The 56785-nt window shown below is 65.2% G+C and carries 52 protein-coding genes and 1 riboswitch (1 of these 53 only partly in view); of the genes, 25 read left to right on the plus strand and 27 right to left on the minus strand.

What is annotated here, in order from left to right; translation table 11 throughout:
* Positions 1-218 precede the first annotated feature (218 nt).
* Positions 219-1292 (plus strand): alkene reductase, encoded by a 1074-nt coding sequence (locus R4P57_RS14055; protein ID WP_317803440.1) that lies wholly within the window; start codon positions 219-221, stop codon positions 1290-1292.
* A 71-nt stretch (positions 1293-1363) separates the two neighbouring features.
* Here the strand turns inward: R4P57_RS14055 and R4P57_RS14060 are convergent, their stop codons facing one another.
* Genes R4P57_RS14060 through R4P57_RS14070 form a run of 3 tightly spaced genes read right to left on the minus strand, consistent with a single transcriptional unit; the run spans position 1364 to position 4402 of the window.
* Complete coding sequence (locus R4P57_RS14060) at positions 1364-2869, minus strand: tripartite tricarboxylate transporter permease (RefSeq protein WP_317803441.1); 1506 nt, start codon at positions 2867-2869, stop codon at positions 1364-1366.
* Positions 2870-2885: 16 nt separating this feature from the next.
* Positions 2886-3416, minus strand: coding sequence for a tripartite tricarboxylate transporter TctB family protein (locus R4P57_RS14065; RefSeq protein WP_317803442.1), 531 nt, complete (start codon positions 3414-3416; stop codon positions 2886-2888).
* Positions 3413-4402 carry a Bug family tripartite tricarboxylate transporter substrate binding protein gene (locus tag R4P57_RS14070; RefSeq protein WP_037194470.1) on the minus strand — a complete coding sequence of 330 codons (990 nt, stop codon included), beginning with the start codon at positions 4400-4402 and terminating at the stop codon, positions 3413-3415. Before R4P57_RS14070 ends, R4P57_RS14065 begins: the two co-directional genes overlap by 4 nt.
* Before the next feature lie 80 nt (positions 4403-4482).
* Here R4P57_RS14070 and R4P57_RS14075 point away from each other — a divergent pair, with 80 nt between their 5' ends.
* The 3 genes from R4P57_RS14075 (at position 4483) to R4P57_RS14085 (ending at position 7457) form a co-directional block, all read left to right on the plus strand.
* Complete coding sequence (locus tag R4P57_RS14075; RefSeq protein ID WP_317803443.1) at positions 4483-4917, plus strand: universal stress protein; 435 nt, start codon at positions 4483-4485, stop codon at positions 4915-4917.
* Positions 4918-5037: 120 nt separating this feature from the next.
* Complete coding sequence (locus R4P57_RS14080; protein WP_317803444.1) at positions 5038-6441, plus strand: hemolysin family protein; 1404 nt, start codon at positions 5038-5040, stop codon at positions 6439-6441.
* The gene (locus R4P57_RS14085; protein WP_317803445.1) at positions 6438-7457 is read left to right on the plus strand and encodes a hemolysin family protein; all 1020 of its coding nucleotides are present in this window, start codon (positions 6438-6440) and stop codon (positions 7455-7457) included. Before R4P57_RS14080 ends, R4P57_RS14085 begins: the two co-directional genes overlap by 4 nt.
* A gap of 343 nt (positions 7458-7800) precedes the next feature.
* Here the strand turns inward: R4P57_RS14085 and R4P57_RS14090 are convergent, their stop codons facing one another.
* Positions 7801-8280, minus strand: coding sequence for a DUF6764 family protein (locus R4P57_RS14090; RefSeq protein WP_317803446.1), 480 nt, complete (start codon positions 8278-8280; stop codon positions 7801-7803).
* Between the two features lie 209 nt (positions 8281-8489).
* On the opposite strand from R4P57_RS14090, the gene R4P57_RS14095 reads away from it, so the two are divergent.
* Positions 8490-8840, plus strand: coding sequence for a VOC family protein (locus tag R4P57_RS14095; RefSeq protein WP_317803447.1), 351 nt, complete (start codon positions 8490-8492; stop codon positions 8838-8840).
* 10 nt (positions 8841-8850) lie between these two features.
* Here the strand turns inward: R4P57_RS14095 and R4P57_RS14100 are convergent, their stop codons facing one another.
* Positions 8851-9225, minus strand: a complete 375-nt coding sequence (locus tag R4P57_RS14100; protein WP_317803448.1) for a helix-turn-helix domain-containing protein — start codon at positions 9223-9225, stop codon at positions 8851-8853.
* Between the two features lie 113 nt (positions 9226-9338).
* Between R4P57_RS14100 and R4P57_RS14105 the strand changes: the two genes are divergently transcribed.
* Both R4P57_RS14105 and R4P57_RS14110 read left to right on the plus strand, forming a co-directional pair.
* Positions 9339-10193, plus strand: a complete 855-nt coding sequence (locus R4P57_RS14105; RefSeq protein WP_317803449.1) for an SDR family oxidoreductase — start codon at positions 9339-9341, stop codon at positions 10191-10193.
* A 26-nt stretch (positions 10194-10219) separates the two neighbouring features.
* Entirely contained in the window at positions 10220-10837 is a 618-nt protein-coding gene (locus tag R4P57_RS14110) for an FKBP-type peptidyl-prolyl cis-trans isomerase (RefSeq protein ID WP_317803450.1), read from the plus strand.
* 72 nt (positions 10838-10909) lie between these two features.
* Here R4P57_RS14110 and R4P57_RS14115 read toward each other — a convergent pair whose 3' ends face one another.
* Together R4P57_RS14115 and R4P57_RS14120 are read right to left on the minus strand one after the other, a co-directional pair.
* Positions 10910-11539, minus strand: a complete 630-nt coding sequence (locus R4P57_RS14115; RefSeq protein WP_317803451.1) for a lipocalin family protein — start codon at positions 11537-11539, stop codon at positions 10910-10912.
* Entirely contained in the window at positions 11536-13536 is a 2001-nt protein-coding gene (locus R4P57_RS14120; RefSeq protein WP_317803654.1) for an MMPL family transporter, read from the minus strand. Before R4P57_RS14120 ends, R4P57_RS14115 begins: the two co-directional genes overlap by 4 nt.
* A 207-nt stretch (positions 13537-13743) precedes the next feature.
* On the opposite strand from R4P57_RS14120, the gene R4P57_RS14125 reads away from it, so the two are divergent.
* A complete protein-coding gene (locus R4P57_RS14125) occupies positions 13744-14223 on the plus strand; it encodes a MarR family winged helix-turn-helix transcriptional regulator (protein ID WP_317803452.1) in 480 nt (159 codons plus the stop codon).
* 216 nt (positions 14224-14439) lie between these two features.
* Entirely contained in the window at positions 14440-14841 is a 402-nt protein-coding gene (locus R4P57_RS14130) for an STAS domain-containing protein (protein ID WP_317803453.1), read from the plus strand.
* A gap of 153 nt (positions 14842-14994) precedes the next feature.
* On the opposite strand, the gene R4P57_RS14135 is transcribed toward R4P57_RS14130, so the two are convergent.
* From R4P57_RS14135 to pruA, 3 genes are all read right to left on the minus strand, one after another.
* Positions 14995-15183: a hypothetical protein gene (locus R4P57_RS14135; protein WP_317803454.1), complete on the minus strand. Its 189-nt coding sequence runs from the start codon at positions 15181-15183 to the stop codon at positions 14995-14997.
* A 194-nt stretch (positions 15184-15377) separates the two neighbouring features.
* Positions 15378-16322 (minus strand): proline dehydrogenase family protein, encoded by a 945-nt coding sequence (locus R4P57_RS14140; RefSeq protein ID WP_317803455.1) that lies wholly within the window; start codon positions 16320-16322, stop codon positions 15378-15380.
* On the minus strand, positions 16319-17968 hold the full coding sequence (gene pruA, locus R4P57_RS14145) for an L-glutamate gamma-semialdehyde dehydrogenase (RefSeq protein ID WP_317803456.1): 1650 nt from the start codon (positions 17966-17968) through the stop codon (positions 16319-16321). The genes R4P57_RS14140 and pruA overlap by 4 nt, the downstream gene beginning before the upstream one ends.
* A gap of 99 nt (positions 17969-18067) precedes the next feature.
* Between pruA and R4P57_RS14150 the strand changes: the two genes are divergently transcribed.
* Complete coding sequence (locus R4P57_RS14150) at positions 18068-19639, plus strand: helix-turn-helix domain-containing protein (RefSeq protein WP_317803457.1); 1572 nt, start codon at positions 18068-18070, stop codon at positions 19637-19639.
* A 3-nt stretch (positions 19640-19642) separates the two neighbouring features.
* On the opposite strand, the gene R4P57_RS14155 is transcribed toward R4P57_RS14150, so the two are convergent.
* The 8 genes from R4P57_RS14155 to R4P57_RS14190 all read right to left on the minus strand — a co-directional run bounded on the left by R4P57_RS14155 (position 19643) and on the right by R4P57_RS14190 (position 27959).
* Positions 19643-20653, minus strand: a complete 1011-nt coding sequence (locus tag R4P57_RS14155) for a LacI family DNA-binding transcriptional regulator (protein ID WP_317803458.1) — start codon at positions 20651-20653, stop codon at positions 19643-19645.
* A gap of 74 nt (positions 20654-20727) precedes the next feature.
* Entirely contained in the window at positions 20728-22059 is a 1332-nt protein-coding gene (gene mmsB, locus R4P57_RS14160) for a multiple monosaccharide ABC transporter permease (RefSeq protein ID WP_317803459.1), read from the minus strand.
* Positions 22056-23594 carry a multiple monosaccharide ABC transporter ATP-binding protein gene (gene mmsA / locus R4P57_RS14165; RefSeq protein ID WP_317803460.1) on the minus strand — a complete coding sequence of 513 codons (1539 nt, stop codon included), beginning with the start codon at positions 23592-23594 and terminating at the stop codon, positions 22056-22058. The genes mmsB and mmsA overlap by 4 nt, the downstream gene beginning before the upstream one ends.
* Positions 23595-23602: 8 nt before the next feature.
* Entirely contained in the window at positions 23603-24739 is a 1137-nt protein-coding gene (gene chvE, locus R4P57_RS14170) for a multiple monosaccharide ABC transporter substrate-binding protein (RefSeq protein WP_317803461.1), read from the minus strand.
* A gap of 210 nt (positions 24740-24949) precedes the next feature.
* Positions 24950-25753: an ABC transporter gene (locus tag R4P57_RS14175; protein WP_317803462.1), complete on the minus strand. Its 804-nt coding sequence runs from the start codon at positions 25751-25753 to the stop codon at positions 24950-24952.
* A gap of 32 nt (positions 25754-25785) precedes the next feature.
* Positions 25786-26100 carry a multidrug efflux SMR transporter gene (locus R4P57_RS14180; RefSeq protein WP_317803463.1) on the minus strand — a complete coding sequence of 105 codons (315 nt, stop codon included), beginning with the start codon at positions 26098-26100 and terminating at the stop codon, positions 25786-25788.
* A gap of 12 nt (positions 26101-26112) precedes the next feature.
* A riboswitch (guanidine-III (ykkC-III) riboswitch) is annotated at positions 26113-26175 on the minus strand.
* Between the two features lie 45 nt (positions 26176-26220).
* Positions 26221-26958, minus strand: a complete 738-nt coding sequence (locus R4P57_RS14185) for a TIGR03943 family putative permease subunit (protein WP_317803464.1) — start codon at positions 26956-26958, stop codon at positions 26221-26223.
* Positions 26955-27959 (minus strand): permease, encoded by a 1005-nt coding sequence (locus R4P57_RS14190; protein ID WP_411742359.1) that lies wholly within the window; start codon positions 27957-27959, stop codon positions 26955-26957. Before R4P57_RS14190 ends, R4P57_RS14185 begins: the two co-directional genes overlap by 4 nt.
* Before the next feature lie 79 nt (positions 27960-28038).
* On the opposite strand from R4P57_RS14190, the gene R4P57_RS14195 reads away from it, so the two are divergent.
* The gene (locus tag R4P57_RS14195; protein ID WP_317803655.1) at positions 28039-28749 is read left to right on the plus strand and encodes a response regulator transcription factor; all 711 of its coding nucleotides are present in this window, start codon (positions 28039-28041) and stop codon (positions 28747-28749) included.
* Positions 28746-30158, plus strand: a complete 1413-nt coding sequence (locus R4P57_RS14200) for a sensor histidine kinase (RefSeq protein ID WP_411742360.1) — start codon at positions 28746-28748, stop codon at positions 30156-30158. The genes R4P57_RS14195 and R4P57_RS14200 overlap by 4 nt, the downstream gene beginning before the upstream one ends.
* On the opposite strand, the gene R4P57_RS14205 is transcribed toward R4P57_RS14200, so the two are convergent.
* The 3 genes from R4P57_RS14205 to R4P57_RS14215 are packed head-to-tail and all read right to left on the minus strand — an operon-like array spanning position 30138 to position 33082.
* Positions 30138-31259 carry an AbrB family transcriptional regulator gene (locus R4P57_RS14205; protein WP_317803466.1) on the minus strand — a complete coding sequence of 374 codons (1122 nt, stop codon included), beginning with the start codon at positions 31257-31259 and terminating at the stop codon, positions 30138-30140. The two genes, R4P57_RS14200 and R4P57_RS14205, sit on opposite strands and share 21 nt — an antisense overlap.
* On the minus strand, positions 31256-31666 hold the full coding sequence (locus R4P57_RS14210) for a universal stress protein (protein ID WP_317803467.1): 411 nt from the start codon (positions 31664-31666) through the stop codon (positions 31256-31258). Before R4P57_RS14210 ends, R4P57_RS14205 begins: the two co-directional genes overlap by 4 nt.
* Before the next feature lie 33 nt (positions 31667-31699).
* Positions 31700-33082: a CitMHS family transporter gene (locus R4P57_RS14215; RefSeq protein ID WP_317803468.1), complete on the minus strand. Its 1383-nt coding sequence runs from the start codon at positions 33080-33082 to the stop codon at positions 31700-31702.
* Positions 33083-33250: 168 nt separating this feature from the next.
* On the opposite strand from R4P57_RS14215, the gene R4P57_RS14220 reads away from it, so the two are divergent.
* Positions 33251-34915: a sensor histidine kinase gene (locus R4P57_RS14220; protein ID WP_317803469.1), complete on the plus strand. Its 1665-nt coding sequence runs from the start codon at positions 33251-33253 to the stop codon at positions 34913-34915.
* Complete coding sequence (locus tag R4P57_RS14225) at positions 34912-35568, plus strand: response regulator (RefSeq protein ID WP_317803470.1); 657 nt, start codon at positions 34912-34914, stop codon at positions 35566-35568. Before R4P57_RS14220 ends, R4P57_RS14225 begins: the two co-directional genes overlap by 4 nt.
* Here R4P57_RS14225 and R4P57_RS14230 read toward each other — a convergent pair.
* On the minus strand, positions 35551-36966 hold the full coding sequence (locus tag R4P57_RS14230) for an MFS transporter (protein WP_317803471.1): 1416 nt from the start codon (positions 36964-36966) through the stop codon (positions 35551-35553). The genes R4P57_RS14225 and R4P57_RS14230 overlap by 18 nt on opposite strands.
* Before the next feature lie 74 nt (positions 36967-37040).
* Between R4P57_RS14230 and R4P57_RS14235 the strand changes: the two genes are divergently transcribed.
* Positions 37041-37565, plus strand: a complete 525-nt coding sequence (locus R4P57_RS14235; RefSeq protein WP_317803472.1) for a helix-turn-helix domain-containing protein — start codon at positions 37041-37043, stop codon at positions 37563-37565.
* A gap of 6 nt (positions 37566-37571) precedes the next feature.
* On the opposite strand, the gene R4P57_RS14240 is transcribed toward R4P57_RS14235, so the two are convergent.
* Entirely contained in the window at positions 37572-37997 is a 426-nt protein-coding gene (locus R4P57_RS14240; protein ID WP_317803473.1) for an HIT family protein, read from the minus strand.
* Positions 37998-38186: 189 nt separating this feature from the next.
* Here R4P57_RS14240 and R4P57_RS14245 point away from each other — a divergent pair, with 189 nt between their 5' ends.
* The 3 genes from R4P57_RS14245 to purD all read left to right on the plus strand — a co-directional run bounded on the left by R4P57_RS14245 (position 38187) and on the right by purD (position 42802).
* A complete protein-coding gene (locus tag R4P57_RS14245; protein ID WP_317803474.1) occupies positions 38187-39428 on the plus strand; it encodes a bifunctional glycosyltransferase family 2/GtrA family protein in 1242 nt (413 codons plus the stop codon).
* Positions 39425-41473 (plus strand): glycosyltransferase family 39 protein, encoded by a 2049-nt coding sequence (locus R4P57_RS14250; RefSeq protein ID WP_317803475.1) that lies wholly within the window; start codon positions 39425-39427, stop codon positions 41471-41473. The genes R4P57_RS14245 and R4P57_RS14250 overlap by 4 nt, the downstream gene beginning before the upstream one ends.
* A 78-nt stretch (positions 41474-41551) precedes the next feature.
* Positions 41552-42802 (plus strand): phosphoribosylamine--glycine ligase, encoded by a 1251-nt coding sequence (gene purD, locus R4P57_RS14255; protein ID WP_317803476.1) that lies wholly within the window; start codon positions 41552-41554, stop codon positions 42800-42802.
* A 67-nt stretch (positions 42803-42869) separates the two neighbouring features.
* On the opposite strand, the gene R4P57_RS14260 is transcribed toward purD, so the two are convergent.
* Positions 42870-43706: a DUF559 domain-containing protein gene (locus R4P57_RS14260; RefSeq protein WP_317803477.1), complete on the minus strand. Its 837-nt coding sequence runs from the start codon at positions 43704-43706 to the stop codon at positions 42870-42872.
* Between the two features lie 167 nt (positions 43707-43873).
* On the opposite strand from R4P57_RS14260, the gene R4P57_RS14265 reads away from it, so the two are divergent.
* A complete protein-coding gene (locus R4P57_RS14265) occupies positions 43874-45034 on the plus strand; it encodes a pyridoxal phosphate-dependent aminotransferase (RefSeq protein ID WP_317803478.1) in 1161 nt (386 codons plus the stop codon).
* Positions 45035-45052: 18 nt separating this feature from the next.
* Here the strand turns inward: R4P57_RS14265 and R4P57_RS14270 are convergent, their stop codons facing one another.
* A complete protein-coding gene (locus R4P57_RS14270) occupies positions 45053-46084 on the minus strand; it encodes a GntG family PLP-dependent aldolase (RefSeq protein WP_317803479.1) in 1032 nt (343 codons plus the stop codon).
* 49 nt (positions 46085-46133) lie between these two features.
* On the opposite strand from R4P57_RS14270, the gene R4P57_RS14275 reads away from it, so the two are divergent.
* Both R4P57_RS14275 and purB read left to right on the plus strand, forming a co-directional pair.
* Positions 46134-46763: a TetR family transcriptional regulator C-terminal domain-containing protein gene (locus R4P57_RS14275; RefSeq protein ID WP_317803480.1), complete on the plus strand. Its 630-nt coding sequence runs from the start codon at positions 46134-46136 to the stop codon at positions 46761-46763.
* A 49-nt stretch (positions 46764-46812) separates the two neighbouring features.
* Positions 46813-48231: an adenylosuccinate lyase gene (gene purB / locus R4P57_RS14280; RefSeq protein WP_317803481.1), complete on the plus strand. Its 1419-nt coding sequence runs from the start codon at positions 46813-46815 to the stop codon at positions 48229-48231.
* A 43-nt stretch (positions 48232-48274) separates the two neighbouring features.
* On the opposite strand, the gene R4P57_RS14285 is transcribed toward purB, so the two are convergent.
* The gene (locus R4P57_RS14285) at positions 48275-49066 is read right to left on the minus strand and encodes an HAD-IIA family hydrolase (protein WP_317803482.1); all 792 of its coding nucleotides are present in this window, start codon (positions 49064-49066) and stop codon (positions 48275-48277) included.
* A gap of 68 nt (positions 49067-49134) precedes the next feature.
* Between R4P57_RS14285 and R4P57_RS14290 the strand changes: the two genes are divergently transcribed.
* Positions 49135-49551, plus strand: a complete 417-nt coding sequence (locus tag R4P57_RS14290) for an HIT family protein (RefSeq protein ID WP_317803483.1) — start codon at positions 49135-49137, stop codon at positions 49549-49551.
* A 270-nt stretch (positions 49552-49821) separates the two neighbouring features.
* On the opposite strand, the gene R4P57_RS14295 is transcribed toward R4P57_RS14290, so the two are convergent.
* A complete protein-coding gene (locus R4P57_RS14295; protein ID WP_317803484.1) occupies positions 49822-50553 on the minus strand; it encodes a hypothetical protein in 732 nt (243 codons plus the stop codon).
* A gap of 198 nt (positions 50554-50751) precedes the next feature.
* Here R4P57_RS14295 and R4P57_RS14300 point away from each other — a divergent pair, with 198 nt between their 5' ends.
* The 3 genes in view from R4P57_RS14300 to R4P57_RS14310 are tightly spaced (at most 39 nt apart) and all read left to right on the plus strand, a layout consistent with a single transcriptional unit that may run on beyond the window.
* Complete coding sequence (locus R4P57_RS14300; protein ID WP_317803485.1) at positions 50752-54231, plus strand: amino acid adenylation domain-containing protein; 3480 nt, start codon at positions 50752-50754, stop codon at positions 54229-54231.
* A 39-nt stretch (positions 54232-54270) separates the two neighbouring features.
* Positions 54271-55929, plus strand: a complete 1659-nt coding sequence (locus R4P57_RS14305; protein ID WP_317803486.1) for a (2,3-dihydroxybenzoyl)adenylate synthase — start codon at positions 54271-54273, stop codon at positions 55927-55929.
* A protein-coding gene (locus R4P57_RS14310; RefSeq protein WP_317803487.1) for an amino acid adenylation domain-containing protein crosses the window boundary here: on the plus strand, positions 55926-56785 show its 5' portion. It continues 2503 nt past the right edge of the window; the window shows 860 of its 3363 coding nt (coding positions 1-860); it begins with the start codon at positions 55926-55928; its stop codon lies beyond the right edge, outside the window. Before R4P57_RS14305 ends, R4P57_RS14310 begins: the two co-directional genes overlap by 4 nt.

The following is a 56785-nucleotide window of genomic DNA, read 5'->3' on the forward strand; positions in this document are numbered from 1 at the left end:
CCGGCGCCCGGCCGCCGCGGCCCGGCCTCGGCGCCCCGCCCGGCGGCCTCCACCCCCAAGACCCGCGCGGCCCCCCCCCCCCCCCCCCCCCCCCCCCCCCCCCCACCACTGTTGTTTCCGGGGTGAGCAATGTCTCGGACCGGAATAGCGTCGTGGATCTCGATCGTTCGAGTGAGCAGTGGCGAAGACTGTGCACGCACTCGTGAGGAGAGAGATCCATGAAGTTGTTTTCCCCGTTGGCGCTCGGCGACCTGAAGCTCGACAACCGGTTGGTGATGGCTCCGCTCACGCGGGTGCGTTCCGGAAAGGACGGCGTGCCGGGCCCGCTGGTGGTCGAGCACTACAAGCAACGTGCATCCCTCGGTCTCATCGTCAGTGAAGGCACCTACCCGAGCCACGCGGGCCAGGGCTTCCCAGGTCAGCCCGGTCTGGTGACGGACGAGCAGATCGAGGGTTGGCGCAACGTCGCCGACGCGGTGCACGCCGACGGCGGACTGATCGTCGCTCAGGTGATGCATGCCGGTCGGGTGACCCACGAGGCGACGACGGGTGGCCACGAGGTCGTCGGACCCAGTGCCATTGCCATCGACGGCGAGACCCGCACGTACGAGGGCAAGAAGCCGTACCCCACCCCTCGTGCGCTACGTGAAGACGAATTGCCCTCGGTGATCGCAGATTTCGTGCAGGCGTCGAAGAATGCGATCGCGGCTGGGATGGACGGCGTCGAGGTCCACGGTGCCAACGGGTATTTGCTGCACGAGTTCCTCTCGCCCGCCTCCAATCAGCGCGAAGACGCGTACGGCGGCTCGCCCGAGAACCGGGCACGCTTCGTAGCCGAGGTGGTCGAAGCAGTGGCCGACGCGCTCGGAGCGGGCAAGGTGGGAATCCGCATCTCACCAGAGCACAACATCCAGGATGCGCTCGAGACGGATTCCGACGACGTGCGTGCCACCTACCGTGCCCTGGTCGAGCGGCTCGCACCGCTGGGGTTGGCCTATCTCAGCGTGCTGCACAAGGATCCGGCGGGCGAGCTCGTTCAGGATCTGCGGCAGGGATTCGGTGGCGCAGTACTCGTCAATAGTGGCTTCGGTGAGATCACCAGTCGTGACGAGGCACTCTCGCTGATGGAGGACGGTATCGGCGACGCCGTCGTCGTCGGGCGACCGGCGATCGCGAACCCGGACCTCGCCTACCGCTGGCGCGAGGATCTGCCGCTGAACGAGCCCGATCAGAGCACCTTCTACACCGAGGGTGCCAAGGGCTACACGGATTACCCGGCGTTGCAGCACTGACGAGTGCCTGCGGCAGTGGTGTGCTCAAGTGCCCTCTGGGGCACTTGAGCACACCACTGCGCGGAGCGCACTCAGAAGTCAGCGGTCTTGCGGGCGCGGACCTTGCTGACGATCGAGAACACCACAGCGATGATCATCAGTGCGTACAGCACGATGGTGATCGCGCTGCCGACCAAAATCGACGGATCGCCTTCGCTGACGGCCAGTGCGCGTCGGAGCGATTCCTCGGCGAGCGGGCCGAGGATCACCGCGATCAACACCGGTGCCAACGGAATGTCGTAACGGCGCATCATGAATCCGACGATGCCGAGCCCGAGCATGAAGATCAGATCCACGATCGAGGCACTCGATGCGTACACACCGAGGGCGGCGAACACCGAGATGCCGGCGTAGAGGTAGTTCTTCGGGATCTTGAGCAGCTGCGCCCACAACGGTGCGAACGGCAGGTTGAGGATCAGCAGCACGATCATCGCCACGAACAGGCTGGCCAGTAGGGCCCACACGATGTCGCCGCTGCGCTCGAACAGCAGTGGTCCGGGCTGCATGCCGTACTGCTGGAAGGCGGCCAACATGATGGCCGCCGTCGCCGACGTCGGCAGACCCAGAGCAAGCAGCGCGCCCATAGCCGTGCCGGCGGTGGAGTTTCCGGCCGCCTCCGGTCCGGCGACGCCGCGAATGGCACCCTTGCCGAACATCGGCTTCGCGCGCTTGCGATCGAGTCTGCGCTCGGTGCCGTAGGCCAGGAAGCTGGGTACTTCGGCACCGCCCGCGGGGATCACACCGAACGGCACACCGAATGCCGTGCCGCGCATCCAAGCCGGTAGTGCTTCGCGGAATTCGGCTTTGCTGAGCCAGGGGCGTCCCTCGGATTTGATCAGGGTCCGGTCCTCGGGCCGGCCGATCTTCGAAGCGATGTGGATGACCTCACCGAGAGCGAGCATCGCGACGGTGATGACCACGATGTGAATGCCGTCGAACAGGGCAGGAACCTCGAAGGTGAATCGCGAAGCGCCCGAGGGACCGTCGATACCGATCACGGCCAGGGTGAGGCCGATCAGCAGCGCGGTCAAACCTTTGAGGGCCGAGTCCGAGACCACGGCCGAGGTGGCGATGAACGCGAACACCGCGAGGGCCAGGTATTCGGCCGGACCGAAGTTGGTCGCCAACGACGCGAGAGTAGGAGCGAAGAACACCACCAGGGTCGTGGCAATGATGCCGCCGATGAACGCGCCGATGGCCGACGTGGCCAAAGCCTGTGGGGCCCGGCCGTTCTTGGCCATCCGGTGCCCCTCGAACGTCCCGGCGATTGCGGTGCTGTTGCCGGGAGTGTTCATCAGGATGCCGGAGATCGAATCACCGAACAGACCACCGAAATACACTCCGGCGAACATGATCAGCGCGGCGGTGGGGTCGAGGGTGAACGTGACGGGCAGCAACAGCGCCACCGCCATGGCAGAGCCGAGACCGGGTAGGACGCCGACGGCAGTACCGAGTAGCGCACCGACGAACACCCACACCAGGTTCATGGGAGTCAGCGCGGTGCCGAACCCGTCGATCAGATTGCTCAATGAATCCATCGTAGAGTCAGCTCCGTCAGAAAATCTGGGCGAGGACGCCGCCGGGCAGGGTCAGGCCGAGGCCCGCGGAGAATGCAATCTGAACCGCGCTCGAGACCAGTAGTGCGACGGCCGCGTCGAACACGTAACGGCGACCACCCAATCCGACCGAGACGCCCCAGAACAGCAGCGCTCCGGCGAGAACCCAGCCGAGCGGGTCGAGAAGGGCGATGAACACGGCCACCGATCCGACGGTGATCGACAGGGTGCGCCAGTTGCTGACGGTGCCGGTGTGCGGCACTCCGTCGGCGTCGACACCGCGGTCGACGACGTCGGGCTTGATCAACAGCTGAACGGTGACCAGCAGCGCGACGACGAAGCAGCCTCCTGCGACGATGGCCGGAAAGACCTGCGGGCCAGGTGATGTGGCGGTGGGTGGAACCTGCATCGTGACGGTTCCGTAGACCAGGAAGGCTCCGAGTGCGACGAGAAGCGCCGGAACGATCAGTCCACTGCGGCCCGTCCAGAACGACCGGGATGTGTCCGTGTCGGTAGTCGTCGTTGTCATACCAGCCCCAACTCCTCGAGAATTCCGGTGATACGTGTCTGCTCGACGTCGAGGAACTCTCCGAATTCGTCTCCGGTCAGAACCGATTCCTTCCAGCGGTTGCGTTCGACGGCCGTGGCCCACTGTTCGGTCTCGACCATCTCGGTGACGATATCGACGAGCGTTTGGCGGTCCTCGTCCGAGATTCCCGGGGGCGCAACGATTCCGCGCCAGTTGACGAGGTCGACGTTGTAACCCTGTTCGATGAACGTGTCCACGTCGAATCCCTCGAGCGGTTCGGGAGCGGCCACTGCGAGTGCACGCACGTTGCCTGCCTCTATCTGGTCGCGGAAGTCGTTGAACCCACTGACCGCGACGCCGACGGTGTTCGACAGCAGCGACGTCAGTACCTCGCCGCCGCCGGAGTAAGCGATGTAATTGATTGCGGCCGGGTCGATGTCGGCTTCCTGTGCCAACTGGCCCGCCACGATGTGGTCGATGCCGCCGAGTGAACCGCCGCCGATCGGAAGGCCTCCGGGGTTGGCGCGCCAGGCCTCGATCATGTCCTCGAGGTTCTGGATCGGCGAGTCCTTCGGGACGACGAACACTTCGAAGTCCTCGGCGAGTTTGGCGATCGGGACGGTGTCGGCAAGGGTGGTCTCGGAGTTGTTGATCGCGATACCGCCGAGCATGACGGTGCCGGTGATCATGACGGTGGTGGGCTGCCCACTGAGGTTCTCGAGTTGGCTCAGGCCGATGGTGCCGCCTGCACCGGGAACGTTGACGACCTGGGCGTTGTTGACGATGCCGTCGCTGCGCAGCGCCTGCTGCGATTCACGGGCGACGAGATCCCAGCCGCCGCCTGCGGCAGCAGGTGCGATCAGCGTCAGTTTGGCTCGGGCATCGGAGCCGCTGGCACTGCGAGCGGCATCGATTCCGGCGACGGTGACTGCTCCCACCACCACCAGGGCTCCGGCCGTTCGTAGCAGTGTGGGCGATATCGCCATCAGAGACCTTTCGTGTGGTGTGTCACAGCGTCAGGTTAGATACAGTTTGTCTGATTAGTCCAGTTCACAACTCTCCGAGGGTGATCCTCGGTGGATACGAGCAACGAGCAACGGGAGAGAACGTGTCGGTAGCGAGCGCAGTGGCAGTAGCGATGAGCAACACACCGGAGGGGCAGGAAGCGTTGCGCCGCGGTGCCGCCGAGGCCGAGCTGCGTCAGGCCCCGTTGATCGTGTTGTCCGTGGTGGACCGAGATTCGGTGTCCGCGGACGACCGCAGCTCAGCGCAGGCCGAGGTCGAGCGAACGCTGCCGGGGATCGCGACCACCGTGCGCGTCGAGCCCGACGGCGGCGACCCGGCCGGCGCTCTGGTCGACCTCGTCGCGGACGTCGGTGCGGCAATGGTCGTCATCGGTTCCAAGCGTCGTTCCGCGGTCGGCAAGTTCTTGATGGGCAGCACCGTGCAGCGAGTGCTGCTCGACTGCCCGGTCCCCGTCCTGGTCGTCAAAGCGCCCTGACCCGGTAGTATCGGACAAAGTTCACATCACACAACTCAGAGGAAACATGGACAGCGATAAACCCGGGCCGGACACGGCTCCCCGCACCACAGCTACTACGTGCGAGGCGGTGTCCGGCGAATGAGCGTTCTGCTCACTCTCTTGCTCGGCCTGCTCGTCGTTTTCCTCATCACCGTCGCGACCGGCTACTTCGTAGCTCAGGAATTTGCGTACATGACCGTCGACCGGTCCCGGCTCAAGGCTCGCGCCGAGGCCGGTGATGCCGTCGCAGCTCGCACATTGACCGTCACCAAGCGCACGTCGTTCATGCTGTCCGGTGCCCAGCTGGGCATCACGGTCACCGGTCTGCTCGTCGGCTACGTCGCCGAACCGCTGATCGGTCAGTCCTTCGGCGCGATACTGGGCGGCGTCGGAGTTCCGACGGCCGTCGGTGTCGGCCTGGGTGCCGTTCTGGCGATCACGTTCGCGACGTTCGTGCAGATGCTCTTCGGTGAACTGTTCCCGAAGAACTTCGCCATCGCCCGCCCCGAGCCGGTGGCTCGATGGCTCTCACTGTCGACAACCATCTACCTCAAGCTTTTCGGCTGGTTGATCACCATCTTCGACCAGTCGTCGAACCTGTTGCTCAAGGCGCTCAAGATCGAGCCGGTGCACGACGTGGAGCATTCGGCCAGCCTGCGCGACCTCGAGCATATCGTCTCGGACTCACGCGAGACAGGCGATCTGCCCGACGAGCTGTCTACGCTGCTCGACCGTATCCTCGACTTCCCTACTCGCACGGTCGAACACGCGATGATTCCGCGCTCGCGTTCGGCCACGGTTCGAGACACCGACACCCTCGCCGAGGTCGCGGCCCTGATGGGTCAGGAGCACTCTCGGTACCCGGTGCTCGACGAGGACGACGGCATCGTCGGCGTCGTGCATCTCGCGGACGTCCTGTCTGCGACGGTGCCGAGTTCCACACCGATCTCCGAGCTCACGCGTGACGCGCTGATCCTCCCGGAGATCCAGACTCTGCCCGATGCGATGCGCGAGTTGCGCTCGACGAAGAACCAATTGGCTTGTGTCATCGACGAATACGGCGGTCTGACCGGCGTCATCACGATCGAGGACCTGGCCGAGGAACTGGTCGGCGAGATCACCGACGAGCACGACGACGACCTGTCCGATCCGAGCCCGGTCAGTGCCGACGACGGCAGCTGGACCATGGCCGGTGAGGTGCACGTCGACGAGGTCGAACGCGCTATCGGTATCGATCTGCCCGAGGGCGATTACGAGACCATTGCCGGTTTTGCCATCGCGCACAACGGATCTCTCCCCGACGTCGGGGAACGGATCGAAGTGGACCTACCACCGGACAACGCCGATCTGGCGAACGACGAGGAGAGTCCCGTTCGCTTCGTGATTCTCGAGATCGAGGAGATCGACAGTCACGTCCCGTCCCTGCTGACCCTGACACTCGGCGAGCGTGACCCCGAGCACGACGACGAGTCGGCCGAGACGAAGGAAAGTGTGCACCGATGAGCAACATCTGGGTTTTCCTGGCCGTCACGATCGGCCTCATCGCTGCCAGCGCCTTCTTCGTGGCCGTCGAGTTCGCGCTGTTGGCCGCCAAGCGGCATCGGCTCGAAGACGCCGCTCCCAATTCACGCTCCGCGCGTGCAGCTCTGCGCAGCTCGTCCGAGCTGACAGTCCTGCTCGCCGGCTCGCAACTCGGCATCACCGTCTGCACCCTCGGCCTCGGTGCAACGACCAAACCGGCCGTGCACTACTGGCTCACACCGCTGTTCGAGAGCGGTGGCCTGCCGTACTGGTTCGCCGACGTCCTCGGTTTTGTGCTCGCGCTGATCATCGTCACCTTCCTGCACCTGGTGGTCGGTGAGATGGCTCCGAAGTCCTGGGCCATCGCCCATCCGGAGAAGTCCGCGACGATGCTCGCGATCCCGATGCGCGCGTTCATGTTTCTCACCCGTCCGGTGCTGACGGCGCTGAACAACATGGCGAACTGGTGCTTGCGGCGGGTCGGCGTCGAGCCGGCCGACACCGTGGGTACGGGCCAGAACGCGGACGATCTGCGTCAGCTGGTGGAGCATTCGGTGAACGTCGGTGCTCTGGACGCCAGCTACCAGGCGCAGATCTCGAGTGCGCTCGAACTGCAGGAACTGACCGTCGGCGACCTGGTGCGCCAGTTCGGCAAGCCCACGTCGGTACCGTCGACGGCGACCATCGACGACGTGCGCGAGGCCTCGCGTCGCTCGGGGCATCTGCGGATCCTGGTCAGTGACGCGGACGTGGTCAAGGGCGTGGTGCACGTGCGCGATACGTTGACCGCGCCGCAGACCCTCGCCGAGATCACGCGTCCGGCGTACACGCTGGAGGCGACGACGCCGGTTTACGTTGCCCTGCAGTCGATGCGCGAGACCCGGCATCACCTGGCACTGGTGGTCGACGGTTCGGCAGCGACCGACGATCCGGCGCGCAGCGTCGGCGTCGTGACACTGTCCGATGTGCTGACCCGGCTGTTGCCCCAACCCGTCTGAGTCGATTCCGGTTTCGAACGAGGCATCCCCGCCCGGCCTGCGTGGCCGAGCGGGGATGCCTTTGTCGTGTCCGGTCGTAGAACTCAGACTGGGGCGACAACCAGCAGGTGTGCCCAGTACGACGCGACGTCGTGGCCGAGTTGGGGGAGCAGAACGTCGTAGAGCAGGTAGGACATCATTGCCGTCGAACTCCTTGTTCAGCGTGCCGTTGCCGGCTCGCGTTCCGAGACTGTGGGTGACCGAGACTGTAGGTCATTGAGACTGTAGATCACGCGGCGTTCGATGACATGCATATCGCTCACTCGGCTCACCCCGTTCCGCGGAGCCCCCCCTGTGGCGCACGTCAGCCGATGCAGCCCTGCAGCGTGGTGAAGCTGCCGGCAATTCCGGCACCGTCGCACACCGCGCCGGTCGGGGTGAGGGTGATGGTGGAGCCTGGTGCTGCCACCGCGATGGAGAGCCCGAGGCCGGCTGCAGTGTTCTGTGCGACGGCACCGGGGCCGAAGGCGATCGCTGCAGGCGCACCACCGAAACTGCCGGTGCTGACCGCAGTTCCACCGTTCAGTCCGAGTGCCAGGGCTGCTGCGTTGTTCATTGCCTCGGCCGAACCCCACCCCTCGAGGCCGAGGCCGGCCGCCGCACTCGCGACGTCTGCGGAGCTGTCGCACTGCGATCCTCCGATGAGCGCAGCGATATCGGCCCCTCCGGGTGCGGTGGTGCAGGCGACCGGTGCTGCGGATGCAGTTCCGGGTACCAGTACCGCGAACGCACACGCGAATCCGAATGCTGCTGCTCCGCCGACAATCCTCTTGGTGTGGAACATGGTCGATGCCTCCCCAGATCAGTGCGTCGGCACCGGTGTGCCGAGCGTGTCGGTCGCCGGGCCGATGTCGCGCACGACCCCCACGTCCTGGCGTCGAGTCTCGACGGGTCCGAACGCGGCGCGGGTTCATCAGGATCTCGAAAACGTCTCGGTAAAGTAACGCTGCGATAACGCAATCGGGTGACGTCGTCGGTCCCTACGATGAGGCCATGATCGGACGGATGGACGAGGTCGTTTTCGACTGTGCGGAGCCGGCACTGCTGGCGAAATTCTGGGCCGGGGTGCTCGGCGGAGAGCCGAGGGTGCGCGACGACTCGTGGCATTTCGTCGACGTCCCCGAGTTCACTCGGCTGGCGTTTCAGCGAGTCCCGGAGGGCAAGTCGGGCAAGAACCGACTCCACCTCGACGTCGCTGTCTCGAATATCGACCATGCCGTCGGCCAGGCAGTGGCACTCGGCGCGAGGGTGCTCGGCGACCGACACTCCGATGCGGCGGGAACCTTTGAGGTTCTCCTCGACCCCGAGGGCAACGAGTGGTGCCTGGTGACGCCTCCAGCCTGAACCCAGCCGATCAGCGGGCGTCGTGTTCGGCGCGTGATTCGAGGACGGCAGGCATGTTGCCCTCGATGAGTTCGATGAGATCGCTCAATCGGGTACCGACATCGCGTCCCATCGGGGTGAGGCTGTACTCCACCTTCGGCGGGATGGTCCCCTGCACGGTGCGAACCACGAGCCCGTCTCGCTCGAGGGTCTGCAGGGTCTGCGAGAGCATCCGTTCGCTGACGCCGTCGACACGTCGGCGCAACGCGTTGAATCGGTAATCGCCCTCGGTGAGTGCAGCGAGCGCGAGCACACCCCACCTGCTGGTGGCGTTCTGCAATGTCTGCCTCGACGCACAGTCACGCGCGAAGACGGACGCTTCGAGTGATTCTGCTGGCTTTGGCATATCGCCATGCTAGCGCATGTGAAAAAGTGAGTGGTGACTTGAGAGGTTGCACTGTATGAAAAGTAAGTGCATACTGAGCGTGTACTTGAAACCTCAACCTCAGGAGTTCGATCATGACCACAGCGGTAACCGGAGCAACGGGCAACCTCGGCGGACTCGTCGTCGACGCACTCATCGAGCGTGGCGTCGCACCCGCCGACATCGTGGCGGTCGTCCGAAACGCAGACAAGGCCTCGCCGCTGGCCGAACGCGGCGTCGTGGTTCGGGTCGCCGACTACTCCGATTCCGCCGCGATGACGGCAGCTCTCGCGGGCGTCGACAAGCTGCTGCTCGTCTCGGGTTCCGAGGTAGGGCAGCGAATTGCGCAGCACACCAACGTGATCGAGGCAGCGGAGGCCGCCGGTGTGGGCCTCATCGCGTACACCAGCTTGCTCGCCGCCGACACGTCGGGAGTGAGCCTCGCGCCCGAGCACAAGGCCACCGAGGAACGCCTCGCCGCGTCCAGCATTCCCGCGGTATTCCTGCGCAACGGCTGGTACTGGGAGAACTACCTCGGCTCGCTCGCGCAGACCATCGAGGGCGGAGTGCTCCTCGGTGCGGCGGGTAACGGCAAGCTCGCCGCCGCGTCTCGCGTCGACTTCGCCGCCGCGGCCGCCGCCGTGCTGACACTCGACGATCAAGGCGGAAAGATCTACGAGCTCGGCGGCGGCGAACGCCTCACCTACGCCGAGCTCGCGGCCGTCATCAGCGAGATCTCCGGCACGTCGATCGTCTACACGGACGTCACCGAGTCCGAGTACGCCGCAATTCTCCAGGGCGCAGGACTGCCCGACTTCGTGGCAACCATGTTGGCCAGCGCGGACGCAGGAATCGCTCGCGGCGAGCTCGACACCCACTCCGGAGACCTGCAGGCCCTGATCGGTCGAGCATCCACCCCGGCCGCAGAAGTACTCCGCGCCGCAGTGTGACGGGCATCGGGGGCGGTACTTGTAGCGTGGGCGCGGTGAATCACTCCTACACCCGCACCGTGTTCCTGGCCGCCTCCGTCTCGCTCGTCCTGCTGACGGGTGCCTGCAGCTCGGACTCGGACACCTCGTCCCCGGCGACCTCCACGTCCTCGGCTTCTTCCGGCGCCGGTGCCCCGGCCGCCTCGAACACCTGCCCCACGGCGACACCCGACGCCGCAGCGACCCCCGCATGGACGCTGGACGGGGACTCCGGCAGCATCGCCGTCGTCGGGTCCACCGACGCAGCCGCGCCCTCGGTCACCGTCGACGCCCCGTTCAGCGTCGCCGAGACGCAGGTCGAGACTCTGACAGCGGGGGACGGGCCGGTCATCGCAGCCGACGCCGAGGTGTCGGTCTGCTACATGGGCGTCAACGGACGCACCGGGGAAACCTTCGACAGTAGCTTCGAGCGGGGCGCGCCCGTCGAGTTCCCACTCGACGGAGTCGTCGCGGGCTTCCAGAAGGCCATCGCCGGACAGACTGTCGGCTCGACCGTCGCCGTGGCGGTCACCTCGGCCGACGGATACGCGAGCGGCAATCCGGCGGCCGGAATCGAGCCGGGAGACAGCTTGATATTCGCGATCTCGATCCTGTCCGCGAGCTGAGTGCGCTCCGCGCAGTGGTGCGATTGAGTCCCCCCTGGGGCACTTGACCGCACCACTGCGGCTCCGCCGCATTTACACCGTCGAGAGCTGCTGAATCGTCGTCGCGCCGCCCGGGGTGGGCGTCGTGGTGATGAAGTTCGAGTCGTAACCCAGCGATTCGACGACGCTGCGGATCTCGCGGAACTGCTCGACGCTGACGTCGGGCGTGCGCTTGAGCACGAATCCGGACGTGCGGGTGGGGCTTCCGACGAACGCCCACGAGTAGTCGTCGGCGATGTAGGCCACGATGTAGTTGGTCGGCCCCTCCTGGCTCTCCTGCGTGGGGACGCCCGGGAAGCTCACGTGCAGTTGGGCATTCGTGGTGGTGTCGTTGACTCGGGCGTTGCCGACGATGCGGTTTTCCTGGCCTGTCCAGGTAGTGCAGGTGTTCTCGACGCGGATGTTGGATTCGTCGATCATCTGGTAGTTCGCCTGGGTGTCGCGGGCACAGATCAGGTTGAACGGCTGCGGCACCGCGGCAACCTGGTTCCAGGTGCCCAGGTAACGCTCGACGTCGAGTGTCGGGATCGGAGCCAGTGGCTCGAGGCCGACCGATCCCAGCGGGCCGACCGGCTGCGCCTGAGCCGGGGCCGCGGTCAGCAGTGCGCCTGCGGCGAGGGCACCGACAAGTGCGGTGCGGCCGAATGCGTTGCGGATCTTCATGTATTCGCTCCTTGAGTTGCGGTTGTGTTCTTGTTCGAGTCGATCCTGTTCGGCCACCAGATCCCCGGGCCGATGAGGGTGAACAGGGCGGGAATCACGACGGTCCGTACCACGAAGGTATCGAGCAGAATACCGAGTCCGACGATGATTCCGAGTTGGGTGAGGGTGATCAGCGGTAGGACGCCGAGCACGCAGAAGACGGCTGCCAGAACGATTCCCGCGCTGGTGATGACACCTCCGGTAGCCGATACGGCCCGCACGATGGCAGATCTGGTGCCGTGCCGAGGCGTCTCCTCGCGGGTGCGAGTGACCAGGAAGATGGTGTAGTCCACGCCGAGCGCGACCAGGAACAGGAATGCGAACAGCGGAGTGTTGTCGTCGAGGGCGGGGAATCCGAAGACGTGCAGGCTCACCCAGCTGCCGATCCCGATCGCGGCCACTGCGCTCAATACCGTTGTGGCAACCAAGATCACGGGTGCGACGAGGGCGCGCAGCAGTACCAGGAGCACGGCGAGCACGACCGCGAGGATCGCGGGAATGACCACGAGGCGATCGCGGGCCGCTGCGTCGGTGGTGTCGAGTGCTTTGGCGTCGCTGCCGCCTACCAGTGCGCGGTCCACGCCGGTGAGCGCGGCGCGGAGGTCCTGCACGACGGCGAACGACTCGTCGGATGCGGGGGCCGCATCGGTGACAACCGAGAGGCGGGTGAGACCGGTGTCGGAATCTGCGACGCGATCGACCGAGACGACTCCGTCGATGCCCTGGGCGGTGCTGATGACTCCGTCGATGTCTGCGGTGGGAGCAAGGACCGTCACCGGATCGGCGGATCCGGCCGGGAAGTGCTGGGAGAGAGTGTCGAAGCCCTCGACGGACTCGGCGGTGACGCGGAACTGCTCGGTTTGCGAGAGTCCGATCTGAGTCCCGAACAGTGCGGCGCAGCATGCCAGCAGCGCGACGATCGTGACCGAGGCCGTCGCCACGGGACGTCGGGCAACGCCTGCGGCGATCGAGTGCCAGACGCCTTCCGTGGTGGTGTCCCGGTCCGATTCCTTGGGAACGAAGGGCCAGAACAGCTTCGGACCGCACAGTTTCAGCAGAGGCGGCAGTACGAACAGGACGAACACTGCTGCGACGACGAGGCCGGCCGCGGCCAGCGCCCCCAGGCTGCGGGTGCTCGGCAGCATCGCGAGGAGCAAGGTCAGCAGTGCCAGCACGACGGTTGCGTTGCTGGCGAGGATGGCGGGCCCGGCCTGGCGAACAGCGCGGTGCAGGGCGAGGCGATGATCGGACTCGCGGCGCAGCTCCTCGCGGTATCGAGAGATCAGCAGCAGTGCGTAATTCGTGCCTGCACCGAACACCAGCACGCTGGTGATTCCGGAGGTCGAACCGTCGAAGGAGAGGCCGGTGGCCTGGGCCAGCGCGGTGCCGACGGTGGTGGCGAATCGGTCGGCGAAACCGATGACGATCAACGGTACCAACCACAGGATGGGTGATCGGTAGGTGACGATGAGGAGGACGGCCACCACCAGTGCGGTGACGGCGAGAAGCGTGAGGTTGGCACCGGAGAACGAGTTCGCGATGTCGGCACCGAAGGCGGGTCCGCCGGTGACCTGAGCATTCAGATCGGGTGAGAGGCCGTCGCTCGCAGCGGACCGCAGTTCGGTGATCAGTTCGTTGAGCGTGAAGCCCGACAGCTCGGCATCGATCTGGACCAGCGCAATGGCAGCTTTGCCGTCGGGTGCGACGATCGGGGGCGAGCCGGGCTCGTCCGGCACCGAGCGATCGACGCCGAGGAGCCTGCTCTGTGCGGCAGCTGCGCCCTCGATATCGGCCGGTGTCAGGTCGCCGCCATCGGCGCGGCTCAGAACCAGAATCACGGGTGCGGTATCGGAGTCCGGGAACTGGGCGAGGAGCTCGTCCACCTGGTAGGACTCGGCCGACGTCGGCAACGAGTTCGGCGATTGGTCGGCGGAATCGTTGCTGCCGACCAAGCCCATCACGGCGACCGCGAGGATGACGATGGCCGCCGCCAGAGCGCCGGATCTGCGCCCGGTGGCCGCAACCGCGACGCGGTCCCAGACGGTCTTGTTCTCGGTTCGAGTGCTGTCCACGGTGAAACAATCTCATTTACTTAGATATTAAGCAACTGAATCTCTTGCGGGCAGTAGTCTGACGTTGACCGCAGCGAAGGAGTCACCACCGACATGGCCGACCGAAACCACCTCGAATCCGCGATTTCCGCGGATCTACGAGCGCTGTCGTCGGTCTCCGAACAGATCGGCCAAGTATTCGGCGCTCTACACAGTCTGCGGCCCAACGACTTTCGTGCGCTTCTTCACGTCATGGTCGCCGATGTCGAGGGTGCGCCGCTGACGGCGGGGGAACTGGGCACGATGCTGGGGCTGTCGTCGGCGGCGATGACCTACCTCGTCGAGCGCATGATCACCTCCGGTCATATCCGCCGCGAATCCGACGCATCCGATCGACGCAAGGTCATTCTGCGATACGACGAGCACGGGATGGAGGTCGCTCGCGGGTTCTTCGGCCCCCTCGGCAGGCGCACGAGCACCGCGTTGGCCGACCTTCCCGACGCCGATCTCGCCGCCGCGCATCGGGTGTTCGAAGCGCTCATCGGAGCTATGCGAGAACACCATGCCGACCTGGGAAACAGTCGTCGCGCGTAGGGGCCGCGCCTGGGTGCGATGTTCGAACCGCTGGTAGGCGGCTTGCTCGAGCCGATGCTGGACTCTGAGCGTGCGAGTGCCGTAAGGTTGACCGCGGTTGAGCTAACAGCCGGTCACGGGGAAACGCAGCGAAGTCGGCGTCCGGGTCAGGCAACATTCTGCTCCCGCTGCGTCAATCGGTTTCCCCCTCAGTTCGACCGATCGATGGGATCTGCCATGAGTGTTGAATCTTCAGGCAACAAAGTTCGAACCACCCCGGTGACTGTCGCGGAGAAGTCCGTGTCCGTCGCAGCAACCGGAGCAATCTTCACCGCGCACGACGGCCCCGACGGCTCTCTCGTCGTCGCCGTCCACGGCGACATCGACATGCGCAGCGCGCCGATGTACTCCGATTTCGTCTGTAGCCGCGTGTCCAGCAAAAGGCATGTCACCCTCGATCTGTCCAATGTCGAATTCTTCGGCATCGCAGGTCTCACAGTCTTCGATGCAGTCCGTGACTACACGGCCGGCATCGGCGCATCTTGGTCGATCGTCGCAGGACGCTCGGTCTCACGTCTGATCCAGGTCGCCGACCTCGAGTCCACGATTCCGACGGCTCGTCCTTCGAACGACCGGTAGAACTCCGGCGATTATCGCCGCGACAAGAGGTGGGCAGCTCCAGTACCGGGGCTGCCCACTGTTCGTTCTGCGCCCAGCTTCCACAACGGACGACCCTGCTCGACGGCGTCGCCGAGGCTCAGGATCGTCCGAGAGTGTTTCAGCCCAGGCGAACTAGTCTTTCGTTCCTTCGGAGTCGCTGAAGAACGCCCACTCGCCGTCGTGCTCGACCTCGAGTCGCCACCCCAACTCCTCGTTGTCCGCTTTGCTGTCCTTGAACCAGGCGTGCGCATCCTCGGAACTGGAAATGTCCTTGGTCTCGACGACGGTTCCATGCGGATCGATAACTCTGTAATTAGCCATGCAACCAGGGTGCCCCGATGTCGCAGAACCTAATCCACGCGGCAACGCGGAGGGAAGTCGGCGGCCGACTCCTGGGATCCGCACACGCGCGCGCATTCGTCGAATGCACGCGAAATCGCCTCAGAAACGACGCGATTCTGCGCGCAGCTGGCAAACGCGCGCGCTTTCGCGGTGAGCGAGTTGTCGTGTGCCCGCTACGTACGCGAGAGCACCGACCGCGCGAAGAACATCAGGTTCGCCGGACGCTCGGCCAGTCTGCGCATGAAGTAGCCGTACCACTGCGACCCGTACGGGACGTACACGCGTACGTTGCGGCCGGCGCCCACTAGTCGGCGCTGCTCGGGATCGCGGATTCCGTACAGCATCTGGAACTCGAACTCCTCGGACGACCGTCCTGCAGCCGACGCCAACCTGTCCGCCGCCTCGATCATCTCCGGGTCGTGTGAGGCCACCATCGGGTAACCGCGACCGTCCATCAGTATCTTCAGGCACCGGAGGTACGAGTCGGACACCTCCCGCGCTCCCTGAAACGCCACCGACGACGGTTCGTTGTACGCACCTTTGCACAGTCGGATCCGAGATCGCGGCCCGGACAACTCACAGCAGTCCGCTTCGGTTCGCCTCAGGTAGGCCTGCAGCACCGTGCCCAGATCCGGAAAGTTCACGCGCAGTTCGCGAACGATCGACAGGGTCGAATCGGTGGTGGTGTGGTCCTCGGCATCCACCGTCACCCACACACCGGCCGCAGTGGCAGCAGCGCAGATCGTCCGTGCGTTCTCCAGCGCAAGGGTTCGATCGATTCCCTGGCCGAGCGCGGACAGCTTGAGCGAGATCTCCAGCGCTGTCGCATCGGCCTGTCGCGTCGAAAAGCGTTGTATCAGTGATAGATACGCGTCCACTGTTGCCCTCGCCTGGCCTCGGTCGGTGGTGTCCTCGCCGAGGTAGTCCACCGAGACGAAACGGCCCGACGCCAGCAGAGCGTCGACTGCGGCGACGGCAGCAGGCTCCGAATCCCCCGCAACGAAGCGGTCGACGAGGGATCGGGTGGCGCGTAGACGTGTCACCGTCGCCTGCAGTTTCGGTGAACGTGCTGCGGCCAGCAGTGCCGGACGCAGCGGATTGCTCAGCAGGGTGGTCATCGCGTGCCCTCGCCTTCCTGATGCGGGTAGCCGTGAGTGGTCGGCGGGACGAACGTTTCCTTCACGGTGCGAGCCGAGGTCCAGCGCAGCAGGTTCTGCGGTGACCCTGCCTTGTCGTTGGTGCCCGACGCGCGGGCTCCGCCGAACGGTTGCTGGCCCACCACCGCGCCGGTCGGCTTGTCGTTGACGTAGAAGTTGCCGGCCGCGAATCGCAATGCGGCATGGGCCTGTTCGACGGCAGTGCGGTCGGTGGCGATGACCGCTCCGGTCAATGCGTACTTCGATCCGGAGTCGACGGTGCGGAGAATGTCGGCATAGGCGTCGGGCTTGGCGTCGTCGTACACGTGCACGGCGAGGATGGGGCCGAAGTACTCGGTGGTGAAGGCCTCGTCGGTGGGGTCGTCGCCGAGCAGCACCGTGGGGGAGACGAAGTACCCCTCCGAGTCGTCGCACGTGCCGCCTGCAGAGATGGTGAGGCTGGGGACCGACTTGGCGCGATCGAGAGCAGCGGCGTTGCGGTCGAACGCCTTTCGGTCGATGACGGCTCCGCCGTAGTTGGACAGGTCGGTCACGTCACCGTACTTCAGCGCCGAGACCTGCTCGATGAACGTATCGCCCATCGAAGCCCACAGTGATTTCGGTACGAACGCCCGGGACGCTGCCGAGCACTTCTGTCCCTGAAAGTCGAACGCGCCGCGAATCATGGCTGTGGTCAACACATCCGGATCGGCGGAGCTGTGCGCGACGATGAAATCCTTACCGCCGGTCTCGCCCACGAGACGTGGGTACGAGTGGTAGTTCGAGATGTTGTTGCCCACCTCGCGCCACAGCGTCTGGAAGGTCGCCGTGGACCCGGTGAAATGGATTCCGGCCAGACGCGGATCGGCAAGGGCCACTTCGGACACCATCGGCCCGTCGCCGAGAACCAGGTTGATCACCCCCGGTGGCAGGCCAGCGGCTTCGAGCAACTGAAGCGTCAGATAGGCGGCCACGGCCTGGGTGGGTGAGGGCTTCCACAGCACGGTGTTGCCCATCAAGGCAGGCGCGGTGGGGAGGTTGCCTGCGATGGCGGTGAAGTTGAACGGGGTGATGGCGTAGACGAAGCCCTCCAGCGGACGGTATTCGACGCGATTCCACACTCCCGGTGCCGAGACCGGCTGCTCGGCGAGGATCTGCCGGGCGAACGTGACGTTGAACCGCCAGAAGTCGATCAGCTCGCAGGGTGCGTCGATCTCCGCCTGGTATGCCGACTTGGACTGTCCGAGCATCGTTGCAGCAGCGATTCTTTCGCGCCACGGACCGGAGAGCAGATCGGCGGCCCGCAGGAACACCGCGGCGCGCTCGTCGAAGGGGAGATCGCGCCACGCGGGGGCTGCTGCCGTCGCAGCGTCGATGGCGTCGTGCACATCCTGGTGGGTGGCACCGGTGAAGCTGCCGATGATCGACGAGTGCTTGTGCGGTTCGACGACGTTCTCGCGCGGGCCGTCGGCCTGTCGGTGAACTCCGCCGATGACCTGACTGATCTCCACGGGCGACGTCCGGAGCTCGCTCAGACGGCTGCGCAATCGGGCGCGTTCCGGGCTACCCGGGGCGTAGGTGTTGACCGGCTCGTTGGTGGGGGTGGGGACGGATGTGACGGCGTCCATGGCTGCTCCTCGTCTTCGGTGTGTGCTGCTCATTGAAGTCCGATCCGCACGTCGTTCAATCAGCCCGTCGGCCAAAGATTCCGTGTTTTACTTGTCCGTATGGCCAACACAGTGTCGCTGCGTTCGATGCTGACCTCGCTGCACAGCGCCGTCGTCGAACTCGTCCTCGCGCCGGCCGGAACGGACATGGCCGTCGAGTCCGTCGCGCTGCTCGATGCCGACGACCTGCGGCTGCCTCCGGGAACATCCTCCGATCTGACACTGCTCGTGGGCGTGACCGAGGCTGATGTGGTGCGGTGGTTCGACGATCTCGCGTTGCGCCCGGCCGCAGACCGACCGCTCGCGGTGCTGACCAAAGTGGCCGCTTCGACGGCGCTGTCCCACGGTGCGCGGGAGACAGGTATCGCATTGGTCGCGGTGCACCAGCAGACACGGTGGGAGCTGTTGCTGTCGATGATGCGCGGAGTTCTCGACCAGGTCCGTGCCCAGAGCCCCGACGACGGATTGTTCGGAGCCGACACCGACCTCTACGAACTCGCGCAGACGGTGGCGTTGCTGACGAAGGGCATGGTGAGCATCGAGGACGAGCGCTCACATGTGTTGGCCTACTCGGCATCCGACGACGCGGCCGACGAACTGCGGACCCTATCGATCCTCGGACGCGAAGGGCCGGCCGACTACCTGCGCAGACTGCACGAGCGAGGCGTGTTCGATCGACTCCGCCGCACCGACGACGTGATCGACGTACCGGCCGATACCGAACTGGGAATTCGCCGACGGCTCGCCGTCGGTATACGCCGAATATCAGGCAGCGCAACGACTCTCGGGACGATCTGGGTGCAGGAGGGTTCCGCCCCGCTCGCCGCCGACGCCGACGCGGTACTGCGTGGTGCCTCGGCCGTCGCGGCCCGACTGATCACCCGCATCGCGAACGCCCCGACCAACGAAGCTCTGCAGATTCAGCGACTGCTCGGGGCCAGGGGCGGCGGTGTCGACGTCCCGTCGCTGGCGTCGGCGCTGTCGATACCCACCTCGGGATCCGCGGCGGTCGTCGGATTCGCGGCCTGCGGAGAATTCGAGATCAGTGCATTGGCACCGTCCATCCGACTGCATGCCAGCGCTTTTCGGCGAGACTCGTTGGTCACCACCATCGGTGAGAGAATCTACGCGCTCTTTCCCGGGGTGGCGTCGGGCACGGGGATCGCGGCGTGGACCGCCGATGCCGTCGGGCGGATCGAGACGCGTACCTCGCTGGCACTGCGCGCCGCGGTCGCCGCACCGATTGCCGATCTCGACGGGGTGGCCGTCGCCAGATTCGAGGTGGACCGGGTGCTCGACGGCACCACCGGCGAGGTGCGGGTCACGACGCTCGAGGAGTCGAGAACCTCGGTGTTGCTGGGCGAAATCCTGGAACTGATCACCAATCACGAGCAGCTGCGAGACCCTCGCATCGCCGCCCTCGACCGATACGACGCCACCAACGACTCCAGAATGCGCGAGAGTCTCGAGTCCTACCTGGCGTGCTTCGGTGACGTTCGGGCTGCCGCCGGGCGACTGCACATTCACCCGAACACCCTGCGCTACCGCATTCGCCGCGTCGAGCAGATTCTCGATCTCGATCTCACCGAGTCCGACGCACGTCTCCTCGTCGAGATCCAACTGCGCATGTGAGGGTCAGGTGCGCGGCGGACCGGTGCTGGACCTGATCACCAGGCTCGGTTCGATGCTCGAACGCCTGGTGCTTCGGTTTCCGGTGTCGATCTGGTCGAGCAGAATTTCGACGCTTCGTACGCCGACGTCGGTGAATTCCTGGCGGATGGTGGTCAGGGGCGGCGAGAAGAATTCCGCGTCGGGAACATCGTCGAAGCCGACCACGCTGACGTCCTCCGGTACTCGCCTGCCGTGGACGTCCAGTGCGCGTAGCACCCCGAGTGCCATGGAGTCGTTGCCTGCGAACACTGCGGTCACGTCGGCGTTCCCGGCCAGTTCACTGCCGGCCCGGAATCCCGATTTCGCGGTCCAGTCGCCGCTGAGAGTGGCGGGTGGTTCTATGCCGGCATCCTCATGGGCCATCCGCCATCCGGTGACGCGGTCGCCGGCCTCGTACCACCCCAGCGGGCCGGCAACGTGCCACACCGCGCTGTGTCCGAGCGAGAGCAAGTGTGCGGTTGCGGCCCTGGCTCCGGCGATCTGGTCCACCGAGACCACGGCCAGATCACCGGCAGGCGAACCCTCGACGGCGACCAGTGGCAGCTCCCCGGCCAGATCGGCGATGTCGCCGCCGTCGGTTCGCAGTGGCGCGATGACGACGACGCCGTCGACACCTTGCTTCTGCAACCGGCGCACACAGGTGATGATGGCCGACTCGTCGAACGAGGTGGGGACACCGACCACCACGGAGTAGCCGGCGTGACGGGCTGCGTATTCGACGCTGTAGAGCGTCGACACCGGACCGTAGAGAGCGTTTCCGGTTCCCACGATTCCGATGGTCTTGCTGCGGCCGGTGACCAGAGCGCGAGCAGCAGTGTTCGGCCGGTAACCGAGTTCCGAGATCGCTCGAGCCACTTTGCTTCTCGTCGCTTCGGTCACGTTGGGATGATCGTTGATGACGCGGGAGACGGTCTGATGGGACACGCCTGCGAGCCGGGCGACATCGGTCATGGCGGGTCCGCGAGTCGGTGTCATCTTGTCCGAGCCTCCCTTCCTGGTCGGAGACAATCACAGCATGCCCGGGCCTGCGGTGCCCGCGACTGTGTGGTTTACGTGGGTGTGGTCACCGCCGAACCGGTCGTGGTGGGCGCAGGCTTGCCGGGCTCGGCACCGGAGAACATCTCGGCCGGCACGGGCACCCCCAGATAGCTGCTCGGAGGCGCGGCTTCGTCGCCCTTGTTGCCCTTACCGCTTGCTGCTCGGCGCTTGGTCCAGATGTCGAACGCCACCGCGGCGAGGAGTACCAGGCCCTTGACCAGCTGAACGCGTTCGCTGGGCGAACCGATGAGCGACATCCCGCTGTTGATCACGGCGATGATGAGCCCACCGGTGAGCGCGCCGACGATACGGCCTACGCCGCCCTGCACCGCTGCGCCGCCGATGAAGGCCGCTGCGATCGCATCGAGCTCGAAGCCGTTTCCCGCGGTGGGTCCGGCCTGATTGAGGCGGCCGGCGAAGATGATTCCGGCGAGTGCGGACAGCACGCCCATGTTCACGAAGATCCAGAAGGTGACCGGCTTGACCTTGATGCCGGACAGCGACGCAGCGTGGATGTTTCCACCGATGGCGTACACGTGCCGACCGAACACCGTCCGGCCTGCCAGCGTGGAATAGCCCATCACCAGTACGGCGAGAAGGATCAGCACGTACGGCAGGTTCTTGAAGCGCGCCAGCTGGACGGCGATGGCGAGAACCAGTCCGCCGGCCAGAATCATCTTGGTCAGAAACAGTGGCACCGCGTCGACGGTCTGCCCGTACTTCTGCCGTCCTGTCCGAGAACGCCACTGGCTGAAAATGATTCCGGCAACGGCAAGAACGGCGACGAGCAAGGTGAAGATGTCCGCACCACCGAGCGGCCCGAGCCCCACATTTCCCATGAAGCCGGGGAGGAAGCCGTTCGCGAGGGTTCGTACGGGTCCGGGGAACGGTCCGATGCCCTGGTTACCGAGAACGATGAGGGTGACTGCGCGGAAGATGAGCATGCCTGCCAGGGTCACGATGAACGCCGGAATGCCGAAGTACGCAACCCAATAACCCTGCCAGGCTCCGATCAGACCGCCGATGATCAGCGTGATGAGCACTGCGAGCGGCCACGGCACGTTCTGCTGGACCATGAGGACACCGGAGATCGCTCCGGTTGCCGCGACGACCGATCCGACGGACAGGTCGATGTGGCCCGCGATGATGATCACGACCATGCCGATGGCCAGGATGAGAATGTACGAGTTCTGCACCACCATGTTGCTGATGTTCTGCGGGACCAGGAGTTGACCGCCGGTGAGAACGGTGAACAGCAGGATGATCAACGCGAACGCGATGAAGATCCCGCTCTGGCGGAGGTTTCGCGTGAGCAGCCCCCGGACGGTGATGAGCTGATTCATCGAAGTACTCCTGTTCCACGGGTCATGAGGTGCATGAGGGATTCCTGTGTCGCGTCCTCGCGGGTCACCTCACCGGTGATCCGGCCTGCGGACAGCGCGTAGATCCGGTCGCACAGCCCGAGCAGTTCCGGTAGCTCGGAGGAGATCACCAGAACTGCCTTGCCCGCGTCGGCGAGACCGTTGATGATCGAATAGATTTCGAACTTTGCGCCGACGTCGATTCCTCGTGTCGGTTCGTCGAGAATGAGCACATCGGGATCACTGAAGATCCACTTGCTCAGCACGACTTTCTGCTGATTGCCGCCGGAGAGCTTGCCGACCACGGCGGAGACGTTCGGTGCCTTGATGTTCATGCTCTTGCGGAAGCCTTCGGCGACCTTGTATTCCTGGTTGTCGTCGACGAAGCCGCCGGTCACCAGTTTGTCGAGCGCCGCAGTGGAGATGTTGCGCTTGATGTCGTCGATCAGGTTGAGACCGTAGCGCTTTCGGTCCTCGGTCGCATACGCGATCCCGTGATGGATGGCGTCGCTGACGGACTTGACGTGAATTTCCCTGCCGTACTTGTACAGACGCCCCGAGATGTCGATGCCGTAACTGCGTCCGAAGACACTCATGGCCAACTCGGTTCGTCCGGCACCCATCAACCCTGCCAGGCCGACGATCTCACCGCGGCGCAGCGTCAGATTCGCCCCGTCGACGACGGTCCGGCCGTGCTGGGTGGGGCTGTGCACGGTCCAGTTCTCGATGCGCAGAACTTCCTCTCCCACAGTGGATTCGTGGGGCGGGAACCGGTGCTCGAGATCGCGGCCGACCATCAGCGAGATGATGCGATCCTCGGTGACCTCCGAGTTGCGCATGTCCAACGTTTCGATGGTTCGGCCGTCGCGAATGATCGTCGTCCGGTCTGCGATGGCCGCGATCTCGTTGAGCTTGTGCGAGATGATCACGCACGTGATTCCCTCGTCTCGCAGACCGCGTAGCAGGTCGAGGAGATGAGACGAGTCCGAATCGTTCAGTGCCGCAGTCGGTTCGTCGAGGATCAGCAGCGTCACGTCTTTCGACAGTGCCTTCGCGATCTCGACGAGTTGCTGCTTGCCGACGCCGAGATCGCCCACGACGGAGACCGGGTTCTCCCGCAGCCCTACCCGGTTCAGTAGGGCTGCGGCCTCGGAGTTGGTGCGGTTCCAGTCGATGAACCCGTGCCTGGACCGCTCGTTGCCGAGAAAGATGTTCTCGGCGATGGACAGATGCGGACTCAGCGCGAGTTCCTGGTGAATGATGACGATGCCCTTGGATTCGCTACTCCTGATATCGGAGAACGCACACGGCTGACCGTCGAACACGATCTCGCCGTCGAAGGTTCCGTGCGGATACACACCCGACAGCACCTTCATGAGAGTCGACTTTCCCGCGCCGTTCTCACCGCAGATCGCGTGAATCTCGCCGCGCTCCACCGTGAGCGTGACGTTCTGGAGAGCCTTCACGCCCGGAAACGTCTTGGTGATGCCGTGCATCTCCAGAATCTGGCTCGTCATCGCAGAACTCACTTCAATTGATCGTCGGTGTAGTAGCCGCCCTCGACCAGCAGCTGCTCGTAGTTGCCCTTGTTGACGATCTCGGGCTGCAGCAGGTACGCGGGAACGACCTTCTCGCCGTTGTCGTAGTCCGTCGTGTTGTTCGTCTCCGGCGTCTGACCGTCGAGCATGGCCTGAGCCATCGCGATCGTGACCGCGGCCAATTCCCGGGTGTCCTTGTAGATCGTGGAGTACTGCTCATCGGCGATGATGGACTTCACCGACGGCACTTCGGCGTCCTGACCGGTGACGATGGGGTACGGCTGACCGGCCGTCCCGTAGCCGTTGCTCTTGAGAGCGGAGAGGATTCCGATCGACAGGCCGTCGTACGGCGAGAGCACGCCCTGAACCTTCTGGCCCGAGGAGTACGTCTTGGTGAGCAGATCCTCCATGCGCTTCTGCGCGGTGGCCGGGTCCCAGCGCAGTGTTGCGGCGGTCTCGAAATCGGACTCGCCACTGCCGATCTTCAGGGTTCCGTCGTCCAGGTACGGCTTCAGGGTTTCCATGGCACCGTCGAAGAAGAACGTGGCGTTGTTGTCGTCGGGGGAACCGCCGAAGACCTCGATGTTCAGCGGGCCTGCAGGCGCGTCGGCCTTGTCGGAGCCGTCCTCGTTCTTCAGGCCGAGACCGACGAGAAGCGACGTGGCCTGGTCGACGCCGACCTTGTAGTTGTCGAACGTCGCGTAGTAGTCGACGTTGGGGGAGTTGCGAATGAGGCGGTCGTACGCGATGACGCCGATGCCGTTGTCCTTGGCTTCCTGCAACTGCGTGGTGATGGCCGTGCCGTCCACCGAGGCCACGATGAGAAGCTTTGCGCCCTGGGTGATCTGGTTCTCGATCTGGTTGACCTGGGTGGGAATGTCGTTCTCGGCGTACTGAAGATCGACTTTGTAGCCCTGGCCCTCGAGCGCGCTCTTGAGGTTGTCGCCGTCGGCGATCCATCGAGCCGAGGACTTCGTCGGCATCGTCACGCCGATCAGCGCGCCTGCCGTGCTCCCTGCGTCGGCCGGCTCGACGTCTGCAGTCTTGGTGCTCGATCCGCATGCGGTGATCGTGATGGCCAGTGCCACCGCGGCCGCGGCCATGGGTAGATGTCGAAACTTCATCGTTTCTCCCTGCTCGGTGAAATCAGATCTCGAAAGTGGTGGGTGGAGGCCTCGTGTGTGCCTCACATCACATCAAGACGAAAGTGTGAGCGATAACATCGGCAATGTCAAAGAATATTTTCCGCAACCCCGCTTACCAGTGTGAGCGCTAACAAAAAGTCGACGCCGAGACCCCGGGAGTCAGAGATCTTCGAGGATCGGCCGGGGGCGTCAGTGCAGCTCGTGAACCGACTGCTTGCCGCTCTTGAGCCAGCGACTCGGGAGTCGTCCGACCAGCTCTCCCAGCGGGTGAACCGCGGCCGAGAGGATCTCCACGGAATCCTGCAGGATGTCGATCGAGATACTCATCCGCTCGATGTTCGGGGCCACCGATGTCAGCGTCTCCGAGAGTTTGACCAACTGATCGAGCGGACCGCCCTTGGCCGTCAACCTTTCGATGGCTCCGTCCTCGGCGAGCAGCGTCTCGAGGATGCCCTCCTCGGCGATGGCGCGTTCGATCAGGCCGTCCTCACGCGTGAGCACCTCGAGCGGGCCATCCTTGGCCGTCAGTCGTTCGAGAGGTCCGTTGGTGGCGGTGATGCGGTCCAGCAGACCGCCCTCGGCGAGCAGTCGTTCGAGCGGTCCGTCCTCGGCGAGCAGTCGGTCCAAGGGTCCGCCGGGTGCCAGGATTCGCTCGACCGGCCCGCCCGGGGACAGCAGGCGTTCGAGGGTGCCGTCCTCGGACGTGAGGCGATCGACGACGCCACCCTGGGCGAGAAGGCGATCGAGCGGCCCGCCTTCCTTGAGTGCATTACCCAGGGCGCGGTCGTCGGAGGTGAGTTGGCCGAGCTGGGCGAGCAGTTGCATCGTGCCGCCGCGCGGGTTGGCGAGCGAGGCCACTCCTGCGGTGCCGGACGCACCGGTGGCCAAGGCCATCCTGGTGGTCGCCAGCGCGACCTCCGCGACGCCGATCGCCTGCTCGGCGATGGCAATTCCGGCGCGCGCGGGCAGTGTGATCGCTGACACCCAGTTCATCGTTTTACTGTAACTGCTCGTAGCTCGGAAAATCAGTGAAGAACCTTCAGTCCCACGACGCATCCGACGATGCCGACCAGAAGCGCAACCTTGAGCAGCGAGGCGGTTTCGGCACCGGTGATCATGGCGTACGTGACGGTGAGGGTGGCACCGATTCCCACCCAGACGGCGTAGGCGGTGCCGGTGGGCAACGATCGCATCGCGATCGCGAGTCCGATCATGCTGAGCACCACCGCGACGCCGAAGACGACGGACGGTCCGAGTTTGGTGAAGCCCTCGGACTTACCGAGCGCTGTCGCCCAGATCGCTTCGAGGACGCCGGAGACGACGAGAATGAGCCAAGCCATGAGAAATCACTCCTTGCACCGTCTTGTCGCTGTTCGGGTACGGTGCGCTCGTCCGATTGTCGGAAGTGACTTGTACGATCGTACCAATTTTGCTGGACGGTGGCCACGGGTTCAGAGGATTCAGTACTCGTATGTGTTCGCCGGTGCCTCGATTCGCTCGACCGTCGACACGGTCATCGTGGGTGTGAATGCGGTGTCCTCCGTCGCCGTGGCAGCGTCCACGGTTCCCGAGATCTGTAGCCAGGTGCCGTCCGGAATGTCGTCGAGAGCTGCGCTACCTGCGTCGAGGTGGATGCGAACGGACCTGGCGTCGGCCGCGCAACAGATGATGAGAATGCGGGCGAGGTCGAGGCCTTCTCTCGTGCCGTCGGCGCGCGGCGAGCCTCCGTTCGCGGTGGCGACGGCGAATCCGGTGACGCGAATCTCCCGTTCGTCGAGGCTGCCTTCGGTGTCTCTGACCGCGCGTTGTACGACATCGAGCAGCGGAACCTCGGGCGCGGGCTCGTCCGGCAGGGGTGGAAACGCTGTCCTCTGACGATCGGCCGACGAGATGACGGATCGATCGCCGACTGCCGAGACTCCCAGCGCGGGCGGTGCGACGAACAGAATGACCGCGAGCGGGACCACAAGCAGCCAGTACGGACGCGAATCATGATCGTGTCCGTCGTCACCGGGCCCACCACGGCGGATGTCGGCAACGATCGACGCGATCGCCAGGGCGACGATCAACATCCCGGCGGTCAGCAGATACGGATGCAGCGACGGTTTGACGTATCGCACAAAGCTGCCGTCCCACGAGATCTTGACCATCGCTCCGCCGAGGATCAGTAGCAGTAGATTCTGCACCTCGCGCTTCATCGCGCACCCAGGAACACATAGCCGCTCACCGAGGCGCACACAATTGCGACGATGAACGTCAGGGGAGCGAAGCGTGCGACGAACCCGCGTCCGAAACTGCCCGCCTGCATCGCCATCAGCTTCACATCGACGGCAGGTCCGACCACCAGGAAGACCAACCGTGGCAGCAGCGGCAGCATCGACATGCTCGCGGCGACGAACGCATCGGCCTCCGAACACAGAGCCAGGATCACTGCGAGGACGGCCATCACCAGGATCGACAGCAGCAACTGCCCGGCGAGATGAGTGAACACCCAGTCCGGAACCACCAGGTGCAGCAGTGCGGCGGCCGCGGCACCGAACACGAGGAAGGAACCGGCCTGGAGCAGGTCCGCACGCGCCGACTCACGGAACGTCTCCCACGTGGAGGTTCCGTGGCGGTGCTCGCGATCAGCGAGTCGAGCGGTGATCCACTCGGCCTTGCCGAACTTGGTCCACAGCCATCCCATCACCAGGGCGGTGGCGAGCGATCCGAAGAACCGCGCGAAAACCATCGCCGGTTCCCCGGGAAAGGCCACTGCGGTGGAGACCAGGACGACGGGGTTGATCGCCGGTGCAGACAGCAGAAACGCCAGCGCTGCAGACGTCGGAACGCCCTGATCCATCAGCCGCCGCGAGACGGGAACGGCACCGCACTCACAACCGGGCAACGCCATTCCCGCGAGACCGCTCACTCCCACAGCAGCGGCGGCGTTCTTCGGCACCACCTTCTGCAGTACACCGGGCGAGACGAACGCGGCGATGCCTCCGCTGACCAGCACACCGAGCACCAGGAAGGGTGTGGCCTGCACGAAGATCCCGGTGAACACCGTCGCTCCGGTCTCCAGCGCGGGGGACGAGGCGACCCACCGGGCGACGTCGGCACCGAAGACGATGCCCGACACGAGCAGAGTTGCGAATACGTGCATGGATGACACCGGAGGCCGCGTCCTGATTCGGCCGTCCGTCTTCGCGTCGAGCATCGCTGCCATCATGCCCCTGTGGGGGTGGCTCACAGCAACTTCACAGCGAGAGTGCAGCGGACAGACAGCCACTCGCGCGATGATGGTCACCGTGAGCGAGACACCCGAGGCCCGAGTCCTGATAGTCGACGACGAACCGACCATTGTCGAGCTGTTGTCGGTCAGTCTCAGATTCCAAGGATTCGAGGTGGCGACGGCGTCGTCGGGTCCCGAGGCGCTGGACAAGGCTCGAAACTTCAGGCCCGAGGCTTTGATACTCGACGTGATGATGCCGGGCATGGACGGCTTCGGACTGTTGCGTCGGCTTCGCGCCGACGGAATCGATGCGCCGGCGCTGTTCCTGACCGCTCGCGATTCGGTGGAGGACAAGGTGACCGGCCTGACCCTCGGTGCGGATGACTACGTCACCAAGCCGTTCTCGCTCGAAGAGGTGGTGGCCCGGCTCAGGGTCATCCTGCGCCGATCGGGCAAGAGCGAGGACATGCAGCCGTCACGAGTTGCGTTCGCAGACATCGAACTCGACGACGACACTCACGAGGTGTGGAAGGCGGGCGAGCCGGTCTCGCTCTCGCCCACCGAATTCACGTTGCTGCGGTACTTCATGGTCAATGCGGGCACCGTGTTGAGCAAGCCGCGCATTCTCGATCACGTGTGGCACTACGACTTCGGCGGTGAGGTGGGAGTGGTGGAGTCGTACGTGTCGTATCTGCGTCGCAAGGTCGACACGGGCGATACCCGGTTGATCCACACGCTGCGGGGAGTCGGCTACGTCATGCGCCAGCCACGGTGACGGGCGTTCGAGCTCGGATTCGGAGTCTGCCGCTGCGTTTCACCTTGGTGGCAGCGCTGCTGCTCCTGGTCGGGCTCGGTCTGCTGGCGTCAGGGGTTGCAGTGACCTCCTCGCTCGAGACCTCGCTGATGCGTCGCCTGGACAGTCAACTGATCGAGGCATCCCGTGGGTGGGCGCAACCCGACGCCCGCCCCCTCCCGCCTGTGGACGAGCCGAACCCCGGTCGTCCGCCGTCCAACTTCTTCGTTCGCTCGGTGGCCAACGACGGTACTGTCCGTGGCCCGATCAACGATGTGGCAGAGGATGTTCCGGATCTGTCGGGCACGCCGTCGGCAGTCCCGAAGACCGTCGGTTCCGAGGGCGACCCGTCGAAGGAATGGCGGGTGATCACGGTGACCAACAACCAAGGCTCCACCACCGTGGGAATGTCGCTCAGCGCCAACCAGCAGACCGTCAGCAGGCTTGTGGTGCTCCAGTTCTACATCGGCGCGGCGGTGTTGCTGGCCCTCGCCGTGATCGCCTACTTCGTGGTGCGGCGCAGTCTGCGACCGTTGCGTGAGGTGGAGACGACTGCCGCGGCCATCGCTGCCGGGGACCTGCATCGCCGGGTCCCCGAATGGAGTGAGAAGACCGAGGTGGGCAGGTTGTCGGCTGCTCTGAACGGGATGCTCTCGCAGATTCAGCGGGCCTTCGCGGCAACCGCGGCTTCGGAGGAGGCGGCGCGCGCGTCCGAGGATCGGATGCGCCGCTTCGTCGCCGATGCCAGCCACGAACTGCGAACACCGTTGACGACGATTCGCGGGTTCGCCGAGCTGTACCGACAGGGCGCGATGAGCGATATCTCCTTGCTGATGACGCGTATCGAAGGCGAGTCGGCGCGCATGGGCCTGCTCGTCGAAGACCTGCTGATGCTCGCGCGCCTCGATGCCCAGCGGCCTCTCGAAGTACGCCGAGTCGATCTACTCACCATCGCCGCCGATGCCGTGCACGACGCGAAGGCGGTCTCGCCCCAGCGAGACATCTCACTGAAGGTGTTGGCAGGACCGGGGATTCCCGAAGTGGTCGGTGACGATGCCCGGCTGCGGCAGGTACTCGCGAACCTCGTCGGAAACGCGGTTCGGCACACGCCCGAATCCGCGTCGATCACCGTGTGTGTCGGGACCACCCAGTCTTCGGTGCTGCTCGAGGTGCAGGACACCGGACCGGGTTTGCGAGAGGAGGAGGCTGCGCACGTCTTCGAGCGCTTCTATCGAGCCGATTCCTCGCGGACCAGGGAGAGCGGCGGCAGCGGGCTCGGCTTGTCGATCGTCGCGGCGCTGGTGGCTGCTCACCGCGGCACGGTGCGCGTGCAGAGCGTCCCGGGGCATGGTGCGACCTTCCGGGTCGAATTACCCCGCGCCGACGGTTGATTCGCTCGCCGTCCTGGCTTTCGTGCGTTCGGCCAGCTTCGTGTACGCGGCTGCGGCGAGCGGCGCGGCGACGAGCATCGACACCAGTCGAATCACCTGCACGCAGGCCACGAAGGTGACGTCCGATCCGGTCGTCGCAGACACCGCGAGCACGGCGGCCAACCCGCCGGGTGTGGTGGCGAGGTAGCCGGTCAGCATGCTCACCCCGGTGATGGCGGAGAGCGCCCAACCGAACAGCGCACACACCAGGCCGATCGAGAGAACCAACAGCGCCGCCCACGGAAAGATACGACCGATGGCGCGCAGACTCTTCACGGTGAAGGCAAGGCCAGCTTGCCATCCGATCACGATGAACGCGATCGGCAGCAGGACCGTGGGCACCGAGATGTCGACCGGCCAGCCGAGCAGTTCGCACGCGCCCGCCACGATCAGCGGTCCGAGCGTCGCCGGTGCCGGGAGTCTGATCAGACGCGCGAGCACGATTCCGACGACGACGGCTCCGAGCAGAAACGCCGTACCGAGATACCAGGGCGTTGTGGGCTGCTCGGTCGACCCAGCCCCACTGCCGGTGTCGGTGTGGAAGGCGAAAGTGACGATCAGCGGCATCGTGACCACCACGAGTGCGACGCGGAGATACTGGACCACGGCAACGATTCGCTCGTCGCCGCCGAGCTCCCGGGCGATGGACACCAGACCCGTTGCGCCGCCGGCGATCAGAGACAAAGCTCCGGTGACCGGGTCGACATCGCGATGCAGAGCCAGCAGAGCGCCACAGCCGGCGCTGACGATCAGCGTCCCCGCGCCGACGAGAACGGCGGGGATCCAGTTCTCGCCCAATGCACCGAGTGTCTCGGTGTCGAGCATCAGCCCGATCGTGACCGCCAGGGTCCCCTGCGCCGCCATCGACATCGGACGGGGGACGGCCGCGGGTCCGAGGCCGGTGAGCGCGAAGATCACGGCGACGACGAGAGCCGCGAACAGTGACGGTGCCGTGAGCCCCAGCGCCGCGAAAAGGGCCCAGCCCCCGACGGATACGGCTGCGAGGCCGATCCATCGGAGGCTGTGCCTCAACACTGTTGTCACCCGGTCGGAGACACTCACACTCCGGACTTGACGAGGAGAACCGGGACCGGGATCTCGAGCAGCAGACGCTGAATCGTCTGTCCCATCAGGAATTTGCCGACGGCCGAACGGTGGCGCGACCCGACGACGAGGATCTCGGACTTCTGCTCCTCGACCAGTGCCAGCAGCGTGTTGACGGCGTCGGGATCGGGCCTGCCCACCGCCACGGTCCAGGTGACGGCGTCGGCGTGGTCGATGTCGGCCAGGGCGGTCTCCACCGAAGTGGACACTGCCTGCGTCTCGGCCGCCTCAGCGGACGGTTCGGCCGATCCCGACAGCGCATGCAGGACGACGAGGTCCGTCTCTCGGATGCGTGCTTCTCGAACGGCGGCCGCCAGTGCTGCGCGGCCCTCGGGTGAATTGTTGTGCAGTACGCCAACGGTCATGACGGTTTCTCCTACGCGAGGTGGGGTGGGGGATCAGCCGAACGGGATCTGGCCGAGGACGATGCCGACGGCCAGCATCGCGAGGGAGACGACCACCGCTCGCCACAGGACCTTCTTGTGGTGATCGGCCAGCGACACTCCGGCGAGGGTGACGAGCAGCAGGATGGCCGGAACCAGCGGGCTCTGGAGGTGGACGGGCTGACCGGTGATCGAGGCACGGGCCATCTCGACCGGGTCGATGCCGTACTTGCTCGCCGTTTCGGTCAACACCGGGAGGATACCGAAGTAGAAGGCGTCGTTGGTCATGAAGAACGTCAGCGGGATGCTCAGGATGCCGGTGATGACGGCCAGGTACGGGCCCATGCCGGACGGGATGACGTTGAGCAGCCACTCGGCCATGGCCTCGACCATGCCGGTGCCCTGGAAGACGCCGGTGAGGATTGCCGCGGCGAGCACCATGGCGACCACCGAGACGATGGAGGACGAGTGCCGTGCGATCGCGTCGCCCTGCTCCTTGACCTTGGGGAAGTTGACCGTCAAGGCAATGGAGGCGGCGATCATGAACAGCACCGGGATGGGCAGGATGTCCATGACGAGGATGACGAGGAGGACGACCGTCAGCGCAGCGTTGAACCACAGCAGCTTGGGGCGCAGTGTGTCGCGATTGGGGTCGAGGCCGTCGAAGAACTGGCCGGATTCGCCGTCGCCCGATCCGCCGGTGCTTGCTCCGCCGGTTGCCTTGCCGCCCTTACGGATACTGCCGCCGCCACCGGAGGCCACCAGTTCGGGTTCGTAGATCAGCTTGCCGATGCGTCGGCGTTCCATGATGCCCAGGTGAACGGCGAAGAGCAGCACGATGATCAGGCCGACGATCATCGAGGGAACCATCGGAACGAAGACGTCGGACGGGGAGATGCCGAGAGCGGAAGCAGCGCGAACCGTCGGGCCGCCCCACGGAATGATGTTCATCGTGCCGTTGGCGAGACCGGCGACGACCGTCAGAATCACCGGGCTGACACCGAGTTTGAGATAGAGCGGCAGCAGTGCGGACGTGACGATGATGAACGTGGTGGAGCCGTCACCGTCGAGCGAGACGACCATGGCCAGAATGGCAGTTCCGACAACGAGTTTCATCGGGTCGTTGCGCACCAGGCGCAGAATACCGCGTACCAGTGGGTCGAACAGTCCGACGTCGATCATGATTCCGAAGAAGATGATGGCGAAGAACAGCAGCGCCGCGGTGGGGGCAAGCGACTTGATGCCGTCGGTGATCATGTCACCGATGCCGAGCCCCGCGCCGGCCAGCAAACCGAAGATGACGGGTACGAGGGTGAGTGCGACGACGGGCGTGGCTCTCTTGGTCAGGATCAAGAACATGAAGGCGGCTACCATGAGGAAGCCGAGTATCACCAACATCGTGCACTCCTTCTCGAATGTGTGAGGTGGGTCCGGTTGGACTGCGTCTGTGACTGAAGTTACGTAACCGGCGTCACATGGTCGCCGTTGTGCGCACTACCCGCGCAAGCAACGTAAAGAGCCTTTTGCGCATTGTGCTCGAGCCCGCCCGGCGCATAGCCTGGGTGGGTGCGATTGAGGACCCAGGTGCTGTTGTTGCAGGCAGCGCTGGTGGCGGTGGCCCTGGCAGTGGCGTTCGGGGTGTTCGCGATCAGCAGTGGCAGGCAGGCGAGCGAGGAGTACGGCGAGCGTGCACTCGCGGTCGCCCGGACGGTGGCGTCGGACCCCGAGGTGCGCTCGCTCGTCGAGCAGTTCTCGGCAGTCGACACCGCAGGCACCGATGCCGCGCCCGCAGGAGTGTTGGCGGGTGGGGCGTTGCAGCGCGCGGCCGAGGGTGCCCGCACTCGCACCGACGCCCTGTTCGTCGTCATCACCGATGATCGAGGCCTGCGGTTGGCGCACCCCGATCCGACGGTGCTGGGCCAGCGGGTGAGTACCGATCCTTCGGGTGCGTTGGCGGGCAACGAGGTGGTCGAACAGGAGCGCGGCACGCTCGGCGACTCCGTACGTGCGAAAGTGCCTGTGCTGGCACTCGGTTCGACCGACATGGTGATCGGCGAAGTGAGCGTCGGTATCTCGACCACGGCCGTGCGCACCGAGCTGGTGAAGGATCTGGTCAACGGCGGGTTGGTGACCGGCGCCGTGCTGTTGCTCGGGCTGGCCGGCTCGACCCTGTTGGCGCGCAGGTGGAAACGACTGACGCTGGGGCTCGAGCCGGAGGAGCTCGCCGAATTGGTCCGTGAACAGGAGGCGGTGCTGCACGGGATCGGTGAGGGTGTCGTCGCCATCGATCCCGACGGAGTCGTCACGGTCGTCAACGACGAGGCGCGCACGTTGCTCTCGATCGACGGCAAACCGGGAATGCGCATCGAGGACATCGGTCTGACCCCGAGATTGCTCGAGGTAATCCGATCTCCGACGGCCGAGCCGGTGCTCGCCGCCGTGGACGAGGTCGTCGTCATTGCCTCCGCACGAAAAGTGCTGCGTGACAATCGTAATCTGGGTACGGTGCTGACCGTGCGCGACCGAACCGACGTGGAGACACTGACGCGTCAGCTCGACGCGGTGCAGTCGATGTCGGCCGTACTGCGCGCCCAACGCCACGAGTTCGCGAACCGAATGCATCTGGTCAGCGGACTGCTGCACGAGGGCCACCCCGATCGAGCATCGCAGTACATCGACGAAATACTGGGAGTGGGGCCGAGATCGGAAACCGTCGAGGGTATCGATGCCGTGTCCGACGCCTATCTGCGGTCGTTCCTGACCGCGAAAGCCGCGCATGCCCGCGAGAGCGGGGTCCGAATGGTGTTGGGCGAGAACACCTGGGTCGGGGGAGAGGTTTCCGTTCCCGTCGACGTGACGACTGTGCTGGGCAATCTCGTGGACAACGCGATCGATGCTGCCAGGCTGGGAGTCAGGCGGCCGGCCGAAGTGGAAGTGGAACTGGTGCAGGACGGTTCGACCCTGCACATCGTGGTCGTCGACTCCGGCGACGGGGTGGATCTGGAACTCGATCAGGTGTTCGTGGAGGGCGTCTCGACCAAGTCGACGGAGGACTCGCCGGGCGGCCGAGGAGTGGGGTTGGCGCTGAGCCGGCAGATCGCGCGCACCCGCGGCGGCGACGTGACGCTGGCCGATGTCGGTGGTCAGATCACCGAAGAGAACGACCGAGGAGGCGCAGTGTTCATCGCGTCGATACCGGATGCACTACTGACCGACGAGGTGTCGCAATGAGAGTACTGGTCGTGGACGACGATTTTCGGGTCGCGGATCTGCATGCGGCACTGGTGAATTCGCTTGACAACTACGAGGTGGCCGCGGTGGCGACGAGTATAGGCAAGGCTCGGGAGTTGGCGTCGACGCAGTCGTTCGATCTGGCGCTGGTCGACGTCTATCTGCCCGACGGATCCGGAATCGACCTGGTGCGCGAACTCGAGTGCGACGCAGTGGTGCTCTCCGCTGCGGCGGATCAGCAGACGGTTCGTGCGGCGATGACCGCCGGTGCCTGGACGTATCTGATCAAGCCGTTTCCGCGTTCGGCGTTGGTCGACCGTCTTACCGGGTACCTTGCGTACCGCGGTGCCCTCGACCGTTCGGACGAGCTGAGCCAGGCCGACATCGACAGCGGACTCGACGCGTTGCGTCCGCGCGCGGCGGCACCGTTGCCGTCCTCGCAGTCCGTCACCCGTGATCTGGTGCTCGACGCGGTGCGCACGACGGCCGAGCCGATGTCTGCGGGTGAAGTTGCTGCGGCCATCGGTATTTCACGTGCGACTGCGCAGCGTTATCTGGCAACCCTGGTGTCCAAGGGTCGACTACGCATGCAGCTGCGCTACGGGTCGACCGGGAGGCCGGAGCAGGAGTACTCGCTACCGCCGGGAGCGTGAGGCCGCCACGACCACGGCTCCGACCACGGAAATCGCCGCGGTGACCAAAGCTGCAGTGTTCCAGCCTTCGGTCAGAGCAGTCGCGCTGTGGTCGCTAATCGATTGGGTCATTCCGCGGGCTCCACTCCCGGCCGGAACGGCGACCACAGCGACGACGGTGACACCGATGGCGGATCCGACGTAGCGCGCGGTGTTGTTGGCCCCGCTGCCCATTCCGCCGCGTCCGGCCGGCACGCTGGCCACGGCCTCACGGCCGAGCGCGGCGTTGAGCACTCCGCTCGCAACGCCTGCCACGAGTAGTCCTGGCAACAGTCGCGGCCAGGATGCGTTCTCGGACAACCCCGTGAGCATCAGCATGCCGATCGCAACGCCCACCAGGCCGACGGCAAGTTGCGTTCGGCCACTCAGCGACGCGGGCAGCCTGCGGGCGAGCAGGGCGGTGACCACGGACGTGGCCGACCACCCGAACAGCAGCAGGGCGGCACCGAGCGCGTCGATCCCCAGCGCGGTGCCCACGAAGCCAGGCATGTACGACATCAACGCGATGATCCCGCCGCCGGTGGCCAGGGCCGCAACCGTTGCGGCGAGAAATGGCGGGTGCTTGAACAGCATGAGATCCAGCATCGCTGCGGCACTGCGCAATTCGAGTATCACGAAGGCGGCCAGCAACAGTGCGGCCAGTACGAACAAGATGATCGGGGTGACGGCGATCCAGCCCTGCCTGCCCTCGACCAACGCGGCCAGCAGCGCACCGATACCCGTCGCCAACAGCAACGCGCCGATCGGATCGAGGCCTCGCGGGGCGTCGGACCTGGATTCTTCGACGAGTAGGTGCGCGGCGACGGCCAGCGCGAGCGTGGCGAGTGCGAGAACGACGTAGGCTTCGCGCCAACTCGACCAGCGATCCAGGGCGGCCGCCAGTAACGGGCCGAGGGCGATTCCCGCGCCGACGCTCGCGCCCCAGACGCCGCTGGCCTTGGCGCGCACGGGCCCGGCCGGATGGGTATGCGCGATGATGCCAAGGCTCGATGCGAGTACCGCCGCGCCGCCGAGGCCCTGCAGGATGCGCGCCAGCACGAAGATCAGGGTGTTCGGCGATACAGCGCAGGCGATCGCGCCGACAGCCAGGACTGCGGCACCGAGTGCGAACGTGCGGCGACGGCCGAAGTCGTCGGCGACGGTACCGGCGGTGAGCAGGGCCGCGGCGAGGCCGATGCTCATGGAGCTGAGAATCCAGGTGCGTCCTGCGGCGTCGGACATCAGGTCTGCCGCGGTGCTGTTGATGGTCGCGAGCGGTGCGGTGAACGCCATCAGAGTCAGCAGGGTGCCGAGCGCGGCGATGCTCAGCGCGCGAGTGCTGTTCGTGGTGCTGGTGGGCGATGGTGCAACGTCGGCCATGCTCGTCCTTTTGGTCTGGTGATCGAACTGTAAACGCCCAACTCGGTTCGGTCAACAGACTGTACTATCGCGGCATGGCACTCGGAATCGACTACGCCCGTCAGGACTGCTCCCTGGCCCGCGCACTCGAGCTCGTCGGTGAGCGATGGACTTTGCTCATCGTGCGTGATTGCTTCTTCGGAATCCGACGCTTCGGCGATTTCCAGGTCCACCTCGACATCTCCAAAGCCGTGCTGGCCCAACGACTCGGCGCGCTCGTCGACGCGGGGCTGCTCGAACGGCGATCTCGCGCCTCCGCGGGCGGACGCGAGAACTACGTACCTACGGCCGCCTTGGAACGACTGTGGCCTGCCGTCTTCGCCCTGAGCTACTGGGGTGAGGAACAGACTGCGAAACCTGCAGGGAAGCGCCGACGATTCCTGCACGCGGACTGTGGAACCGACCTCGGGCAACTCGGCATCTGCCCCGAATGCGGGGTGGCACCCGGGCCCCGCGACATCGATACCGACATCGGGCCCGGGTACGACCCCGACACGCGATCCGACGAGGTGTCGATGCAGCTGCGGACGCGTCGACGCTTGTTGACGCCTCTGCGCTGAGCGCCGTCAGTTCGGCACGTATGCCTCGTGTCCGAGATTGCGCAACGCCGTCCGCAGCTTCACCGCGGCCTCGTCCTGGGACTCCGCGGAAGGATTCGGATCGGCACCGGAGATGTCGAAGTTGCCCATGTCGTACGCCGGGAACACGTGCAGATGAAGGTGCGGAACCTCGAGTCCGGCGATGAGCAGGCCGGCTCGGGGAGCGTCGAATGCAGTCCGGACGGCCTGGCCGATGATCTGCGCGACGGCCGTGATCTTGGCGAACGCGGCGCCGTCGACGTCCTGCCACTGGTCGATCTCCTCGCGCGGCACCACCAGCGTGTGCCCCTGCGTGACCGGCGCGATCGTCAGAAATGCAACCACGTCATCGTCCTGCCAGACGAAACGTCCCGGAATCTCGCCGGCGATGATCTTGCTGAAAATGGAAGCCATGGGAACAGGATGCCCTACTGCTCCGACCCATTGGTCACTCCGCAGGCTCCGCTCCCGGACATTGGTCACTCCGCAGGCTCCGCTCCCGGACATTGGTCACTCCGCAGGCTCCGCTCCCGGCCGCATCTCCCAGCCGATTGCCAGGGTGGTCGCAGGGTTGGTCCAGCTCCGCACCCGATTGTTGTTCACATGACAACGAATTCCCTCGCACGAGCAGCAGGCCAGCGGCCCGGCTCGAACGCCACTGCCACTCTCGAGGTGGTCATTCCGGTCTACAACGAAGAAGCCGATCTCGAACAGTGCATTCGTCGTCTGCACGAGCACCTCGAGGATCGAATCCCGTTCCGGTCTCGAATCACGATCGCCGACAATGCCAGCACCGACGGAACGCTCGCCGTCGCGCATCGACTCGCCGACGAGATCGACGGAGTCCAGGTTCACCATCTGGACGAGAAGGGACGCGGCCGGGCGCTCAAGGCCGTGTGGCTGGCCTCGGACGCCGATGTCGTGGCGTACATGGACGTCGATCTCTCGACCGACCTCAACGCTCTGATGCCGTTGATCGCGCCGCTGATGTCCGGTCACTCGGACCTCGCCATCGGATCTCGGCTCAACCGATCGTCTCGGGTGGTCCGCGGGGCGAAGCGTGAATTCATCTCGCGCAGTTACAATCTCATCCTGCGCACCTCGCTGCGTGCCCGCTTCTCGGATGCGCAGTGTGGCTTCAAGGCCATGCGCACCGATGTGGCCCGGCAACTGCTGCCGCTCGTCGAAGACACCGGCTGGTTCTTCGACACCGAATTGCTCGTCATCGCAGAGAAAGTCGGCCTGCGTATTCACGAGGTACCCGTCGACTGGGTCGACGACCCGAACAGCAGCGTCAACATCGTCGACACCGCCGTCAAGGACCTGCAGGGATGCTGGCGCGTCGGCCGCGCCCTGGCCACCGGCGTGTTGCCCGTCGCCGAACTACGTCGAAGCCTGGGACGGGAGCCGCTCGTGCCCGGTGTACCGCACGGAATGATCAGTCAGATGGTGCGATTCGGCATCATCGGCATTGCCAGCACCGTCGCCTACGCATTGCTCTACCTCATGCTGCACTCACTGATCGGCGCTCAGGCCGCGAACTTCTTCGGGTTGCTGATCACCGCCGTGCTCAACACCGCGGCCAACCGGGCGTTCACCTTCGGCGTCCGTGGATCCGATGGTGCCGCCAAGCATCAACTGCAGGGACTGGCGATCTTCGGCTTCGCCCTGCTCATCACCAGCGGATCGCTCGCGGTGCTCCATGCCTGGGTGCCCGATGTGTCCCGGCACGTCGAACTCGCCGTCCTCATCATCGCCAACCTCGTTGCGACCGTCTGTCGATTCGTCGCACTGCGGTGGGTCTTCCACACCCCGCAGCTTATCGATTCGAAGTCGAACCGATGACAACAACGATCGAGCGACCCTCTGCTGCCACACCATCCGCGTCCACGACCTCGAGGCGATGGGAATGGTTCGGGTTGGCCGCGCTGCTCGTCGGCACCGGCGTCGCCTACATCTGGGGACTCGGCGCGTCGGGTTGGGCCAACTCCTTCTATTCCGCTGCGATACAGGCCGGTTCGGTGTCGTGGAAGGCCTTCTTCTTCGGATCCTCCGACGCCGCCAACTCGATCACCGTCGACAAGCCCCCGATGTCGCTGTGGTTGATGTCGTTGTCGGTGCGCATCTTCGGGCTCAACTCCTGGGCGATGCTCGTGCCCCAGGCTCTCCTCGGTGTCGCATCGGTGGCACTGCTTCGAGCCACCGTCAAACGTCAGTTCGGCGGAGCCGCAGGTCTGCTCGCCGGATTGGTACTGGCTGTGACTCCTGTTGCCGCCCTGATGTTCCGGTTCAACAATCCCGACGCGCTGCTGGTCTTACTGATGATCGCAGCAGTATGGGCCACCATGCGAGCCGTCGAAAGCGGCAAGACGAAGTGGCTGCTGATCACCGGCATGTTCGTCGGATTCGGCTTTCTCACCAAGCAGCTTCAGGTGATGCTGGTCGTCCCTCCTCTCGCGCTGACCTACCTGATCGCCGGACCGCCGAGGATCGGTAAGCGAGTACTGCAGCTCTTCGGAGCACTGGGCGCGATGATCGTCTCCGCCGGGTGGTGGCTGTTGATCGTAGAACTGTGGCCTGCTTCTTCACGTCCGTGGATCGGTGGCTCGCAGAACAATTCGATCCTCGAGCTGACCCTGGGCTACAACGGGCTCGGTCGCCTCAGCGGTGACGAAACCGGCAGTGTGGTGCCGGGCGGCGGAGGAGATGCAGGAGCGGGCGGGGCAGCAGGCGGGTCGATGTGGGGCGAGACAGGCCTAGCTCGCATGTTCGACTCCTCCCAGGGCGGGCAGATCGCCTGGCTCATCCCCGCTGCACTCGTTCTCGCCGTCGTCGGACTGGTGTTGCGAGGCAGAGCGCCTCGCATCGATGCCAAGCGTGCGGGACTCCTCGTGTGGGGACTGTGGTTGCTCGTCACCGGGCTCACCTTCAGCTTCATGGCGGGAATCTTCCACTCGTACTACACAGTTGCACTTGCACCCGCGGTGGCCGCACTGATCGGTGCAGGCAGCGTGTCACTGTGGCGTCGACGCGAAACCTACTGGGTGCGCATTGCACTGGTCGTCGCGCTTGCGTCGGCGGTCGGCATGGCGTGGGTGTTGCTCAGCCGTAGCGACACCTTTGTGCCATGGCTCAAATGGGTGATAGTCGTCGTCGGCGTCGTTGCGTGTATCGCGCTGCTGATACCGGCCATGACTCGAGGAAAGCTGGCCGTGGCGTCGATCTTGGCGGTAATTTTCGCCGGCCTTGCCGGGCCGACCGCGTATGCGATCGACACGATCGCTACCCCGCACACCGGGTCCATCGTCTCGGCCGGACCGAGTACCGGCATGCGCGGCATGGGCGGCGGTATGGGCGGCGGTGGCGGACCGGGTGGAACACAGCCGGGTGGAACAGATGGCGGAGCGCCCGGCGGAATGCAGGGTGGAGCCGGGCAGGCCGGCGCCCCCGGCCAGCTGCCCATCACCGGCGGAACTGCTACGGGTGGCACTGCTACTGATGGACGGGGCGAGCGGGGCGGCATGGGCGGAGGTGGCTTGCTCAACGGCAGCACTCCGACGGCCGCGATCACCTCGATGCTGGACGCGAATGCCGATTCCTACACCTGGGTTGCTGCGGCTATCGGATCCAACACCGCATCCGGTTATCAACTCGCAACCGAGGATCCGGTCATGGCCATCGGCGGATTCAACGGCACCGACCCGTCGCCGACTCTCGCCGAGTTCCAGCAGTACGTCGCCGATGGCGAGATACACTACTTCATCGGCGGCAGCGGAGGCGGCATGGGCGGCTCCTCGACGGGAACCTCCGCCGAGATCACGGCGTGGGTCACCGAGAATTTCACGGCGACGACCGTCGACAATGTGACGTTCTACGACCTGACGCAGTAGCACCGAACCACTACGAAAGAGCCCCGCACCGTGACAGGTGCGGGGCTCTTTCGCGTCGAGCAGATAGTCTGATGCACTGTGCGCGTACTAGTCATAGGTTCCGGTGCTCGTGAGCACGCCCTTCTACTTGCGTTGAACGCCGACCCGTCGGTCGAGACGCTCTTCGTTGCTCCGGGCAACGCAGGCACCGCGAAGCTCGCCGAGCAGCACGCGGTCGACGTGGCCTCCGGTGAGGCGGTGACCGCGCTGGCGAAGAAGCTCGAAGCAGATCTCGTGATCATCGGACCCGAGGTGCCCCTGGTCCTCGGCGTTGCCGATGCACTCCGCGAGGCAGGCATCGCCACGTTCGGCCCGTCCGCAGACGCCGCACGCATCGAAGGGTCCAAGGCATTCGCCAAGGATGTGATGGCAGCGGCCGGTGTGCGGACCGCACACAGTGAAATCGTCGACTCGCCCGCCCTGCTCGACGCAGCCCTGGACCGTTTCGGCCCCAACTGGGTGGTCAAGGACGACGGCCTGGCTGCTGGCAAGGGTGTCGTCGTCACCACCGATCGACTCGTCGCCCGCGATCACGCCGCCGAACTCCTCGAGAACGGCCACCCGGTGCTGCTCGAATCGTTCCTCGACGGCCCCGAGGTGTCCCTCTTCTGCCTCGTCGACGGCGAGACGGTCGTGCCGCTGCTGCCCGCGCAGGACCACAAACGCGTCGGCGACGGAGACACCGGACCCAACACCGGCGGCATGGGTGCGTACACCCCGCTGCCGTGGTTGCCCGAGGGCGCCGTCGAGGAGATCGTCCGCGATGTGGTGAAACCCGTTGCCACCGAGATGGTGCAGCGCGGCGTGCCGTTCTCCGGCCTGCTGTACGCCGGTCTGGCGATGGGTGCCGACGGCCCGGCTGTCGTCGAATTCAACTGCCGCTTCGGCGATCCCGAGACCCAGGCGGTGCTCGCGCTGCTCGACACCCCGATCGGTGCGCTGCTGAACGCGACGGCGACCGGCACGCTGGCGTCGCTGCCGCCGCTGCGCTGGAAGGTTGGCGCAGCTGTGACCGTCGTCATCGCCGCCGAGAACTACCCGGGTCGCCCGCGTACCGGAGACGAGATCCTCGGCTCCGACGGCGAAGGCGTCCTGCACGCAGGCACTGCTGTCAAGAACGGTGTCGTCGTCTCTGCGGGCGGGCGCGTACTGAGCGTGGTCGGTACCGGATTCGACCTCACCGCCGCGCGCGACGACGCCTACTCGCGTATCGCGGGAATCCGATTGCCGGGCAGCCACTTCCGCACCGACATCGGCCTGGCTGCGGTGGAGGGTCGCATTTCGTTGTAGGTGACCTCAGCGCCCACTATTCGCGCTGAAACACCTTTTCCCGATTGTGGGAGCGAATTGTGGGCGCTCAGGTCAGTGCCTTCCGGCGTCGACGCACCGTATCGATGATCTGGTCCACCACGTACGCGAGGTTGCTCATCACCATTGCTGCTGAATAACGCAGAACCAACCAACCGTCGAGCTGCAGAGAGTTCTGCCGAACTCGATCGTTGGTGAACACGTTGGACTCTGTGTGGAACTCACGGCCGTCGATCTCCACGATCACCCGTGACCTCCGGTCCATCAGGTCTGCAAAGTACCGGCCCACCTCGGCGTTGATTTCCAAGTGGTAGCCCCGCGCCGTGAGTGCGCGCGCCACTATTCGCTCCGGCTCGGACAAGGTGCGTGGACAACACACGCGTAGTTGTTTTCTCACCGCTGCAATCCCGGCCATCCCCGCAGACTTCTCACACTGCAGCGCAACCGCCCGCCAGCTGACCTTGTGCGTGAGTGCGGCGTCGAAGAATCGCTCCAGTGCAGTCCTGGGCAACATGGCTGCAGCGTCGATGATGCACTGTTCGATCGTGACAACGGGAAGCAGATCGACGTAGCTGGACTCGATCAGGGTTCGGCGGTATTGGCGAACCCACGGCGGGCCTGCCCGTTTCGTCGAGCGAGCGATCGTGAGGTGAACCTGCTCCGGTTCGTGGTCGAGTAGGGTCCACCACCACGCAGCCGTCAGGTGACTGAGCACGGCTTTCGGTTGCCACAACGTGACCGCGGCGCACCGGTCGCGGAAATCGGGCTCGCCGGTGCAGTAGATGGCAGGCAATATCCGCGTCAACTTTCCGGTCTTGGTGCGGTAGGTGATAGCTCCTCTGGTCAGTCCCGAATCGAGTAGTTGTTGTTGCGTGTATACCGTCATTCGCACAGCCTTGCGTCGAAATAGTCGTCGCGAGAGAGAGATTCGCGAATTGTGGATAGCCTTGATTCCTGTGGATAACTGACCTCAGGTCACACTTTGCGAAGGCTCCGACGGTATGCCGTGTGGTAGTGCGAATTGTGGGCGGTGAGGTCAGTAGTGTCGATCGAATGCACAACGAATCGCAGCGATCGAAGGTCGAGCCGTTTCATGTGATGGACGTGTTCGCGGCAGCGGCCGAGCGGGCACGCACTCACGGTGATGTACTCTCGCTCGCCGCAGGTCAGCCCTCCACCCGAGCCCCCGAGCCCGTGTTGCGCGCCACCCGCGAGGCGCTGGATGCGCACCTGCTCGGGTACACCGAGACGCTGGGGATTCTGCCGCTGCGTCGCGCGATCGCCGAGTACCACAGCGCGCGGTACGGCATCACCGTCGACGCCGACGACGTGGTGATCACCACCGGGTCGTCGGGCGCGTTCACGTTGCTGTTCCTCGCTGCGTTCGACGCGGGGGACACTGTCGTCATGGCCAGGCCGGGCTATCCGGCGTATCGAAACACGTTGGCGGCGTTGGGCTGCCGCGTCATCGAACTCGACTGCCTGGAGAGTACGCGGTTCCAGCCGACCGTCGCCATGCTCGAGGAGCTGTCCGAGCCGCCCGCTGGACTCATCATCGCGAGCCCCGCCAACCCCACCGGCACGATCATCGACCCAGACGAGTTGGCCGCAATCGCACGCTGGTGCGACGAGCACGGAACTCTGTTGATCTCGGACGAGATCTACCACGGCATCTCCTACGGCAGTGCGCATACGTCGAGCGCGTGGGAGACGTCGAAAGAATCCGTCGCCATCGGATCGGTGTCGAAGTACTTCTCGATGACCGGATGGCGGCTGGGGTGGATGCTGCTGCCGACCCGATTGCGCAGAGCCGTCGAACGATTGGCGTCGAACATGACGGTCTGCCCACCGGCGATCTCTCAGGTTGCCGCCATCGCGGCGTTCACCGAGGAGTCACGTACCGAGCTGGATTCACACGTCGAGCGCTATGCCGTCAACCGCCGAATTCTGCTCGACGGTTTGCCGGCCATGGGTATCATCGACCTCGCACCGGCCGATGGTGCCTTCTACGTGTACGCAGACATAGCGCATCTCACTGACGATTCGCGGAGTTGGTGCGCGCGAGTGCTTTCCGACACCGGTGTCGCACTGGCGCCGGGCGTCGATTTCGACACCGTGCGCGGGAACCACACCGTGCGCTTCTCGTTCGCCGGCACGACGGCCGACGTCGAGGAGGCATTGGCGCGACTTCGGGTCGTGAGCGGAACTTCGTAGCAGGCTACGAAGTTTTGCTCACGTGCGGCGCAGCCGCTCCAGTACCTCGGAGATATCGGCGGCATCGACATCGCGGTGGGTCACGAAGCGCACCTTGCCCGCAACGGTCACGGCGGCAACGCCGAGCTCGGCCAGCTCCCTGACCGTCCGCGCTGGGTCAGGAACCGTCACGAGGACGATGTTCGTCTCCGGCTCCGCCACCTCCCAGCCCCGCTCCCGCAAACCATCGGCGAGCATCGACGCATTCAGATGATCCTGCGCCAGATCACCGATGCGACCCAATGCAACGAGCCCGGCCGCGGCCAGGACACCACCCTGACGGACGCCGCCGCCCAACATCTTTCGGACGCGTCGAGCCTCGTGGATACGTGCGGAATCCGAGACCAACATCGAGCCGACAGGTGCACCGAGACCCTTGCTCAGGCACACCTGCACCGTGTCGGCACCGGCAGCGAGCGACGCGATCGGAACATCGAGGGCGACAGCGGCATTCCACAGCCGCGCGCCGTCGAGGTGGATCTTCAGTCCGCATTCACGCCCGGCGGCAACGAGTTCGGACCACTCGTCCGGTCCGAACACAGCACCGCCGGCGAAGTTGTGCGTGTTCTCGAGCGACAGCAGCGTCGTCCGTAGCGCGAAATACGGTCCGGTACCGCCGGCCCTCGCGCGCACCGTCGACGCGAGGGGACGGCCGGGGCCACCATCGTGAGGGAGGGCGTCGGGCATCCCGCCTGCCAACCATGCGGCGGTTCCGAGCTCGGACCCCAGTACGTGCGCATGCTCGGGTGCCAGGAAGCGATCGCCGCGCTGCAGATGCAGCATCAGCGCGATGATGTTGCCCATCGAACCCGACGGCACCCACAGGGCCGACTCGAACCCGAGCAGCCCTGCGACCGCTTCTTCCAGCGCCGCCATCGTCGGATCGTGATCGAGGACGTCGTCACCCACTTCGGCGTCGGCCATGGCTTTTCGCATGACCGAATCGGGTCGGGTGATGGTGTCGGAGCGAAGGTCGATCGTTCGATGTGCCACGAGTGACGACAATTCCATAGCGCGAAAGCAGTCCGACGAATGGCCTCGAGCTGGCACGATGACTTGAATGTCCGCAGGTCCGACCGAGTCGCAACACAAGGTGTCGGGTGCGACTCCGAAGGGGGTACGCCGCCGCCAGGCATTGGCGTCGGCCGCTGCGGACCTTCTCGTCGAGGGCGGTTTCGACGCGGTGCGGCACCGATCGGTGGCCGCACGAGCCGGGTTGCCGTTGGCGTCGACCACCTACTATTTCGAGTCCCTCGGAGATCTGGTTGCCGCGGCGGTCGACGTCGTCGGGACGCGCGAGATCGACGTCATGCGCGGTCGCATCGACGACGAGGGCAAGTGCTCGAACGAAATGGAGTCGACGGTCGATCTCATCGTCGACCTGCTCATCGGGCCACAGGACGGGCACGAGCAGCTGATCGCGAGATACGAACGCTTCATCGCCTCGGCACGGCATCCCGAACTACGAGAGGTGCAACTGCGGCTGCGCGCCCAGATCGACGACCTGCTCACCGATGTGCTGCGCAGATCGGGTCGAACCGTGCAGGAAGAGCAACTCAGACGACTCGTGGCAGTGGTCGACGGAGCCGTCGTCGGAGCGCTCAGCGAAGTGGACCCCGACCCCCGCCACATGGCCCGAAGCATGCTGCTGGCCGTCATCGACGTCGTCGCTCCTGCGGAGCAATGCTGATCCGGGTCATTCCGCGGGCTCCACTCCTGCCACAGTAAGCTGGACGCTCGTGAGCATCCCGAATGTCCTGGCCACCCGTTACGCGAGTCCCGAACTGGTGGAGCTGTGGTCTCCGGAGCACAAGATCGCCCTCGAACGTCAACTGTGGATTGCTGTGCTGCGCGCGCAGTCCTCCCTCGGAGTCGACGTCCCCAACGCGGCCATCGCGGACTACGAAGCCGTCGTCGACCAGGTGGACCTCGCGTCGATCGCCGAGCGTGAGCGCGTCACCCGCCACGACGTCAAGGCCCGCATCGAGGAGTTCAACGCCCTCGCTGGCCACGAGCACATTCACAAGGGGCTCACCAGTCGCGACCTCACCGAGAACGTCGAGCAGCTGCAGATTCTGCGCTCGCTCGAACACGTCCACGCGCACGGCGTCGCCGTCGCGAAGCGGTTGGCCGAGCGCGCTGCCGAGTACTCCTCGCTGGTGATGGCCGGCCGCAGTCACAACGTCGCAGCTCAGGCCACCACGCTGGGCAAGCGTTTCGCGTCTGCCGCAGACGAGCTGCTGTTGGCTCTGTCGAGGGTGCAGGAACTGATCGCTCGCTACCCGTTGCGCGGAATCAAGGGCCCGATGGGTACCTCGCAGGACATGCTCGACCTGTTCGGCGGCGACTCCGCCAAGCTCGTCGCGCTCGAGCGCATCGTCGCCGATCACCTCGGTTTCCGGCACACGATGACCAGCGTCGGCCAGGTGTACCCCCGATCACTCGACCACGAGGTCGTCTCCGCGCTGGTCCAGGTCGGTGCCGGACCGTCTTCGTTCGCGCACACCGTTCGCCTGATGGCCGGCCACGAACTCGTCACCGAGGGCTTCCAGGCGGGCCAGGTCGGATCGTCGGCGATGCCGCACAAGATGAACACCCGCTCGTGCGAACGTGTCAACGGCCTGCAGGTGGTGCTGCGCGGCTACGGCTCGATGGCCGCCGAACTCGCCGGCGCGCAGTGGAACGAGGGCGACGTCTTCTGTTCCGTCGTGCGCCGCGTCGCGCTGCCCGACGCCTTCTTCGCCATCGACGGACTCATCGAGACCTTCCTGACCGTGCTCGACGAATTCGGCGCATACCCGGCCGTCATCGCCAAGGAACTCGACCGCTACCTGCCGTTCCTCGCGACGACCAAGGTGCTGATGGCTGCCGTGCGCGCGGGCGTCGGACGCGAAACCGCACACGAGGCGATCAAGGAACACGCCGTCGCCGTCGCGTTGGCCATGCGTGAGCAGGGACGAGAACCGGACCTGCTCGACCGCCTGGCCGCCGACGATCGTCTTCCCCTCGATCGCGCCGCCCTCGACGCGTCGCTGGCCGACAAGACGGCCTTCGTCGGTGCCGCCGACGCTCAGGTCGCTGCGGTCGTCTCGGCAGTGGAGCGTCTGATCGCGAAATTCCCGGCCGGGGCGTCGTACACGCCGTCGCCGATTCTCTGATCCCTATGTGAGTGGAACTTCGTAGTGGGCTACGAAGTTCCGTTCACATGAGGACGTCGGGCAGGTCGGCGACCGAGTCGATCACGTGGTCGGGTTCCATCGCGAACTCGTCCGTGATGCGTCGATCGAGCACGTCCTGACGGAACTTCCCGGTGCGGACGAGCACTCCCGTCATCCCGACGACCTGGGCGGCGAGAACGTCGTTGTCGAGATCGTCACCGACCATGACGACGTCGTCCGGGTCGATCCCCATCCGCTCGGATGCCGTCCGGAACCCCAGCGGAGCCGGCTTCCCGATGGCCTTCGCGGTATGGCCCGACGCCTGTTCCATTCCGGCCAGATACATGCCCGTGTCGATGCGCAGTCCGGCTCCGGTGCTCCACATCAACGATCGATGCATCGCGACGACGGGGATGCCCCGGCACAGCCAGTCGTAGACGCGGCTGAGTCGCTCGTGGGTGAACTCCGGGCCCGCACCGCCGACGACCACGACATCGGGATCCTCGGACGTCTCGTCGACGAACTCGATTCCTGGCATGTCGCTTGCGATTTCACCGTTGTTGATCAGCACCACCCGCGCATCCGGATAGTTCTCGCGGAGATGATCCGCGGTGAGTGACGCGGCCGTGACGATTTCGTCCGAATGCACGTCCAGCCCCACGTCGCGCAGTGCCGTAGCGATCTGCTCACGCGTCTTCGACGTCGTATTGGTCAGGAACGCGCGAGCAATGTCCTTGCTGTCCAGGTACTTCAGAGTGTCCGCTGCCCCTGGCACCGCCTGCCACGACGTGACAAGTACGCCGTCGATGTCGAAGAGAACCCCGCCGATGCTCATCGGCAAACAGTAGTCTCCGGGTCCGGGCCCCGCAGCCTCAGCGCACCGAGCGCCTACGCTCGGGGACTGTGAACCCATACACAATTTTCGCCGAGATCATTGCCGGGACGGCCGAGGCTTCTCGCGTCCACGAGGACGAGACAGCGGTTGCGTTCATGGACATCAGGCCGCTCACCAGCGGACATGTGTTGGTGGTGCCCAGGCAGCAGTTCCGGACTCTGGCGGAGTTGCCACCCGAGATCGGGGCGCACTTGTTCGTGGTGGGGCAGAAGGTGGCCGCCGCTGTGCGTACCAGCAATCCGCGTGTCGCCGGCGTCAACTTCTTTCTCGCCGACGGCACGGTGGCCGGTCAGGAAATCTTCCACGTGCATCTGCACGTCATTCCACGGATGATCGGCGACGGTTTCGGCCTGCGCGCTCGGCCATCGTCGCCGCAGCGGCACGAACTCGATCGGCAGGCCGGAGAGATCGCAGCCGCGCTGTAGTGGGCGAAACTGGGGTAGCGGCTCGGAATGTCGGCAAGCTTCACATCGGCTGCGTTGGCGACGTCGTGGTAGACGAATGCGGCATCGGCATCGGCATCGGCATCGACACTCGACACGTTCTCTCAGGACACCTTTTTCCAGTATCCGTCGTCGGTGCCGTCGGGGGTGTACATCTTCAAGCCCCAGCTTTCGTAGTCGCTGAAATCCGGGTCCGCGGAAGGGTCGAGTACGTAGGCGACGTCGAGGTGCCAGACCCCGACACCGGTGATGTCATGGCGTTCGGAGGCAACCTTTTGGAAGTTGCTGACAGCAGCGTCGTAGTCGGACTCGATGTCTGCCGGTTGCGGGGTGTCGAGGTCGACGCCGAGCGAGGACGCGAGTCCGGCGTAGTTTCTCGATGGTCTTGGCCGTCGACGTCGTGTCCAAGGTGACCCCCAGGGTGGGAGCGAGCTGATCGATCGTGTCGGCTTTGGACGAATCGGCGGTGGTGGTCAGCTTGCCGAATTGGCCGAATCGAGGGTTGAACTCACCGATGACAAGATCTGGGTCGAGACTCGCAGCCTTCTCGAAATCGAATGTCCCCCAGCTTTCGCCGACCGATTCTATACCGGACAGGTCGGCGCAACTCAGAATCGGGCTGGTGGACATCGGAGTCGTCGACCAGATGGCGATCGGCTTGATTCCGTACGACATCAGCGCTGTGGCAGATTGCTCGTCGGCGATGATTCTGCTCGGTTGTGACTCGAGTGAGATGGTCCGTCCGCGGCCGTCGGTGTACGTGAACGGTCCGGACGCGCGGTCGACTGTGTCGACGCGGTCGTTCTCACTGCACGCGGCTGGGTTCGCGTTCAGGTCGACGACCTGGGCGCTGGAACTTTCCTGGTCTTCGGTGTCACTGCTACACGCCGATGCAGCTAGAAGTACGAGGACCGCGACGCCCCCGATGAGGATGCGCGGTGGAGATCCGAGAAGGCGTGCGCTGCGGCGTCGATGAGAAATCACGTGTCACTTCCGTCGCGGTCTGTTGGTCCGACAAGGCTGGCGGTGGTGCAGGTGCCGTCCACTTCTCCGTGCCGCGAGATGTTAGCCTCCTCAGGGTCGACTAAGCGAGGGTAGCCTTTCCTTATGGATATCGGGTGGCGAAACTCCTGGTCCCGACCAGTACGACGCAGAGCGCAGCCGATCGAAGGGACACACCGGATGGATCCGTACGGAACCGGGACCGAAGAACTGCGGGCGCAGGTCGCAGAACTGATCGGCACCGAGCCCGAGGCCGTGTCGCTCGATGCGAATCTGTTCGAGTTGGGACTGGAATCGATCGTGCTGATGCGGCTGGTCGGCAGATTCCGCAAACAGGGATCGACGGTGACATTCGCCGATCTTGCTGCGCGGCCCACTGTCTCGGCCTGGTCCGAGCTGGTCGGTGCAGCAATCGAACCGGTACCCGTGCCCACTGCTTGCGCATCGGAGTCGAACCGGCTCGACACCGGCAGCTTCGATCTCGCCGTACTGCAGCACGCCTATTGGATCGGCCGCAGCGCAGAGCAGCGGTTCGGCGGTGTCTCGCCGCACCTCTACACCGAGTTCGACGGCAGGGCAGTCGATCCCGATCGGCTGTGCGTCGCACTCGAAGCCGTGGTCGGCAGGCACGACATGCTGCGGGCTCGGATCACCGACAACGGACAGCAGGTGATCGAGTCCAGCCCGGGGTGGCGCGGGTTGACGGTGCACGATCTGCGGAGCGCGGACGACGTAGCGGCCGAACTGGAACGAACTCGGCAGCACCTGACCCATCAGATGCTCGATATCGAAGCAGGAGAGGTGTTTTCGGCAGACCTGTCGCTGCTGCCGGACGGTCGAACTCGGCTGCATCTCGACATGGACATGATCGCAGGCGACGCCGTCAGCTTTCGCATTCTGGTCGCAGATCTGGCGCAGGCATACGATGGCCGGTCGCTCCCCGCCATCGGCTACAGCTACGGGCGTTACCTTGCCGACCGGCCGGACGATCGCCGCAGCGCACGGGAGCAGGCCGAACGATACTGGTCCGCTCGACTCGATTCTCTGCCCGGAGCGCCCACTCTTCCACTGCTCGAACGTGATTCAGGTTCACCGGTAGCGACACGGCGGGCGTTTCATCTCGAAGCGCAGGCGTATTCGCAATTGCAGTCACAGTCTCGTGCGCACGGCGTCACCCCGGCGGTTGCGGTGGCAGCGGCCTTTGCCGAGGTGGTCGGGGCGTGGTCGCGTGAGCAGCGATTCATCCTCAATGTCCCCATGTTCGACCGTGCCCCGACGCACCCGGCCGTCGGCGAACTGGTCGGCGACTTCTCGTCCTCGGTCATGTTGGATGTCGATCTGAACGAGAACCTGTCGTTCGCGGAGCGGTCCCGGCAGCTGCGGGCCCGTCTGCACGAAGACGCCTCGCACGTCGACTACTCCGGAGTGGAGGTACTCCGCGACCTCGGTCGTCGCAGAGGAGAACCGGTACTCGCGCCCGTCGTCTTCACCAGCGCACTCGGGTTGGGTGAGCTGTTCGACTCACGTGCTCGGCAGGTGTTCGGGGACCCGGTGTGGATCATGTCGCAGGGACCGCAGGTGGTTCTGGACGCCCAGATCACCGAGCTCGACGGCGGCGTGCTGGTCAACTGGGACATTCGCGAGAACGAGTTCCTGCCAGGGGTTCCCGAGGCGATGTTCGACGCCTTCGAGACGCTCGTGCGTGGCATCGTCTTCGACGACGATGACGTCTGGACGAAGCCGGTGGGCCAGCTGGCTCCGTCGCGTCAACTTCTCTCGCGGACCCCGGCCGCCGACGTACCGCGCACGGATGCGGTGCCGGCAGCCGGGACCGAGACCCTGCACCGCGCCTTCTTCGACCGGGCGGCCAGAACACCGGATGCGACCGCTCTCGAGTGGGGCGACGACGAGTCGATGACCTACGGCCAATTGTGCGACCGTGCTCTGAGAGTGGCTGCGGCACTGACGGATCGCGGGGTTGCAGTGGGCGACACCGTAGGGGTGACGCTGCCGAAGGGGCCCGACCAAGTCACCGCAGTTCTCGGTGTGCTCGCCGCAGGCGGGGTGTACGTGCCGATCGGCGTCGACCAACCGGCGAGTCGGGCTGCGCTGATCGCCGGAAAAGCCGGCTTCGCGGTGACGATCGGAGGATCGGGTGATGACGGCCTCGATGTGGCCGACGCCGTCCTCGGGGAGCCGCTGTTCGCACCGCATCTCGGACCCGACACCGCTCCCGCGTACATGATCTTCACGTCCGGTTCGACGGGCGAACCAAAGGGTGTCGTGGTCTCGCATCGTGCCGCGATGAATACGATCTCGGACCTGATCGGACGATTCGAGCTGGACGAGGGCTACCGTCCGTTGTGCCTGTCCGAGTTGGACTTCGACCTGTGCACCTTCGACCTGTTCTCGGTGTTCGCGGTCGGTGGTACGGCCGTGCTCATCGAGGAACACGAGCGCAAGGATCCGCAGCGGTGGACCGCTCTGATCCGTGCGCATCGAGTCACGGTGATCAGCTGCGTACCGCCGCTGCTGGACATGATCCTGTCCACCGGTGAGGATCTGGGCGGTTCGCTCGAGGTCGTCATGCTCGGCGGGGACAAGGTGGGTATCGACCTCTATCGCCGGTTGACGGCCGCGGTTCCTGGATGTCGGTTCGCCGGACTCGGTGGCGCTACGGAAACCGCGATCCACAACAGCATCTGTGAGGTCGTGGACGTCGATCCGAACTGGCGCACAGTCCCGTTCGGTGTGCCGCTCGGGTCCATGGCGCTTCGGGTGGTCGACGCGCGTGGGCACCAGGTGCCGGACTGGGTGCCCGGCGAGCTGTGGGTCGCTGGCGTCGGTCTCGCCGACGGCTACGTAGGCGATCCTGAGCGTACGAACGAGCGCTTCGTCGACGCCGATGGTTACCGCTGGTACCGCACCGGCGATCTGGTTCGCTACGGCACGGGCTCGATGGTCGAATTCTTGGGCCGTGTGGACAATCAGATCAAGATCAACGGATTTCGCATCGAGCTCGGCGAGATCGAGTCCGTCCTGTGCGACGACGCCGAGGTCACCTCTGCCGCAGCGGTTGTCGACCGTGCCGGAGCTGCCGTAGTGATGGCCGCAGTGGTGCTCGCCGATGGTGACGCGGACCCGGACGAGACCGTTGCGGGCATCATCGCCAGGGCTGCCGAGCGCCTGCCCGCACACATGGTGCCGGAACGGATGGTGGCAGTGCGAGCCTTGCCGCTCACCGTGAACGGCAAGATCGATTCTGCGGCTATCGCCGGGCAGTGCCGAGCAGCAGGCGATACCGAGCGTGTGCAGGCGCGAGTAGCCCCCAGAACCCACCTCGAGCGCGCACTCGCCTCGGTCTGGCAGACGGTGCTCGGGGTCGACGAGATAGGGGTCACCGACACCGTCTTCGCGCTGGGCGGCGACTCCGTTCTCGCGACCACGATCGTCGCCCGAACCCGCGCTGCCTTCGACATCACGTCCGTCACGGTGAGGATGCTGTTCGCTGCCCCGACGGTATCGGGATTGGCGGAGTCGATGATCGTCGCGGCAGGCGATACCGAGCTCCTCGAGGCGACGGCAGAGATCTACGTGTCGATCGAATCCATGTCGGAGGACCAACTGCTGGCGGCACTCGATCAGCAGCACACGCCCTGACTCGACACCACTCACTCCTTCTACGATCGGGAATCCACAGTGCACACAGTCATCGAGCACGATGCCGACTTCGTACCGTTCGACTCGGGCCGTGCCCAGACGTACCTCGACGCCGGACTCTGGCGCGAGACAACACTTCCCGACGTGTTCACGTCGTGGGTACACCGGTTCGGCTCTCGTCGCGCGGTCGTCGACGAGTGCCGATCCGAGGCACTGACGTACGACGAGTTGCACATGCGCGTACTAACGACCGCCGCAGGGTTTGCCGATCGTGGGATCGAGCCGGGTGATCGGGTCGTTGTGCAGCTACCCAATTCGGTGTCGTTCGCGGTTGTGCTGTTCGCGTTGCTCGAGTGCGGCGCGGTTCCCGTGCTCACTCTCCCCGCACACAGACGCCGCGAAATCGTCCATCTTGCAGCCACATCGAAGGCCGTGGCGTACGTGATCGCGGAGCGGGACGGGAACTTCGATTACCGAGCGCTCGCCGACGAGACAGTGGACTCGGTTCCGACCGTTCGGGACGTCTTCGTCGATGGTTCGTGCGACTCGAGCGGGTCGCACAGTCCGTTGTCTGCCGTCGTCGGTGCGCCACGGGAATTTCCACGTGCGTCCGCCGCGGATATCGCAGTGCTGTTGGTATCCGGCGGGACGACCGGTCTGCCGAAGTTGATTCCGCGTACCCACAACGACTACGAGTTCAACGCACGGGCGAGCGCCGAAGTCTGTGAATTGACGCCCGAGGACGTGTATCTCGCAGTTCTGCCCGCTGCCCACAACTTTCCACTGGCGTGTCCGGGTCTGCTCGGTGCGCTCGGCGTCGGCGCGACGGTGGTGTTCTCCCGCAGTGCCAGCCCCGATCAGGTGTTCGCGCTGATCGAGAAGTATCGCGTCACGGTGACCGCCCTCGTGCCGACGTTGACGCATCTGTGGTGTGAGGCCACCGAATGGGAGGAGGCGGACCTATCCAGTCTGCGGTTGTTGCAGGTCGGTGGCGCGAAGTTGACGCCTGAGGTCGCCAAGCTGGTCGAGCCGGCCCTCGGCTGCCGGTTGCAGCAGGTGTTCGGGATGGCCGAGGGGCTGTTGAACTACACGCGGGCAGGCGACGGACCGGACGTGGTGATCGGCACCCAGGGGCGTCCGTTGTCCGAGTTCGACGAGATCAGAATCGTCGACGCCGACGGCAACGACGTCCCGGCAGGCGACGTGGGCGAGCTGCTCACCCGCGGTCCCTACACCATCAACGGTTACTACGCTGCGGCGGAGCACAATACGACGGCCATCACCCCCGACGGCTTCTACCGCAGCGGAGACCAGGTTCGCGCGCTGCCGTCGGGACACCTGGTCGTCACCGGTCGGATCAAGGACGTCATCACCCGAAACGGTGAGAACGTCGCGGCGGACGAGCTGGAGGATCTGTTGCTCACACACCACGGAGTAGCCCGAGTAGCGGTGATAGGCGTACCCGATCCCGCTGTGGGCGAGAGCATCTGCGCTGTGATCGTGCCGAACGGAAGCGCTCGGAACGACAGCGTTCCGACCGTTGCCGAGGTGCGGGCATTCCTGACCGATGCAGGCTGCGCCGGGTTCAAGCTACCCGACCGGGTGGTGGCACGAACGTCGCTTCCCGTCACGGCAATCGGCAAAGTGGACAAGGCATTGCTCGTCAGGCAGTCGGCCGAGCGGCAGGCGAGTCGATGAACCCGGTGGATCTCGACGACGTCAAGCGTCGACTGCTGCAGGATCGGCTGCGGCGCGCCCGGGGCGGTGAGACCGCCGAGGTCGAGCGCGGTCCTCTCGCGAATCTCGAATCGTCCGAATTCGACTCGCTGAAAGCACGATTCGGATCCATCGACGATGTGTGGCCGTTGTCTGCGCTGCAGCTCGGGTTGGTCTATCAGGTCGGCGTCGACGCACACGCCGCCGGGCTCTACACCGTCCGCACCGTCGTCGAGGTCGATCGGGTTCTGGACGGCGACAAGGTAAGGCACGCTCTGCAATCGGTAGTCGACAACACCGCGGCGCTGCGCACGGCGTTCGTCACCCCTGAGGGCGAGGCACCGGTCCAAGTGGTCTTGTCCTCCGTCCAAGCACCACTGAGGGTGATCGACCTGGGCGGCTGCTCGGCGAACGAGGTGGACGCGGCGTGGAACCGGGTGCTCACCGGCGACCGGGATCAGGCATTCGACATCGACGCACCCCCACTGTTCAGGCTGACTCTCGTGCACCTGCCCGGCGGCGTCGACCGCTTGCTGACGACCTACTGGTTCGGCTGCTTCGACGGCGGTTCGTCCGCGTTGCTGGTCTCTCGTGTTCTCGAGCAGCACGACGGAGCAGGCACGCACGTCGATCACGGCTATCGGGAGTACCTGCGCTGGTTGATCTCTCGCGACCGCTCCGAATCCGAGCAGGCATGGCAGCGCTGGTTCGCCGATGTCGACACCCCTACACTCGTGGCCGGCGCGGCCGATGGCGAGGACGAGCCCCCTCGGCGGATCGAGCGCAGGCTGTCGGCGGCGGCATCGGGCCGGCTCGACTCCATTGCCCGCGAGTCCGG

It is taken from the genome of Rhodococcus sp. IEGM 1330 (genome assembly GCF_033142445.1).
GTDB lineage: Bacteria > Actinomycetota > Actinomycetes > Mycobacteriales > Mycobacteriaceae > Rhodococcoides.

Bases quoted from the DNA above. Each gene is read 5' to 3' on its own strand.
- R4P57_RS14235 (WP_317803472.1), top strand. From the start codon at position 37,041: ATGGCACTCGGAATCGACTACGCCCGTCAGGACTGCTCCCTGGCCCGC.
- R4P57_RS14120 (WP_317803654.1), bottom strand. From the start codon at position 13,536: ATGGGCTTGGTCGGCAGCAACGATTCCGCCGACCAATCGCCGAACTCG.
- R4P57_RS14135 (WP_317803454.1), bottom strand. From the start codon at position 15,183: ATGGCTAATTACAGAGTTATCGATCCGCATGGAACCGTCGTCGAGACC.
- R4P57_RS14270 (WP_317803479.1), bottom strand. From the start codon at position 46,084: ATGGAATTGTCGTCACTCGTGGCACATCGAACGATCGACCTTCGCTCC.
- R4P57_RS14055 (WP_317803440.1), top strand. From the start codon at position 219: ATGAAGTTGTTTTCCCCGTTGGCGCTCGGCGACCTGAAGCTCGACAAC.
- R4P57_RS14140 (WP_317803455.1), bottom strand. From the start codon at position 16,322: ATGACCACCCTGCTGAGCAATCCGCTGCGTCCGGCACTGCTGGCCGCA.
- R4P57_RS14225 (WP_317803470.1), top strand. From the start codon at position 34,912: ATGAGAGTACTGGTCGTGGACGACGATTTTCGGGTCGCGGATCTGCAT.
- R4P57_RS14285 (WP_317803482.1), bottom strand. From the start codon at position 49,066: ATGAGCATCGGCGGGGTTCTCTTCGACATCGACGGCGTACTTGTCACG.
- R4P57_RS14130 (WP_317803453.1), top strand. From the start codon at position 14,440: ATGAGTGTTGAATCTTCAGGCAACAAAGTTCGAACCACCCCGGTGACT.
- R4P57_RS14115 (WP_317803451.1), bottom strand. From the start codon at position 11,539: ATGAAGATCCGCAACGCATTCGGCCGCACCGCACTTGTCGGTGCCCTC.
- R4P57_RS14150 (WP_317803457.1), top strand. From the start codon at position 18,068: ATGGCCAACACAGTGTCGCTGCGTTCGATGCTGACCTCGCTGCACAGC.
- R4P57_RS14095 (WP_317803447.1), top strand. From the start codon at position 8,490: ATGATCGGACGGATGGACGAGGTCGTTTTCGACTGTGCGGAGCCGGCA.
- R4P57_RS14210 (WP_317803467.1), bottom strand. From the start codon at position 31,666: ATGACCGTTGGCGTACTGCACAACAATTCACCCGAGGGCCGCGCAGCA.
- R4P57_RS14080 (WP_317803444.1), top strand. From the start codon at position 5,038: ATGAGCGTTCTGCTCACTCTCTTGCTCGGCCTGCTCGTCGTTTTCCTC.
- R4P57_RS14105 (WP_317803449.1), top strand. From the start codon at position 9,339: ATGACCACAGCGGTAACCGGAGCAACGGGCAACCTCGGCGGACTCGTC.
- R4P57_RS14085 (WP_317803445.1), top strand. From the start codon at position 6,438: ATGAGCAACATCTGGGTTTTCCTGGCCGTCACGATCGGCCTCATCGCT.
- mmsA (WP_317803460.1), bottom strand. From the start codon at position 23,594: ATGACGAGCCAGATTCTGGAGATGCACGGCATCACCAAGACGTTTCCG.
- R4P57_RS14260 (WP_317803477.1), bottom strand. From the start codon at position 43,706: ATGACGGTATACACGCAACAACAACTACTCGATTCGGGACTGACCAGA.
- R4P57_RS14300 (WP_317803485.1), top strand. From the start codon at position 50,752: ATGGATCCGTACGGAACCGGGACCGAAGAACTGCGGGCGCAGGTCGCA.
- pruA (WP_317803456.1), bottom strand. From the start codon at position 17,968: ATGGACGCCGTCACATCCGTCCCCACCCCCACCAACGAGCCGGTCAAC.
- R4P57_RS14190 (WP_411742359.1), bottom strand. From the start codon at position 27,959: ATGCTCGACGCGAAGACGGACGGCCGAATCAGGACGCGGCCTCCGGTG.
- R4P57_RS14245 (WP_317803474.1), top strand. From the start codon at position 38,187: ATGACAACGAATTCCCTCGCACGAGCAGCAGGCCAGCGGCCCGGCTCG.
- R4P57_RS14090 (WP_317803446.1), bottom strand. From the start codon at position 8,280: ATGTTCCACACCAAGAGGATTGTCGGCGGAGCAGCAGCATTCGGATTC.
- chvE (WP_317803461.1), bottom strand. From the start codon at position 24,739: ATGAAGTTTCGACATCTACCCATGGCCGCGGCCGCGGTGGCACTGGCC.
- R4P57_RS14250 (WP_317803475.1), top strand. From the start codon at position 39,425: ATGACAACAACGATCGAGCGACCCTCTGCTGCCACACCATCCGCGTCC.
- R4P57_RS14215 (WP_317803468.1), bottom strand. From the start codon at position 33,082: ATGTTGGTGATACTCGGCTTCCTCATGGTAGCCGCCTTCATGTTCTTG.
- mmsB (WP_317803459.1), bottom strand. From the start codon at position 22,059: ATGAATCAGCTCATCACCGTCCGGGGGCTGCTCACGCGAAACCTCCGC.
- R4P57_RS14060 (WP_317803441.1), bottom strand. From the start codon at position 2,869: ATGGATTCATTGAGCAATCTGATCGACGGGTTCGGCACCGCGCTGACT.
- R4P57_RS14125 (WP_317803452.1), top strand. From the start codon at position 13,744: ATGGCCGACCGAAACCACCTCGAATCCGCGATTTCCGCGGATCTACGA.
- R4P57_RS14175 (WP_317803462.1), bottom strand. From the start codon at position 25,753: ATGAACTGGGTGTCAGCGATCACACTGCCCGCGCGCGCCGGAATTGCC.
- R4P57_RS14240 (WP_317803473.1), bottom strand. From the start codon at position 37,997: ATGGCTTCCATTTTCAGCAAGATCATCGCCGGCGAGATTCCGGGACGT.
- R4P57_RS14065 (WP_317803442.1), bottom strand. From the start codon at position 3,416: ATGACAACGACGACTACCGACACGGACACATCCCGGTCGTTCTGGACG.
- R4P57_RS14185 (WP_317803464.1), bottom strand. From the start codon at position 26,958: ATGAAGCGCGAGGTGCAGAATCTACTGCTACTGATCCTCGGCGGAGCG.
- R4P57_RS14195 (WP_317803655.1), top strand. From the start codon at position 28,039: ATGATGGTCACCGTGAGCGAGACACCCGAGGCCCGAGTCCTGATAGTC.
- R4P57_RS14265 (WP_317803478.1), top strand. From the start codon at position 43,874: ATGCACAACGAATCGCAGCGATCGAAGGTCGAGCCGTTTCATGTGATG.
- R4P57_RS14155 (WP_317803458.1), bottom strand. From the start codon at position 20,653: ATGACACCGACTCGCGGACCCGCCATGACCGATGTCGCCCGGCTCGCA.
- R4P57_RS14100 (WP_317803448.1), bottom strand. From the start codon at position 9,225: ATGCCAAAGCCAGCAGAATCACTCGAAGCGTCCGTCTTCGCGCGTGAC.
- R4P57_RS14070 (WP_037194470.1), bottom strand. From the start codon at position 4,402: ATGGCGATATCGCCCACACTGCTACGAACGGCCGGAGCCCTGGTGGTG.
- R4P57_RS14275 (WP_317803480.1), top strand. From the start codon at position 46,134: ATGTCCGCAGGTCCGACCGAGTCGCAACACAAGGTGTCGGGTGCGACT.
- R4P57_RS14180 (WP_317803463.1), bottom strand. From the start codon at position 26,100: ATGGCTTGGCTCATTCTCGTCGTCTCCGGCGTCCTCGAAGCGATCTGG.
- R4P57_RS14230 (WP_317803471.1), bottom strand. From the start codon at position 36,966: ATGGCCGACGTTGCACCATCGCCCACCAGCACCACGAACAGCACTCGC.